Below are 44,196 nucleotides of genomic sequence, written 5' to 3'. Positions count from 1 at the left end.
TATACAGCTCCCGGATCTGAGCACCGCTCAGTTTCTTGGGACGACCGGAAATCTGCTTGGCCTTGAGCGCGTCAAAGCCACCCTCGCGGTAGGCAGCCAGCCATTCATAGATTCGTGCTCGGCTCATCCCCAGCGCTTTGATGACGACTTCTGGACTCTCGCCATCCATGACCCGTTGAACGGCGCGAACGCGAATGGCTTCTAATGTTTTGTGATCAAGTTTACGACCGTCATCGTGGCGCATGTGTGTAAATATCCGATAAGCTTGGCGAACGGAGCCTACATTATAAATGATGTTCGCTTACTTTCGAACCCATTAGTAATTCGGGGTGAGATCGACCCTGCAGGACGGCCGCCAGCTTCCAGCCCAGGTTAAAGGTATCGGGCAGTGAGGTGTTCAGGCCCCAGCCCCCTTTCGGGCTATGAGTGTGGCAGGCATCGCCGGCCACAAAGGCACGGGGAATCAGTCCGCTCGGGTTATCAGCCGGGACATCAGTGAAACGTTCGGCGACCCGTTGGCCCACCTCGTAGATCGACCACCAGGCAACCTCTTTCACATCCAGGCTGTAGGGGCTCATGATCGACTGGGCTTTAGCGATCAAGTCGTCCGCGCTCAAGTTCAGCTGCGATGCTCTCTGATTGTTTTCCAGCAGGCCCAGCTCCACATAGAGCCTGACCAGATAGCCTCCTTCACGGGGGATGATCATCACGGCACCGTTGTCCCGGGACTGGACAAAGCTTTTAACCCGGATGTCCGGGAAGTCGGTGACCACCAGCACATCCATGACACCCCAGGCTTTGTTGGCCGAGTCGCCCTGTAGCTCGATAGATAGACTTTTGCGGACGGCACTGCGGGCACCATCACAGCCAACTACGTAGCGTGCTTTCACCGTTTCTACGTGGGCGGATTCGGAGGCATCGTTGCGCTCAAAGGTGGCGGTGATTGGGTGGGCATCCAGGTTCTGGGTCAGGCTTTGGTCAACATCCAGCTCCAGCAGACGACGACTGTAGTGAGGCACCAGGTGTGTGACCGAGTTGGCCATGCCATCGAGCAGAATATCGTGCAGGCGGGCCTGATTGACCACACTGTGGGTAAACTCAGAAAGTCCAAGGCGTGCATCGGGTACTTTGTGAGTTCGCTTGATCTGCTCTGGATGATCAGCGTCGGGTTCCCAGAAGGCGTTTTGATGAAGCTGGTAGCACTCTTTCACCAACAATTCGCTGCTGTTGAACGCTTCCATGATCTCCAGAGTGCGGCAGGAGATGCCATCCGCCTGGCCAAACAGCATAGGTCCTGGCTTCTGTTCCACGATGCAGGTTTTGATATCGGCAAAATCGGCAAGCTGGCGCGCCAACGCCAGGCCTGCGGGACCACAGCCGACAATCAATACATCAACCTCGTCGGGGAGCGCTGTAATGGGCGGCGGCGTGTCGGGCTCTCGAGCCGCGTCGGGGATCTGATAGTTACCGGGCTTAAAACCGTTGAGATGATACTGCATCACGAAATCCTCTTAACCCTGTGCACAGGCCTGCCGTCTGCGGGCCTTGAACAACGTTGTTATGTTGTTTTGATGTTCGGCAGGTTCAAGCGTACTGGGATCGTGGCGCGGAGCCTGTCCCCTAAAAATGGGGACAGGTGGAGTCTCGGGTGAGAACGGTGATCACACCAATCCGGGGATGAGGGTGTCTCTCAGACCGTTATCGATCGTGGTAGATGATGACGGATAACAGCTGCAGGGGAACCTCGCGCAGTTGTTCCGGGCCATGGGGCACCTCGGCATCGAATGCCAGTGAATCGCCGGGGCCCATCTCGTAGAGTTGGTTACCGTGGCGGTAGAGTATTTCGCCTTTCAGGATATAGATAAGCTCCTGGCCCGGGTGCGAGAAGGTCGGGAACACCTCGCTGGCATCATCCATGGTAATCAGGAAGGGCTCGTAACCGGATTTCTTACCGCGTTGCGTGCTGAGCAGCTGGTAGGCGTGTCCTTTTTCGGTCCCCCGGCGAACCACGACCTTGCCTTCGCCGGCTTTGGTCAATTGCGCACTGCCGGTAGGGTGGTCGTAGTTACTGAACAACTGAGAAATCGGTAACCCGATCGCATCACACAGGCGACTCAGCGTTTCCAGGCTGGTGGAGACCTGAGCATTCTCGATTTTACTGACCATACCCTGGCTTAATCCGGCGATCCGAGCCACGTCAGTTATCTTCAGTCCCATCTCCATGCGTTTACTTTTGACTTGCATGGCGATGTATTGCTCGAGGCGTAAACGCGGGTCAGTGCCGTCACGACTGAAACTGATCTCACCTTTTTCAAGGGCATCCAAGTGTCGGGATTTAGTCATAGAACAGGGTCCATTTCTTCTTCACTCGCTTCAGTCTAGCGAGAATATTCCTGCAAGGAAATATTTTCTCCTTTTTAGTTTCTCAATCCTAGGATCTGTACGGGTTCCATAACCGATGAGTCACGACAAACGTGCTTCATCAGGGAGCCGACGGTTGGTCCTTCGCACCAAGTTGGTCAGCTCTCATTCCGATGGAAGAGGGTGTAATTATAAAAAACCTTTTATATCTGCTGGTTATATTTTTTGGTGCGCAAATTGCCTTTCCTGAAAAGAAATTATGTATCTCTGCAGGAAATATAAGATCCATCCGTTCAAGGCCAATTGGGATCCTTGATCGGGCTGATTTCCCCAGTGAATGTCCTTTAACTCGAGGATATAGGAGGACTCCCTATGCCAGACGAGCCTTTGATCAAAAGCAGACCGACCTACACCGAGGTCTCGCTGCGTCCCAACACTCAAAAACACCTTTTCGTGTCGACCGCGCAGAGTCTGTCACGCATCCGGTCCCTTTATGAAGCCGCTCCAAAAGGAGAGAAGGCGCTCTATCTGTTCGGGAAACCTGAAGTCACCGACCTGGGCACAGAGTGCGGTTCGCTGTCAGAGTTGGACGTGGTCATCAATGCACTGCCACTGGCCAGCGCTGTCTATGTCGCCGGTGACGAAGGGTTCCTTTGGGATGTCCACAATCTGGCTGAAAAAGCCGGGCTGGCGTCTGAGCAGATTCAGCTGCTTGCGCCGGAGAGCAATAAGCGGCGGCTCTTTTGTACTCACTGTTACGCGATTACCGAAGAGGTCACCTATTCCCCGCATGCATGCTCCGGTTGTGGCCGGCTGCTTTTGGTGCGTGATCACTACTCCAAGTTGCACGGTGCCTACGTTGGCGTGCAGATAAACGCGGAAGACCCTGCGGATATCCCGGAAACAGAGGAGCTGGTCTGATGAGTATTGATACGATTCAAGTTCGGGTAACCGCCATCGCCGAGGTTGCTCCGGCGATTCGGGAATTTACGTTAGCGCCTGTGGGCGGTGAGCTTCTGCCATTTTCACCCGGCTCTCATGTGGTGGTGGAGATGCCTGCCGAGCCCCGGCCTCACCGCAACGCCTATTCCTTACTGAGCGATCCAAGAGAATCCGGCAGTTACCGAATTGCCGTGCGACGCCAGGAGACCTCGCGCGGTGGGTCTATCTACATGCATGAGTCGGTGGCGGTGGGGGATGAACTCTCGATTACACCGCCTGCCAACCTGTTTTCTCCGGCCTGGAGCGCCCGTAAGCACCTGCTGGTGGCCGGTGGCGTGGGTATTACGCCCTTTATGTCCTATTTGCCAGAGCTGGAACGCCGTGGCGCCAACTTTGAGCTGCATTACCTCTATCGCAGCTCCAGCACCGGTGCTTACCGTGAACAGCTTGAACAGACGCTGGGTGAGCGTTGTTTCCTGTATGACTCCGAAGCGGGTAACCGCTGTGAACTGGGCACATTGCTGGCCGATCAGCCCCGGGGTACACACGTTTATATCTGCGGGCCTGAAACGTTGATTGCCGGTGTACATGAAGTTGCTCAGTCACTGGGCTGGCCCGAGAGCCATATCCACTATGAGGCTTTTGCCGCGCCTCAGCCGGGCAACCCGTTTGAGGTGGAGCTGGCCCGCAGCGGAGTGACGCTGAATGTCGATGCGGACAGCTCCCTGCTGGAGGTGCTGGAAGGCGCTCAGGTCCAGGTGCCCAACCTCTGTCGGGGTGGTGTTTGTGGCCAGTGCCAGACCCGTGTGCTGTCCGGCGATGTGGAGCATCGCGATGAATTTCTGTCCGCTGCAGAGCGTGAACAGGGCGAAAGCATAATGCCCTGTGTCTCTCGTGCCGCAGGCAAACGTCTGGTTATCGATCTTTAGGAGTTAGCCCCATGAGAATGGCACCCAAACCGATTCAAAGTTTCCGTGATGACTTTACCTACTCCAACAGCCCCGGGGCGATAGCGCGTTTTCCGTTTCCCTTCCCGGAAGACGAATATATGTACTCGGTAAACATCGAGCCCCACGTGACGCCGGGGCCTGAAGGCTCGGTGTATGAACATCTGCTCGATATTGATGAGCACTACCTGTCCGAGATGCATGAGCGCGGCCTGGTACTTGAGGAAAATCCCAAACGCTGTCTGGCCATGCCCCATATGGATCTGGCCTGTTGGGATATGATCGAGCGCGTGATGGAGAGCTTCTCCAATGACTACCCGGAGTATTTCGCCCTGACCAAAGAGGGCGATAACTGGACTTGGGAAAACAAACTGCTGAATCTTAAAGACAGTTTTGTGTTTGGTGATAGCAGCACGCTGCCGTTGCCGCCGATGGAATACATCGGTCGCCAGGTTCAGGGCGATTTTGCACTGCTCGATCAACGGGATGGTGATCTGTTTCTGGATGCGGGGATCGTAACCTGCCCGGCCGACTGGTCACTGGCCTTCGATGCCGGCATGAGTTTCAAAGATTGGCATGGGCCGGTACCTATGGCGCATGAGATGGGTATTTTTGATCGTGCCTTGAAGTATCTCTGTGCCATTCCCCAGGGGCGTCCCGTACGCCGCTTGAACTGGACTCTGACTGTGAATGCGCGGATGGATACCTCACCGGAAACCTACCCCATGTGGGGTACGGATCGGGCGAGTGTGACGCCGGAAAACGTGGGTGAGAAAGTGCATCTGCGTGTTGAGCTGCAGGTTCTGGATCGCATGCCGCGCAGCAACGCCTTGATGTTCAGCATTCGCACCTACCTGATCAGCCTTGAAGATCTGGTAACCAACCCGGAGTGGGCCAAGCGGATGCATCGGGTGATGAAGAGTCTGCCTGAGCAACTGATCGAGTATAAGGGATTGAGCCGATACCACCCGATGGTGGTTGAGTGGTTGTCTCAATTCGATCCGGCAAACTGATCAGGAGCGCATTTTGGGTTGGATCTATCTGCTTATTGCAGGCCTCCTGGAGTGTCTATGGGCCATCGGCTTGAAATACAGCGATGGCTTTACACGTTTCTGGCCTTCGGTGATCACCGCGGTATTGATCGTGGTCAGCCTGACACTGCTCTCCTTTGCCATGCGCACCATCCCGGTCGGTACCGCCTATGCGGTCTGGTCCGGGATCGGTGCATCGGCCCTGGCGCTGGTCGGTGTGCTTTTTATGCAGGAGCCGGGTGGTCTTATTCGCATGCTCTGTATCGGCATGATCATTGGCGGCGTGGTCGGGCTTAAACTCTTTGGCGAAGCTTCCGCCTGATATTTTTTCTACCAACGAACAGTGAACCTTGCGGCCGACCCATTAAGTCGGCTGCTTTTTTATGCGTGGTCGGAGGGTGTTGCTTTCAAGTGGAAGGGGGCTGCAAGGGATTGATACCCATTAAACGCGTGCAAAAAAACCACCATCCGCAGTGGATGGTGGTTAATGGCTGACTCGGTTACTTCAAGCGAATGGTGAAGTGCTTGAGAATCGGTTCAATGATCTGCCAGGTCCCCACAAAGTCAGCTTCCATTACGAAGGCGTCACCGGCGTTGACCTCCACCGGCTCACCCCCCTCGGGGGTGATGACCGCTTTGCCTTCTATCAGATGGATAAACTCCCAGCTGGCATAAGTTGCGTGGTAAATACCGGGCGTAGCCGTCCACCAGCCGGCAATCATCGATTCGTCGGAAGCCGTGTACTCAATCCAGGTGGACATGCTTGGTGAGCCCTCCACTTTGGACCAGCCCGGCAGGTCATCGGTGATTGGCTCAACACTGCGAACCGGTAGTTTGGTAATGCTGCTCATGATGCAAATCTCCTCGGTGCGACTGTTCAGCCAGCCTTTTGGACCTGAGCTTCAGGATCGTTGAGGTAGGCTTCCATGGAGTCGTCCAGCGCATCCAGCCAGGGCGTATGATGGGGAGGTGCCATGGTGCCGGTCATCAGCGAGGCGTAGGAGTGGTCGCGGAAGGTCATGATGTTTTCCTTCTTGTGATTCTTCCACTCCAGGAACGTCCGGTTCACCCCATCAATGTCGAAGGTCGGGTAGTCGGTCTGCTCGATCAGATGAAGAATGTAGGAGCCCTGGAACTCGTACATCTCTTTCGCGGTTTCCAGTTTCAATTCCTCTTCGCGCCACTTCAGGCTGTCGGCGGTCATCGCCTCTTTGGACGGGAGTGCAATCCGCCCCATGATGATATCGCGCACATACCAGGCCTGGGCATCAAACATGTTGAAGGAGTACCACTGGTCCTGCATACCCACGTAGAAGAACTGCGGGTTATCTTCCCAGACGACGCCTTTATAGAGATTCAGCGGCCAGAGGCGGTTATCGGTTTTCAGGGCCTGAGAGTCGTCGAGGAAGGGGAAGTGGTGCAGGTAGCCGGTGCAAAGAATGATGGCATCAACTTTCTTGCTGGTGCCGTCCGCGAAGTAGGCGTTATCCACATCGACATGGGTCAGATTGGGTTTTTCTTCCCAGTTGTCAGGCCATTTGAAGTCCATGGGCGCGGTGCGGTAGCAGCTGGTGATGGAACGGGCACCGTACTTGTAGCACTGTGAGCCGATATCTTCGGCGGAGTAGCTGGCGCCGACGATCAGGATATCCTTGTCTTTGAACTCCAGCGCGTCCCGGAAGTCGTGTGCGTGCAGGATGCGCCCGCCAAAGTGTTCAAAACCCGGGAACTCAGGCACCTTGGGTGTCGAAAAGTGACCGCTGGCACAGACCACGTGATCAAAGGTCTCGCTGTAGCTGGTGTCGGTGTTGTGGTCGTATACAGCCACGGTGAACAGCTTGGTGTCTTCATCGAAGCTGATGTTACGAACCGGGGTGTTGAAACGGATGTACTTGCGCACACCGGCTTTTTCCACGCGCCCCTTGATATAGTCCCAGAGCACTTCGCGAGGAGGATAAGAGGCTATCTGCTTGCCGAAGTGTTCCTCAAACGTATAGTCGGCAAACTCCAGACACTCTTTGGGCCCATTGGACCAGAGGTAGCGGTACATGCTGCCGTGCACCGGTTCACCGTTTTCATCCAGTCCGGTGCGCCAGGTGTAGTTCCACATCCCACCCCAGTCGCTCTGCTTCTCGAAACAGACCAGCTCCGGTATCTCAGCACCTTTGGCCTGGGCAGACTGGAAGGCTCGAAGCTGCGCCAGACCGCTGGGACCGGCGCCGATGATCGCTACTCGTTTAGTCATAGGTCTCTCCTAATACGTAGGCTGTTTGAATATCACTGCGTAATGTGTGGTAAGACCTAAATTAAGGGTTGGGGCGCCTGCTGATAATTCCCCGGTATGGGTAGGTCAAAGGGGGTAATCGAGGTGGGAGTAGCGGTTAAAACGGCGAGCGTGAGAGACCTGTGATAGCCCGTTAAATAGACTCCAGCGTAAAAATAACGCCTTCAACGCCCAGGACGGCGCCCGATTCCGCGTAAAGCCCCTGACCTTTTTCACGGACCTGCACAATCGCCCCGTTCGCATGGTGGATACGGTAGTACAACTCGAAGGGGCGGTTGTCATGCAGCGCCTGTTGAACCTCCTCCCAGACAGGGCCGGCATCCTCCGGATGGATAAGCGCGCCATAACTCAGCCGGGGCTGATTAACCAATGCATCGGCACTGTAACCGGTCAGGGAGAGACAGCCCTCACTGACATATTCCATGCTCCAGTTACGGTTGTTTCGGGCCCGATACAGCATGACCGGCAAGTTGGATACCAGCTGATTCAGGCTGCGATGGCTGGCGTCCCGTTGCTGATCGCGGCGCACCTGCGGTGTGATATCACAAAAACTCAGGCTGATCGGCCAATCGGCATCCTTGTATAACGGTTGGGCACGAAGCTCACACCAGTAAAGCGCTTCGCCGACCGGTAAACGGACCCAGAGTGGATCGGGCCGCTGGCCCTGATTGAGTTGTCCCAGAAACTCACGCCAGGGTGCCTGGTCCAGTGGGTGCATAAAGCGGTGCAGGGGAAGCGCGTGATCGGGCTGGCCGGTAGCCTGTTCAAGGGATTCCCAACGCCGGTTGCGGTAAAGGATGCGTTCCTGCTCATCGATAACCACCACAGCCTCATCCAGGCTGTCGAGCACATCGACCGGATCTGTCTGAGCGGACCTTGAGCGTCTGCGCTTAAAACCGAGAATACTCATTGTCCGGACTCCAGGTCGATTTCAGGGTGAGCATGAACCCAGGCGGCGAGTTCCAGCCTGGAGTGCAGGTTCAGTTTTCGCAGCAGGGCTTTAACATAAACCTTCACGGTGCCGTCGCTGATCCCCAGTTCCCGGGCAATCAGTTTATTACTCATGCCTGCAGCTATAAGGCTCAGGGTCTGACGTTCACGCAAGGTGATCTCTTCCAGAGGTTCATGACTTGGGCTGGGGCCCGTGGGGGCTCGCAGTCGTTGGGTCAGAATGATCAGAGCTTCATCGTCCAGCGCTATTTTTCCCTCCAGTACACCTTCGAGACGCGACAGGATCAGGTCCGCATCCGTTTCTTTGAGCAGATAGCCGTCGGCACCGGATTGGATAGCCTGCATCAGGTGGTTGCTGTCGTCGGACGCGGTCAGCATAACAATACGCAGGTCTGGAGCCTGTGATTTGAGAGTCTGTAGCAATGAAAGGCCATCGACCCCTGGCATCTGCAGATCAAGCAGGGCGAGATCAGGTTGCAGTTGATCCAGAACGTCCAACAGGGCGCCGGCGCAGTCGAACTGACCCACAACATCAAAACGACTGCTTTCATTGAGCAGTTCAGCCACGCCCCGTCGAAAGATCGGGTGATCATCGACCAGAACAACACGTGCGGTGTCAGTATCCGTGTCGTGCCAGTTGTCAGCACTGCGCATGTTAGTCTCCAGCTCTTAAATCCCGCAGGAGCAGCCGTAGATCTAGCCGTGTTCCGCCTTCGGGACGGGGACCGATCTCCAGGCGGGCACCTATTTTTTCTGCGCGCTCCTGCATGATGCCCAGGCCAAAACTGTCGCCCCGCTTGCGTTCCGCACTGAGGCCGCAACCGTCATCTTCTATACGCAACTGCAAGCCTGCTGAATTCAGCGGCATCAATTGGATGCGTACATGCTGAGCATGCGCATGACGAACGACATTGCTCAGGGCTTCGCGCACAATCATCAGAATTTGAATGGCGATATTCTCCTCCGGTTCGAGCTGTGGACAACGGTCATCCAGCTCAAAGACCAGTGCGCTGCGTTGTTCGAACTCCTCTACCGCGGCTGCCAAAGCCGTATGCAGAGATCCTCCCTCCAACGTGAGGCGAGAGCTGCTGATCAGATCCCGCAGCATGCGGTAAGCGTGTCGGGTCTGGTGTGACAGGTCGGTCGCTATAGCCTGCAGATCCGGCTGATTACAGCGGCTGCAGCGGGCATCCAGCCGCGAAGTTCCCAAGCGCAGGTAACCGAGGATCTGTGCCAGAGAGTCATGTAACTCCGCCGCATGTGCCCGGCGCTCCTGATGAACCGCATCATCAATCCGCTTTTGGTGAAGGCAATGGATAGATAAGCCGCGTCCTGTAGCGTGAGCCAGGGGGGCTAAAAGACGCTCCACCGACTCCGGCAGGGCAAGGGGAGCTGCAAGCAACAGCCAGCCGCAACCGGTCTCCATCTCAAAGCGTATGCAATGACAGCTCAGTTGATGTCCGGGCAGAGGGATAGAAAACAGTTTCATTGGAGGTATATCGGAGAGGGCACCGTTGAGCTGATAGCGGACAAATGTCTCCAATCCGGGCATGGAAGGGCCACCTTCCGTCATGAACAGCGTTGCCCCATCTCCCTGTCTGCTGACAGCAACCCCAAGCTTGAGATTCGATTTATCGGCCAGGTGACATCCGAGAGAGTGCTCCAGCGGCTTTAACAGCGCCGGTAATTCTCGATCCAGCTGCACGCAACCTGCGATCTCTAAGGCGAGCTCATCAATGTTGGGCACGTCGTGGGAGCGGGGAGTGGCCGGTGCCCGCGAAAATCGAGATGCACGGGTCAGTCGGTGTAACCATCCGTGACTGTGTGTCTGTAAAGCTGTTCTCTCCATAGGGCCATATCCTGCACATGGGCGGACAAATAGTGACTATGGATGAGCAGCAAATATGCCAGTTTCTGCGCTTTACCCCTAAGGGGGTATAACCACGGACGAATTGAACGCGCAGGCATTGTAAGTAAAGATTTTTTCCCATCAGTTATTAATCGGTGTCGCTCCAGATAGGTTCAAAAGCGCACCAGCTTGGCGCTTGCAGGCGGCGGATGCACTCAGATGAACCCTGAATAGTGATGCATGAGCCGGGCAAGCCCCAAATCGATGGGAGGTGGAAAGCATGACAGTGATGGAGCAAAGCGCAGGCGAAGGCTGGTGGGGGGCTGTGCGGTCACGTTCTCTTATCGTCGCCGGCCAGGATGGTATGAGGCTTAGGCTTTCTGCCGGAGAGATGCTTGTCATCGATAGCCCTGATCACGTTCAGTGTTGTGAGATCCTGGGCCTTAATCGATATACGGCGGATCAGCTCAAGGAGCGTTACGGACGGCGGCTGGAGTCGGCGGAACTTTTTCGTGCTCAGTTGGAACATCCCGGCAGCGGTGCTGACAGGTTATCGTCTTTACTGGAGGTTGCCGGTTCTGGCGATCCGCTGTTAATTGAAGGCCTGTGCATCACGCCTGAGCAGATGCCTTTCGAACTGACGCTTTCCGAGGGGGCGTCGCCGCTGGATATTCTGGTGCTTGCGCCCGCTTTGCCCATGCAGGTGGACGAGCAAACTGCGCCCGGTGAGTTGTTGTTGACGCACAGTTTTCAATCGCTTGGCATCGAGCAACTGCCCGAACCTTTTTCTCCGGAGTACACAGATGCACAGCCGGTGCGTGAGGTCCATGTGCCGCACTCCAGTGCCCGGGCGTATGAAGTCAAGGCGGGCGAGTGGATTCAGATCTCGGATGTGGCCGGCAAGCAGTGTTCCGACTTTATCGCTTTTGATCTGGAGGCGTTACGTCAGGGACAAGAAATTACGCTGGATGCCACGGCAACCCGCACGCTCTCCGGCACTGCACTGCCGCAACCGGGGCTTTACTCCCGCTTTTACGATCAGCGTATGAAGGCCATGTTGGAGCTGGTGCAGGATACGGTTGGCAGGCATGACAGCTTCCTTTTGGCCTGTACGCCCAAGTATTACGAGGATGCCGGGTACTTTGGTCATATCAGCTGCACCGATAACTTTAACCGCGCGCTGAAAGAGTACGGTGTGGAGCCGCGCGCCGGTTGGCCGGCGATCAACTTCTTTTTCAACACCAGCGCCGAGCCCTGCGGCACCATCGGCATGGACGAGCCCTGGTCCCGGCCCGGCGACTACGTATTGATGCGCGCAAGTCGGGGTCTGCTCTGCGTTTCTTCTGCCTGTCCCGATGATATCGATCCGGCCAATGGCTGGTTCCCCACCGATATTCATGTCCGTATTTACGCGGCTGAGGCAAGTTTTCCCCGCGCTATCGCCTATCGAAACCGTCCCGAGGAGCCCGCTCGAATGACCCAGCAAACAGCCTTTCATGCCCGCACATCCGCATTGACCCGGCATTTCAGCGAGTATCGCGGGTATTGGGTACCCACTGAATTTGATGGCTGGGGCGCGCGTGCCGAATACCTGGCCTGTCGTGAACGCGTTGCCGTGATGGATCTGTCGCCACTGCGCAAGTTTGAGGTGACCGGCCCCGATGCAGAAGCGCTGTTGCAGAAAGCGTTGACGCGAAACGTACGTCGCTTGGCCGTCGGGGCGGTGGTGTATTCGGCGATCTGTCATGAAACCGGCGGCATGATCGATGATGGCACCCTGTTTCGGTTGGAGGATCAGGCGTTTCGCTGGATTTGTGGTGACCCCTATACCGGTGTCTGGCTACGGGAGCTGGCAGCTCGCGAGGGCTACCGGGTGCGCATACAGGAGTCCACTGATCAACTGCATAACCTGGCGGTCCAGGGCCCCTTGAGCCGACAGCTGTTGACTGAGCTTATCTGGACCCCTGAAGCACGCACACCGGTGTCGGAACTGGCCTGGTTCCACTTCACGGTTGGGCGCCTGGGTGGGCCCGATGGCCGACCGGTGATGATATCGAGAACCGGTTATACCGGGGAACTGGGCTTTGAAGTCTGGTGCCACCCGAATGACGGTGAGCAGGTTTGGGATGCGATCTGGCGAGAGGGTGAACCGTTGGGGCTGGCACCGTTGGGATTCGATGCGCTGGATATGCTGCGTATCGAGGCTGGGCTGATCTTCGCCGGCTATGAGTTCTGCCCCGAGACCGACCCCTATGAGGCGGGTATTGGCTTCACTGTCCCGCTTAAAACCAAAGAGGACGACTTTGTTGGTCGAGCAGCACTGGAGCGTGTACCCGCAGCGAATCGTCAGAAGCTGATGGGGCTGGTACTCGATAGCGAAGACGCCGTTGCCCATGGCGATGCCCTGTACAACGGGCGTTACCCGGTGGGTGTTGTTACCAGTGCAACGCGCTCGCCATTGATCGGAAAAACCATCGCGCTTGTGCGCGTTCAACCCGACTTTGCCGAGCCTGGCACCGCGCTCGAAGTCGGTCAGCTTGATGGCCATCAGAAACGACTGCCCGGTCAGGTTGTAGTGCTGCCGTTCCACGACCCTGAACGTATCCGGGTGCGCAGCTAACGGGTGGACGGACTGCGCGATAACGGGGCGCTGGTTAAAAAAAGAGCACAGTTTTTAACCACTGTCTCCGGCCAAAATGAGTGGGCTGCCAGTCCCTGATTCAGGCAACTGCAACGGCTAAATAAAAAACCGCTTTATAAACATATAACTACATATACGAGGAAGGTTTTATACCTGGATTCTGCAAATTTGGCACATGGATTGCCTTTACTGATGGGAAATAATAATTCGTTTAAAGAAATAAACAACAGGCGCTACTCAGTAAATGCTTCATCCGTTTTGAAGGTTTTCTGGTGTAGCGCATGACTAATTCTGTGTTGCATATGAGGATGAACCAATGACTTTGGAAACCCTGCAAAGCACCTTCGAGATGCATCAGGCGATGAATGTCGAAGTGTTTTACTGGTGGTGCACGGCCATCATGTTCATGATCCACGCAGGCTTCTTGGCCTATGAGATCGGCGCTTCACGCGTCAAGAACGCGCTGACATCCGGGATGAAAAACATCCTGACCCTGTCGGTGATTATCCCTACCTTCTACTTCTTCGGCTGGTGGATCTATAACGCCTTCCCGAACGGTTTGATTCCCATTGATGCCTCGGCGGCGCTGCCCTGGAGCATGAGCATGGGACCGAATGTCCAGGACATGGGCACTGGTATCTTCTTCGCGGCGTTTGCACTGTTCGGTGCGACCACAGGTTCCATCCTGTCCGGTGCCGTTATTGAGCGTATCCGCTTGAGTGCATTCCTCATACTGGCCGCAATCCTGGGTTCTGCGGTCTGGATCCTGGCCGGTGCCTGGGGCTGGCACCCGAGTGGCTGGTTGTTGACCGAGTTTGGTTATCACGATGTGGGCGCATCCGGCGTCGTCCATGCGGTCGCAGGCTTCTTTGCACTGGGCGTGCTGATGAACCTGGGTGCCCGCGTTGGTAAATTCAAGGATGGGGTGGCGATGTACATCCCGCCGCACAGTCTGCCGATGTCGCTGATTGGCCTGATGATGATCATCGTCGGTTTCTTCGGCTTCCTGGGTGGCTGCATTATATTCAATGGCGGTGATACCGGCTGGACCACCATCTACGGTAACCCGACTAACCTGTCTGCCTTTGGCTTCAATACCCTGATGGGCTTTGCCGGTGGCGTGATCGGTGCATACCTTTCTTCCCGTGAGCCTTTCTGGACCATGTCCGGTGGTCTGGCAGGGATCATCACCGTGGCTGCGGGTCTGGATCTCTACTACCCGGGCCTGACCTTCGTATTGGCGGCAAGCGGCGGTGTGCTGATGCCGATCGTCGGTCGCTGGATCGAGAAGCTGGGCATTGATGATGCCGTGGGCGCTGTTGCCGTACACGGTTTCTGTGGCTTCTACGGTGTGGTGCTGGTGGGCGTGGTTGCCTCTGCCTACCCGAATATCGGTGAACTGCCGGACATCACCTTCACCGGTCAGTTGCTGGGTGCCGTTGTGATGGCGCTGACAGGCTTTATCCCGGGGTGGGGTATCTCCTTTGCACTGAAAAAGTTCAATGCACTGCGTGTACCGCCCCATGTTGAAGTGCTGGGTCTGGATCTGGTCGAAATTCCGGCCAAGCCGTACCCGGAAACTGTACCGGCCAACCGTGTTGTCGAGGGGACTATTACCCCGAGCGAATCGGAAAAACTGGCCTGATAAAGGACACCGGCGCTGCCTGGTTACCTGACAGGTAGCGCCCGTAAGACTCCATAACGCGTAATCATGGGTGCATCAGATGCACCGAGGAGAATCATATGTTTTCAAGTCCGATCAGTAGCTGGGACAACGTGGCCGCGTACTTCACGTTCTCGGATAGCCCGATGGGGATGGCGATAAGTCTGGCCGCGGCGGTTGGCATCTATCTCTATCTGAACATCAGCATCATGAAGCATGAGAAGGACGCCTTCGACAAGCATAAGTGATCTGAAACGATCTGAACGAGGGGGCGATTAATCGCCCCCTCGGCACGTTTGGCCCATACGCGCACTAAATACTTTCGCGGAGTCGATCCGATGAGTTATCAGTTCGATATTGGTTCAACACGTTACCGGTTTAATGACCTGAAAACGCTGATGGCCAGGGCGACACCGCTGCGCTCAGGAGATTGTCTGGCCGGTATCGCCGCCGAAAATGCCACGGAGCGGGTGGCGGCCCAGCGCTGCCTGGCTGATCTCCCACTGAGCAGTTTTTTGAATGAAGCGCTTATTCCCTATGAGCAGGATGAGGTGACGCGACTGATTATCGACAGCCATGACCCGGAAGCCTTTACCGCGGTTGCTCACCTGACGGTGGGCGAGTTCCGCGACTGGCTGCTGTCCGATCACGCCAACAGCCAGACATTAAAGGCACTGGCGCCGGGTCTGACACCTGAGATGGTGGCTGCCGTCTCGAAAATCATGCGTGTGCAGGACCTGATTCTGGTGGCGCAGAAAATCGAGGTCGTCACCGCGTTTCGCGATACGCTTGGGCTCAAAGGCCGTTTCTCGACCCGGTTGCAACCCAACCATCCCACCGACGATCCGGCCGGTGTTGCCGCCAGCGTGCTTGACGGTCTCTTGTACGCAAACGGTGATGCGGTAATCGGGATCAATCCGGCTACCGACAATTACCATGCCGTGACCCGGCTGATGCATCTGCTGGATGATGTGATCCAGCGTTACGAGATACCCACCCAGTCCTGCGTGCTGACCCATGTCACCACGCATCTTGAGGCGATCAACCGGGGAGCACCTGTGGATCTGGTTTTTCAGTCGATTGCAGGTACGCAGGCGGCCAATGAAAGTTTCGGTATCAACCTGTCTATTCTCGATCAGGCCCACCGGGCCGCACTGGAACTGGGTCGTGGTACCGTCGGGCAAAATGTCATGTACTTCGAGACCGGGCAGGGCAGTGCCCTGTCGGCGAACGCGCATCATGGCGTCGATCAACAGACCTGTGAAGCCAGAGCGTATGCCGTCGCCCGGCGTTTCGATCCGTTACTGGTGAATACCGTGGTCGGCTTTATCGGGCCCGAGTACCTCTATGACGGTAAGCAGATCATCCGCGCCGGCCTTGAGGATCATTTCTGCGGCAAGCTGCTGGGGCTGCCGATGGGGTGCGATATCTGCTACACCAACCACGCCGAAGCAGATCAGGATGACATGGATATGTTGCTGACACAGCTGGGTGTGGCGGGGATCAACTTCATCATGGGCATCCCCGGATCCGATGACATCATGCTCAACTATCAAACCACCTCGTTCCATGATGCGCTCTATCTGCGCCAGGTACTGAATAAACCACCCGCGCCGGAGTTTGAAAGCTGGCTGGAAACGATGGGAGTTTTCGACGCTGGAGGTGTGCTTGCCGGCGGTGAGAAGCTGCCCGCGCCTTTTGCGCATATACAGTCACAGCTTTGAGGTGCCCATGTCTGTGGATAAAAAGGCAATCGTTACACCCAACAGTTGGGCCAGTTTGCGTCGATATACCGATGCCCGCATCGGTCTGGGGCGCAGTGGCGTCAGTCAGCCCACCGAGCCTCAACTGGAGTTTCAGCAAGCCCATGCCCGGGCCCGGGACGCGGTCCATATCCCGTTGGATATTGATCAGCTTGAGCAACAACTGAGTGAACAGGGGCTTGAGAGTCTGAGGTTGCACAGTCAGGCTACAGATCGAGCGGTTTATTTGCAGCGGCCCGATAAAGGACGTCGTCTGGATGCGCAGTCGGGTGCATTGCTCAAGCAGATACATGAACGCCATGGGGAGAAGGATGCCACTATCGTGATTGCCGATGGCCTTTCCTCAACAGCGGTCCAGCGCCATGCAGCGGTTGTGGCCGCAGCGATAGACCGGGAGCTGGACGCCGAGGGGCTGAGCCGGACACCGGTCTGTATTGTGCAGCAGGGGCGTGTTGCCGTCGGCGATGAGGTGGGCGAGCTGCTGGGCAGTCGAATGGTTATTCTGTTGGTTGGTGAGCGCCCCGGGCTCAGCTCTCCCGACAGCCTGGGCATCTACTACACCTGGAATCCGCGCGTGGGCCTGACCGACGCTTACCGCAACTGCATCTCCAATATACGAACGGCGGGCATTTCGGCAGAAGATGCGACAGGGCGGTTGATGTGGCTGGTCAGGGAATCGCGTAAACGCCGGCTTTCAGGCGTAGCACTTAAAGATGAATCGGGTGAGGCGGATGCACTTGAGGGAACGGGGCGGGGGAATTTCCTGCTCGATTGATCAGGGAGGGGCCTTGGGCACCCTCCCTTGTTGCTTTACCCCTTGGCCGTACGCTTTTTCTTCTCTGGATCGTCAAACGGGAGCGTATGGGCGATGGCCGATACGTCGAGGCTGCCTTTAACCTGCAGCGGGGTACCCTGCTCGGCGTAGGGAACCTCCAGACGCGCGATCGCCATGGAGCGGTCGGTCAGACGGGAGTACATGGCACAGGTGATAACCCCGACCTTCTTGCCGTCAGCCCAGAGCTCATCGCCTTCGCCAGCGGCTTCCTTGCCGTCGAGCAGTACGCCGAAGATCTTGAAGCGCTCTTTACCCTGCAGGCGGAAGTGTTCGTAAGCCCCGCAGAATTCCGTTTTATCTTTGGAGACGGTGAAGTCCAGTCCCAGCTCCCACAGCGTATCGCCGGCCGGCTCGTTTTCGAACGGATACATTTCGGAGTTATCGAACGGGTAGAACAGCAGGTAGCTTTCCGTGCGAAGCCAGTCCAGCGCGGTGAACGAGCAGGGGATAATGCCAAACTCTTTTCCGTGCTCGAGGATATTGTCCCACAGGCATTCGGCATCGGCGGCCTTGCAGAAGATTTCGTAGCCCCGCTCACCGGTATAGCCAGTCCGTGAAATGGTGATTGGGCAACCAAACAGTCGGGCGTGGGTGTGGTGGAAGTAGGGCAGGTCGCGAATTCCATCGATATGCTCTGCCAGAAAGTCCACTGCGGCCGGACCCTGCAGTGAAAGGTCGTGCAGGTCATCATCAAACAGCACCGCCACGTTCTTACCCAGTGCCGCTTGAGTCAGCTGCTCGTAACCGCGTCCGGTGCCGTGCACCACCATAAAGGCGTTAGGGCCGGTCCGGTAAATTACGCAGTCATCGATGAACTTGCCGCCATCATTGAGCATGGTGGCGTAGACCGCTTTACCCGGGTAAAGCTTGGAGATATCCCGGGTTGTTGCCCACTCCAGCAGGCTTTCTGCATGGGGGCCGACGTAGTGGACTTTCTTCAGTCCCGATACATCCATCAAGCCCGCCTTGGTGCGGATCGCCTCATGTTCATCGGCCAGGGTGTAGCCGCTCTCGCTGTAGGTCCATGCCGTTGGCATGCCGTTCCAGTCTTCCAGGTTTGAGCCCAGAGCACGGTGTTTATCGGCCAGGGCTGCTATGCGCCATGAATTTGCCATTGTTGTCTCCTTTTATAGAGCGAGCGGAATAAATCGTTAATTCCTGTTGGGTTAATTTTATTCCTAAAAGGAAAGCAACTCTCACGCCAGAATTGATAAGCTGATGATTCCTATTAGTTAATAAATATTCCTGGATTAGTAGTGAACAGAGGAGTGAACCAGCATGAAGCAAATCTGCCCGCTACTGGTGCTGGGTGAGGAATAAACGCTCGGATGGAGTAATTTGGTGCAGCGTTGCCTATTAATGGTGCAATTTTAGAGCAGGGTATCCGCATTCACCCCTATAAAAGGTAAAGTTAATGAAGATTCCTGTCAGGAAATAAATATTCATAAATCTAGGATTTTCAGGACCTTAAGCGCAGTCGACGTAAAAATTCTTATATGACTTGAAAAGTTGGCAGGAAGCTTGCTTTCTCTTTATGAAATTAATTTTCCTGATGAGAAAATAGGTGGCAAAGATGGCTCTTGACCCCAACAACACCCGACGTTTTCGTATCTCTATTTCCTGCCCTGATACCATCGGTATCGTGTCAGCGGTCACTCAGTTTATCTCGGAATACAAGGGCTGGATCAGCGAAGCACATCAGTTTGCTGACTCCGAACAGTGTACCTTCTTTATGCGCTATGAAGTGGTCGCGGATTCCTTGCCGTTCGATCTGGAGACGCTGAAAGAGAAATTTGCACCGCTGGCTGATAAGTTCGGCATGACCTGGAATATCACCGACTCGGCGCAGCGCAAACGTGCGGTTCTGATGGTATCCAAGGAAGCGCACTGCCTGTCGGATCTCCTGTATCGGTGGCGCTCTGGCGAACTCAACATCGATATCCCCTGTGTCATCTCCAATCACGATGACTTGCGCTCCTACGTGGAGTGGCATGGCATCCCCTATATCCACGTGCCAGTGGATATGAGCAATAAAGAGCCTCACTTCCAGGCCGTGCGTGAACAGATCGCTGCTGCCGATGCCGATGTGATCGTACTGGCGAAATACATGCAGATCATTCCGGAAGAGCTCTGTGAGACCTACCCGAACAAGATCATCAATATTCATCACAGCTTCCTGCCCTCCTTCATCGGTGCTCGCCCCTACCATCAGGCGGCCGAGCGGGGTGTGAAGCAGATCGGTGCGACCTGTCACTACGTGACCTCCGAGCTCGACGCCGGTCCGATCATCGAGCAGGACGTGCAGCGCGTGACCCATCACAACACCACCAAGGACATGGTCCGCCTGGGTAAGGATGTGGAGAAGGCGGTGTTGGCACGAGGCCTGCGTTTCCATATCGAAGATCGCGTCTTGGTGTATGGCAACAAGACCGTCGTTTTCGCTTAAGCTCCCGGAGATAAATAATGCCCTGGCGTTTACTTAAATTCGGTTTGAAGAGTACGCATGACGAACCGCGTTTCTTCCCCGAAGCAAAACCGCTCAAGTCCCACTACGATGTCGTCATCATCGGTGGTGGCGGTCACGGTATGGCGTGCGCCTACTACCTGGCCAAGGAGCACGGCATCACCAACGTGGCTGTGCTGGAGCAGGGGTATATCGGCGGTGGCAACACCGGCCGTAATACCACCATTGTGCGTTCCAACTACCTGACCCCGGAAGGTGTGAAGTTCTACGACACCAGCCTCAAGCTGTTCGAGGACCTGGCCGATGACTTCGATCTGAATATCTTCTACTCCACCCGTGGTCACTTCACGCTGGCCCACACCGACAGTGCGCTGCGCACCATGCGCTGGCGTGCCGAGGTGAACAAGCACCAGGGTATCGAGAGTGAGGTGGTCGGGCGTGAAGAGATCGCCAAAGCCGTACCTTACATGGACATGGACTGCGCAGGGCACGCGCCGGTAATGGGAGCGCTCTATCACGCCCCCGGTTCAGTGGCCCGTCACGACGCGGTGGCCTGGGGCTATGCTCGTGGTGCTTACAACCGCGGTGTCGAGATCCACCAGAAAACCCGTGTTACCGCCATTCGCACCCAGGGCGACAAGGTAGTGGGTGTCGATACCGACCGCGGTCAGATCAGCTGCAACAAGGTGATCTCCATGGTAGCCGGTTCCACCCCGCGCATCACCAGCATGCTGGGGCTGCGTACGCCGATCGAGATCTTCCCGTTGCAGGCCTGTGTATCGGAGCCTGTGAAGCCGTTCATGGACACCATCGTGGTCTCCGGCAGCCTGCATGTCTACGTCAGCCAGTCGTCCCGCGGTGAGATGGTGATGGGGGCATCCGTAGACCCGTCGGTGCTGCACTCCACCCGCTCCAGCTTCGACTTTGTCGAGGGGCTTACCGACCAGATGCTGGATCTGTTTCCGTTCATGAGCCGCATGAAAGTGATGCGTCAATGGGCCGGTATGTCCGATATCACCCCGGACTTTGCGCCGATCATGGGTAAAACCCCCATCGACGGCTTCTACCTGGATGCTGGTTGGGGCACCTGGGGCTTCAAGGCAACCCCGGTCAGCGGTAAGACCATGGCCTGGACCGTTGCCAACGACAAAACCCACGAATTGATTGAACCCTTCCGACTGTCCCGTTTTGCCGACTTCGATCTGGTCGGCGAGAAGGGCGCGGCGTCGGTCGGTCACTAAGGAGGCGGGTCATGAAACTGCTTGATTGTGCCGACATCGGCAAACGTCCTATCACCGAGTTCGACTACCTCGGTGAAATCCGCATACCGCCGTCCGATGCCGACGAGTCCACCTGGGCTGATTACGTTTTTAACCGTAACGGAGCGCCCGGAGTTCTGCGGGAACGCTGGTATCACCGTCCCACCGGACGCTGGTTTATTTTCGAACGCGACACGCTGACCGACCAGATTATCGGCCAGGTGGACGCCAGTGAAGTTCGTTACGAGGAGCCGCACTATGAAATTCCGGCTTGATCCCCAACCGCTGGAGTGGATCGACCGCAGTGAGTCGGTCAGCTTCCGCTTTGAAGGCCAGACCTTTTCCGGTTTTTCCGGCGATAGCCTGACCTCTGCATTGCTGGCCGGGGGGCAGAAGCTGCTCGGACGCAGTTTTAAATACCACCGTCCGCGCAGTGTGTTGTCGATGGCCAACCATGACGTTAACGCCCTGTTCCAAAGCAGTGACGCCACCAATATTCGCGGTGATGTAACGCCGGTCAGTGAGGGAGTGGATCTGCGCGCCTGTAACGTCAACGGTACCCTGGCCAACGATAAAGACCGCTATATCGGTTTGCTGTCCCGGTTTCTGCCGGTGGGCTTCTATTACAAGACGTTCCACAAACCGAAAAAGTTTTTCCCGTACTGGGAACGTCTGATCCGCGAAAAGGCCGGGCTCGGTGAGATCAATACCAGCTGGAGCGCTACCCGGCAGCCCAAGCGCTACGGCTTTAGCGAAGTTCTGGTGATCGGTGCCGGACCTAGCGGCATGCAGGCAGCCTTAAGCGCTGCAGAAGCAGGTGCCGACGTGGTGTTGGTGGATGAGAATCCGCGTATCGGCGGCAGCCTCGATTACCAGCTCGCCAATGAGGAAGCGGCGGCGAAGGTGCGTGCCGATCTGAAAAGCCGGATCAGTAACAACGCCAAGATTCGATTGATGGAAGCCCATTATGCAGCCGGTTGGTATACCGACCACTATGTGCCGCTGGTAGGCCCCGAAGGCATCACCAAAATGCGCGCCGAGCAGGTGATTATGGCCACCGGCGTTATGGAACAGCCGTCGGTGTTTCGCAACAACGATCTGCCCGGCGTGATGCTGGCTTCCGCCGCCCAGCGTTTGATTGCCCGCTATGCCGTTAAACCCGGTCAGCGTGCCGTCGTACTCTGCGGTAACGATGAAGGATACCGCGCCGCGCTGGATTTGATCGCAGCCGGGGTTGAGGTTGCCGCCGTTGTCGATCTGGAACGGGTGGGCAAACGCGGTGAGTGGGCCAAGCAGGTCCAGGCTCAGGGTATAACTGTGCTGGATCACAGCGCAATCTACGAAGCCCAGGGCAAAGGCGCGCTTAGCGCCGTGGTGGTTGCGCCGTTTAATGGCAAGGGATGCGACGCCGGCAAGAGCCATGTGATTCCCTGCGATCTGCTGCTGATGAGTGTGGGTTGGGCGCCTGCCGCCCAGATGCTCTACCAGGCCGGTGCCAAGCTGGGATATGCCAGCCAGGCCGAGCAGATTTTGCCCCGTGAGCTGCCCCAAGGAATCCATGCCTGCGGGCGTCTCAATGGCGCCTTCACGCTGGAGCAGCGTCTGGCTGATGGCAGTCGCGCAGCCCGGGAAGCGCTTGCGCAACTGCGTGGGGAAGCGGTCGTCAGTGAGCTCACTGTCCATCGCGATACTCAGTCACACAGTCACCCCTGGCCGATTATCGGTCACCCCAAGGGCAAGAACTTCCTGGATATCGATGAGGATCTCCAGCTTAAGGACCTGATCAATGCCGCCAAAGAGGGCTTCGACAACATCGAGTTGATGAAGCGCTTCTCCACCAATGGAATGGGCCCGAGTCAGGGTAAACATTCCAACATGAACGGCATCCGGGTACTGGCGTCTGTCACCGGTAAAACCATCGACGAGACCGGTTCAACCACGGCCCGCCCCATGTTCCACCCGGTGCCGGTCAGTGCGCTGGCAGGGCGACGGTTCCGCCCGGAGCGGTTGACCCCGATGCATCAGTGGCATCTGAAACATGGTGCCCGGATGATGGAAGCCGGTCAGTGGCAGCGTCCTGAGTTCTATGCACCGAGCACGGCGGCGGGGGCAGTCACGGCGGCTCAGCGTGAGCAGTCGATTGTGCAGGAAGTACAGGCGGTGCGTAGCGGTCTTGGCCTGATCGATGTCTCCACGCTGGGCAAGATCGAGGTGATGGGCCCGGATGCGGGCCGACTGCTGGATGTGGTGTACACCATGAAGATGTCCACCATCAAAATCGGTATGACCCGTTATGCCCTGGCGGTGGATGACAGCGGCGTGATCATCGATGACGGTATCGTCGGTCGTATCGCCGAAGACCGCTTCTACGTCACTGCCACCACCAGCCACGCCGCCGCTGCGTTCAGAACCCTGTCGCTGAAAATTCAGGAACTGGGTCTCAACGTCCGTTTGGCCAACCTGACCGGCTCGCTGGCGGCCATGAACCTGGCGGGACCTGCATCACGCAAGGTGCTGAGCGCACTGACCGATGTGGATCTCAGTGAAGAGAGCTTTCCCTACCTGGGCATGCGCGAAGGCACTCTGCTTGGCTATCCCGTACGTCTGATCCGGGTCGGTTTTGTCGGTGAGCTGGGGTACGAGATTCACCTGCCGGCTAATGCAGCGCTGGAAGTTTGGGAAAAACTGATGGACGTCGGTTCTGCCCATGCGATCCGCCCCTTCGGTGTCGAGGCGCAGCGCGTACTGAGACTGGAAAAGGGCCACATCATCGTGGGCCAGGATACCGACGGCCTGACCAACCCGTTCGAAGCCAATATGAGCTGGGCGGTGCCGCTCAAGAGCAAGCCCTGGTTCACCGGCAAGCCCTCACTGGCACGCCTGAAAAACAGCTGCGAGCGCCGCTTGATCGGGTTCCGTCTGCCGCAGGGATTCTCTCCAAAGAGCAGCAGTGAAATGCCGAAAGAGTGTCACCTGATTATTCAGGACGGCGAGATCTCCGGGCGTATTACCAGTATCGCCTATAGCCCGTCTCTGGGCCGGATCATCGGTCTGGCGATGGTGGATCTGCCACTGGCCGATGCCAACGTGCCGATGCAGGTGAAAGTCGATAGCGGGGCCTTTGTTGCCATCGAGCCTTGCGCGACACCTTTTTACGACGCCGATGGCGCACGCCAGACAGCCGACCTGACGGAGGTGGCCTGATGAATGCTAATGCTTCACCCGAGATGAGCAACCTGAGCCTGAGTGCCCGTGACGATCTGAGCGGTTACCTGCTTACCGGTCCCGTCAGTGCAGAGGCGCTGGCCGGATCGGGACTGCCTTTGCCTCAATCGCAACTAACGGCCCTGGAACTGAACGGAGCGCTGGTCGCACGTACCGGGACCGACGAGTACATGGCGTTTGTCCCCGTCGGGCAAGAGTGGGCTGGCTGCGAATGGTGCTTCCCCCGCAACGACCGCGTCCTCGTGGTGCAGGGTGAGGGGTGGATTGAGCTGATGTTACAGCTGTGCCAGTTCGACTTCCGCAAGATGCAGCCCGGCGATTGGCTGATGGCATCGGTGGCCGGTGTGAACTGCTGGCTTTATCGAGAACAGCAAGGCGGTGCTCTGATGATCGGTTTTGATGCCGGTTACGACCATTACCTAAGTGAAATTTTCAGCACCCTGGTCCGCGAACTGGGTGGCAAAGACTTAACCAAAGGAGGTGCACTATGATGCCCGCAGAGATTGACCGTTTCCTCAGCCAGAACGACATCAAGTACATCCTGGCCCAGTTCGTCGACATCCACGGTGTTGCCAAGACCAAGTCGGTTCCGGCCAACTGCCTGAACTCGGTGGTCGAGAGCGGTGCCGGATTCGCAGGATTTGCCGTCTGGGGACTGGGCATGGAGCCCCACGGCCCTGACTTCATGGCCCGTGGTGACCTGAATACACTCAGCGCCGTACCCTGGCAGCCGGGCTATGCCCGCATCGCCTGCGATGGTTACGTCAATAACGAACCGCACCCCTACTGCTCCCGTGTGGTGCTCAAAAACCAGCTGGACAAGCTGAGCCAGCGCGGCTGGACCCTGAACACCGGCCTGGAGCCCGAGTTCTCACTGTTCAACCGTGCCGAAGATGGTTCGCTGACACCGGTGGATGAGAGCGACGTGCTGGACAAACCCTGCTACGACTACAAGGGGCTGTCCCGCTCCCGTGAGTTCCTGGAGCAGCTGGTTGAATCTCTCCAGGCAGTGGATTTCGATGTCTACCAGATCGACCACGAGGACGCCAACGGCCAGTTCGAGATCAACTACACCTATAGCGATGCGCTGACCTCGGCCGACCGGTTTACGTTTGTGCGCATGGCCGCCGGTGAGATCGCCAACAAGCTGGGCATGGTCTGCTCCTTTATGCCCAAGCCTGCCTCCGACCGGACCGGCAACGGCATGCATTTCCATCTGTCGATCACCGATGAGTCAGGCAAAAACCTGTTCCATGACGCAACCGACAAGAACGGCATGGGCCTGTCCAAAATGGCGTACCACTTCACCGCCGGCATCCTGGCCCACGCCGATGCGATCTGCGCCTTCTCCGCGCCGACCGTCAACTCCTACAAGCGCCTCGTGGTAGGCGGTAACGCCTCCGGTGCGACCTGGGCCCCGGCCTACGTCTGCTACGGCGACAACAACCGCTCAGCCATGGTTCGCGTGCCCTACGGCCGTCTGGAATTCCGTCTGCCGGACTCCGGCTGCAACCCCTACCTGGTCCATGCGGCACTGATCGCCGCCGGGTTGGATGGTATCGAGCGTGAGCTGGATCCGGGTGAGCCGATGAATATGAACCTGTACAGTCTGAGCCTGGAAGAGATCAAGGAGAAGGGCGTCAGTATCCTGCCGCAGAACCTGAACGAAGCGCTGGATGCGCTGGAAGCGGACACCCTGTTTACCGAGAAGATGGGTAAGGAGATCGTCTCCGAGTTCATCAAGGTGAAGCGGGCTGAATGGGTTGAGTACAGCCGCCATGTTTCCGACTGGGAACTGAAGCATTACGCCGAGTTTTTCTAATTCAGCATCTGGCTGCGTGAATGTGTGAAGCCGGGCGCGCCCGGCAAGAGGATAAAATTATGTGTGGAATCGTTGGACTTTACTTGAAGAACCCTGAACTGGAGAGCCGTATTGGCGAGCTGTTCGAGCCGATGTTGATCGCCATGACGGAGCGCGGTCCCGACAGTGCAGGCTTTGCCATCTACGGGGATGAGGTTGGCGATGGCTGGACCAAGCTGACCCTGCGCCACCCTGATGAAAACTACGACTGGGAAGCGCTGGCAGACACCCTGCGCCATCAGCTGCGTGTTGAACTGACCTGGATGCAGAACGCCAACGTCACTGTATTCAAGGTGGGCTCCGACGAACAGACCATCCGTGACTGGATGGCAGAGAGTGCGGCGGACGTGCTGATCCTGAGTGTGGGTCAGTCGATCGAGATTCTGAAAGAGGTGGGCCTGCCGGAGAAGATCGCCGCCAAGTTCAACCTGAAAAACATGAAGGGCAGTCACATCATTGGCCATACCCGCATGGCCACCGAGTCAGCCGTGACCATGGAGGGCAGCCACCCGTTCTCCACCGGCATGGACCTGTGTCTGGTGCACAACGGCTCCCTGTCCAACCACAACCGTCTGCGCGAAAACCTCAAGCGTGAAGGCATCACCTTCGAGACCGAGAACGACTCAGAAGTGGCCGCGGGTTACCTGACCTGGCGTCTGCGCCAGGGCGACAGCCTGAAAGTCGCTTTGGAACATGCGCTGGAAGATCTGGATGGCTTCTTCACCTTCACCATCGGCACGCGCAACGGGTTTGCGGTGATGCGTGATCCGATCGCCTGTAAACCGGCGGTGCTGGCCGAGACGGACGATTACGTCGCCATGGCTTCGGAATATCAGGCGTTGACCACCCTGCCGGGGATCGAAAACGCCAAGGTCTGGGAGCCGGAACCGGCCACCTTCTATGTCTGGGAACGCAGTGCCTGAGGAGAGATGACAATGAAAACTTTTGATTTGAGCGAAGCGACCGTCCGCGATCTGAACCAGGCGCTTCATGACCAGAGCCCGGAGTGCGTTGAGCGCGAATTTGAAGTGCTCAACCCCAAGGGACAGCACAACCTGGCATGCGGTATCGACCAAAACCTGTCTGTGGATATCAAGGGCCATGCCGGCTACTTCTGCGCGGGCATGAACCAGAAAGCACACGTCACCATTCACGGCAACGCCGGCCAGGGCGTGGCTGAAAACATGATGTCGGGCACCGTCCGCGTTAAAGGCGATGCCTCCCAGGCGGCGGGTGCAACGGCGCACGGTGGCCTGCTGGTGATCGAAGGTAACGCCGGTGCGCGTTGCGGGATCTCGATGAAGGGCGTGGATATCGTCGTTAAAGGCAGCGTGGGTCACATGAGCTGCTTTATGGGACAGGCAGGCTCTCTGGTGGTGTGCGGTGATGCCGGGGACGCACTGGGCGACTCCCTCTACGAAGTGCACATCTATGTGAAGGGCAGCGTCAAATCACTGGGTGCCGACTGCGTCGAGAAAGAGATGCGCGACGAGCACATTACCGAGCTGACCGAACTCCTGAACCGCGCCGGTGTTGATGAGGATCCGACCCAGTTCAAGCGCTATGGATCGGCCCGTCAGCTGTACAACTTCAAAGTCGACAACGTTTCGGCGTACTAAGCCTGATTGCGAGAGGATTGAATCATGAGCAACGATATCAACGTCAACCCGGGCCTGCGTGAATCAGCAACCTTCGACCGAACCACCATGCACGAGATTCGTCGGGCTGCGGAAACCGGCATCTACGATATTCGCGGCTTTGGCGCCAAGCGCAAGCTGCCCCATTTTGATGATCTGCTGTTTCTCGGTGCCAGCATGTCGCGCTACCCGCTGGAAGGTTACCGCGAGAAGTGCAACACCTCCGTGGTACTCGGTGACCGCTTCGCGAAGAATCCGATCAAGCTGGATATCCCGATCACCATCGCTGGCATGAGCTTTGGTGCACTGTCCGCCAACGCCAAGGAAGCGCTGGGACGTGGTGCCTCCGAAGTGGGCACTTCCACCACCACCGGTGATGGCGGCATGACCCCGGAAGAGCGCGGCCAGTCCAAAAAACTGGTGTATCAGTACCTGCCGTCCCGCTACGGCATGAACCCGGACGACCTGCGCAAGGCCGATGCCATCGAAGTGGTGCTGGGCCAGGGTGCCAAGCCGGGCGGCGGCGGTATGCTGCTGGGTCAGAAGATCACCGACCGTGTCGCGCAGATGCGTACCCTTCCCAAGGGGATCGATCAGCGCTCTGCCTGCCGTCATCCGGACTGGACCGGCCCGGACGATCTGGCGATCAAGATTCAGGAGCTGCGCGAGATCACTGACTGGCAGGTACCGATCTACATCAAGGTGGGCGCGACCCGCACCTACTACGACGTAAAACTGGCGGTGAAGGCCGGTGCTGACGTCATCGTCGTTGACGGCATGCAGGGCGGTACTGCCGCGACTCAGGATGTGTTTATCGAACACGTGGGTATCCCGACCCTGGCGGCTATTCCGCAGGCCGTTCAGGCGCTGCAGGAGATGGGTATGCACCGCAAGGTACAGCTGATCGTCTCCGGCGGTATCCGTAACGGTGCCGATGTGGCCAAGTGCATGGCGCTGGGCGCCGACGCCGTGGCGATTGGTACCGCTGCGCTGGTCGCGCTGGGCTGTAACCACCCCATGTATGACGAAGAGTTTAAAAAGATCGGATCCGCCGCCGGCTTCTACGACGATTATCACGAAGGTAAAGACCCGGCCGGTATCTCGACTCAGGATCCGGAGCTGATGAAGCGTCTTGATCCGGTGGCGGCCGGGCATCGTCTGGCTAACTACCTGCGTGTGCTGACGCTGGAAGCTCAGACACTGGCACGCGCCTGTGGCAAGAACGACCTGCGCAACCTGGAACCGGAAGATCTGGTGGCGTTAACCGTTGAGTCTGCCGCCATGGCCCGTGTACCGCTGGCCGGTACCACCTGGGTGCCCGGCCAGGGCTTCTGATCGCGTCTGCTTCGGGAGCGTTTCCCGCTTGGGAAACGCCCCGCCTATTTCTTAACGACTCAACTCTCAGGAGACGATTGTGGAGACAGCGCAGCTGATCGACGGGAAGGCCGTAGCGGCCAACCTACGCAAAGAAATTGCAGAACAGGTGAAAACTCGCCTTGAAAAGGGGCTGCCGGCTCCGGGTCTGGCGGTGGTATTGATCGGCGAAGATCCCGCCTCCCGGGTCTACGTGGGCAGCAAAGTGAAGGCGTGTGAGGAAGTGGGCTTCATCTCGCGCAGCTACCGGATGGCCGTGGAAACCACCCAGGGCGATCTGTTGTCGCTGATCGATGATCTCAATGCCGACCCTGAGATTCACGGCATCCTGGTGCAGCTCCCTTTGCCCAAGCACATTGAGGTGCAGTCGGTGATCGAGCGGATCGATCCGGCCAAGGATGTGGATGGTTTTCACCCCTATAACCTGGGGCGCCTGGCCGGAAAAGCACCGACACTGCGGCCCTGCACACCCTATGGCTGTATGCGTCTGCTCAAGGCCTACGGAATTGATCCCATGGGCAAAAATGCGGTCATCATCGGCGCCTCTAACATTGTGGGCCGACCGGTTGCTCTGGAACTGCTGATGGAGCGGGCAACGGTGACTGTCTGCCACTCCAAAACCAAAGATCTGCAAGCCGAGCTGGCGCGCGCCGACATTGTGGTCGCCGCCGTGGGTATTCCGAAGTTTATCAAGGGGGAATGGCTCAAGCCCGGTGCCGTGGTACTGGATGTGGGTATCAACCGCCTGGATACCGGCAAACTGGCCGGGGATGTGGACTTTGATACGGCCAAGGAACGGGCTGCAGCGATTACGCCCGTGCCCGGCGGTGTTGGACCGATGACCATCGCCTGCCTGCTACAGAATACACTGGAAGCCTGTGAGGCCATGGAAGCGGCCTGAATACGTTTAAACCTTTTCGGCGTTAAGCCCTCCATCAAAGGCCCTTCGGGGCCTTTTTCTATATCTGAAAACGCCCCTTTCCGTTCACTGCTAAGAACCCGTATGCACTTAAAAAGGGCTCGCAAATTTCGAGTGCCCCTATTTGGGGACGGTTTTTACCCGACAACCCCTGATTTCTCCCCATAAGCCTTGAAAAACAGCCGTATACGCAAAGTTGGTCTATTCATTGCTTATTCGTAGTAGGAAATAAATATTCCCTAAAGGGGTTTTAGAACGCTGGTGTGTGGCGTTTGCCCTGACCGATTTTGGAGAGAACAAATGGAGACAATGGTATTGGAACTGGGCTATGCTCTGGATACTTTTTACTTCCTGATGTGTACCGCGTTGGTGATGTGGATGGCGGCGGGTTTCGCCATGCTTGAATCCGGGCTGGTACGTGGCAAGAACACGGTCGAGATCCTGAACAAAAACGCACTGCTCTACGGCATCGCGTGTATTGTCTATCTGGTCGTGGGCTACAACATCATGTATCCGGCTGATCCGATCAGCTCGGTCATTCCCGGTATCGATTTCATGCTGGGCGGCGATAACAGCACCGACGATGTCATCGCAGGTGGGGACGGAGCGCCTTACTACTCCGCCATGGCCGACTTTATCTTCCAGGCCGTATTCGCAGCCGCCACCATGTCCATTGTCTCCGGTGCAGTGGCCGAGCGCATGAAGCTGTGGCCGTTCCTGATCTTCGCGGTGTTTATGGTTGCCGTGATCTACCCGGTGGAAGGCTACTGGAAATGGGGCGGTGGTTTCCTGGATCAGCTAGGCTTCCAGGACTTTGCAGGCTCCGTTGTCGTGCATATGGCCGGTGCGGCCGCTGCGTTGGCCGCCGTTATTCTGGTCGGCCCACGTAAAGGCAAGTTTGGCCCTAACGGTGAAGTGCGCGCCATCCCCGGTGCCAACCTGCCGATGGCCACCCTGGGTATGTTCATCCTCTGGATGGGCTGGTTCGGCTTCAATGGCGGTTCCGAGCTGAAAATCGCCAACGTTGAAGAAGCCAACGCCGTTGCCAAAATCTTCGTAAACACCAACGCCGCCGCTGCCGCCGGTATGGTTGTCGCAGCCCTTGTGGCCCGCGCCCTGTTTGGCAAGACCGACCTGACCATGACCATCAACGGTGCACTGGCCGGTCTCGTGGCCATCACCGCCGAACCGCTGCTGCCCAGCGCCGGTATGGCCAGCTTCATCGGCGCCATCGGCGGTGTCGTTGTTGTCTTCTCCGTACTCCTGCTGGATCGCCTGAAGCTGGATGACCCGGTCGGCGCAATCTCCGTCCACGGCTCCGCCGGTATCTGGGGCATCTTCGCCGTACTCATCACCAACCCCGATGCCACCTTCATGGGACAGCTGATCGGCACAGCAGCAACCTTCGCCTGGATGTTTATCGCCAGCTTCATCGTCCTGCTGGTTATCAAAGCCGTGATGGGCATCCGCGTCAGCGAAGAAGAGGAAGCGGAAGGCATGGACCTTCACGAGTGTGGAATGCACGCGTATCCGGAATTCGGTCCAGAGCACGTCAACAAATAACGTTTAGGCGTTATGTTTAGCCCTCCATCAAAGGCCCTTCGGGGCCTTTTTATTTGGGCGTAGGGCAGTCTTGGGTTAAATGCGGTAGTGCTCAGAGTGTTGCGATGACCAGTTGAATCCACAGCACATTCCGATACTGTCATATAATCCAGACAAAATCACACTTTTGCAACTACATCAGACACGATATTCCCAATGCAGCGAAGTGGAAACATATCCAATATACTTTTTGATTTGCCAGATACTTTCCCCATTACCACGTTTAAACCTCCAAAAAAAATGTCATTCACATAACACTGAGGATGATTGCCTGTTATTAAGGATAATATACCTGTTTTACCACTTCCATTAGGCCCGCTTAGTTGCCAATGTTGGCCGGGTTCAATAGTCCAATTTAGGCCTTCGGAAACTATAGATTCGCCGTATTGATTTTTAACATTTTTAAGCCGAACCAAAGGATAAATTGGATCTAACTGAGGTGGTGGGTTATGTAAATCCGCTAAAGGGATGTCAAAATCTGTATTTTTAAGGTGTATTAGATGATACAACTCGCTAAAGACATCCTCGTCGGCACGATTAACTTTAAGTACTAACTCACCCTTTTCCATATAGGAAAAATGAGTGATAAACCTAGGTATTTCATCAAATTGATTAAGCACCATAACCATAGCGACTTTATCGAAAAGGCAATCAAGATACTCGTAGAGGATATATAAGCTGTTGGCGTCTAACCCATCAAATGGTTCATAGAATATGAGCAAATCTGGCTTTCGAGAAAGAGATCGAATTAGCATCACCTTTCGAGTTTCGCCCGTAGAAAGTTTACGAAACGACCGATCCAGAAAATCTGAAATACCAAACTTATTTGTTAAAGTAGTTGCCAGTGAAGGGTCAAAACATTGCGAGAAAATAAATTCTCTAACAGGAGTACCGACGGATACAACGTCCATTATATCTGAATCATCTTTTTTAATTTCTCCAGCGATTAATTCAAATTGAACTTCAAATTAAAAATCTCTACTTTTCTTGGAAGATTAAAAATCATTCCGGATTCGATTTAGCCCACACCAGCCAACACGGCCGCCAAAGCAGATTTGCCCGATCCATTAGTTCCAGTTATCACCCAATGTTGAGCAGGATTAATAACCCAGTTCACATTTTTAATCTTAAAGCGATCTTCAAAGTTACCTGTTAGATCTTTTAATATTACAGAATCACTCATATGTAATAATCGATTGCCACAAAAACAAAATACATCAACACTTCTGGCTTCCAAAAAAGCACGGGATAGCGGAGTAAAAAGATCATCACCAATTATATATTTAGTTGTAGCGATATATAATACCGGCGATATATTATTACTCTTCTATATCGCTATACCACCTATATATCGCTAAAGGAGACCATGCCTGTGATACTGGCATTATTTCAAGCTGATTGATGTTAAGATGAGGAGGAAGAGTCGCTATCCAATAAACTACGTCAGCGATATCTTCAGGTTTAATAGGGTTCGCTCCTTTGTAAAGTTCTTCATGAGCACCTGTGTCTCCCCCTGTACGAACTAGGGTGAATTCGCTCTCAGCGAGCCCAGGTGCTATGTTTGTTACACGGACTCCTGTGCCCGCCAAATCGCACCTCAAAGCGTTTGAAAACTGCTCAACGAATGCTTTAGTACCACAGTAAACGTTGCCCCCTGGATAAGGCCAGCGACCTGCAATAGACCCCAAGTTTATAATACATGCACCTTTACCGTAACGAATAATTGTAGGTAAAAGTGCGTGGGTCACTGCAGCAACTCCACTTATATTTGTGTCGATCATCTGCTGCCAGCGGGATAACTTGCAGTTTTGAGCAAGCTCAGTCCCCAATGCCAAACCCGCATTGTTCAACAATAAACTTATATTTTTAAATGGTTCAGGCAGTGTCTCAATGCTATGGTTAATAGCTTCTGAATCTCGGACATCAAGCGTTAGAGTTTTTACTTTACAGCGCTCCAAAAGCTCGATTTCCAACGCTGCAAGCCGTTCTTCTCGACGTCCTACGAGAACCAAATTCCAGTTAGCGCTAGCCAATCGCCGTGCGCATGCCAAGCCGAACCCAGAGGTTGCGCCGGTAATAAAAGCTGTTCTAGACACGAAAATAGCCTTATTTTGCGTTTTTTAATAGACACTATTACAATGATATACTTGCTTTAGCTTGAGCTATTTATATAATGAACCCCTCCATCGACAAACATTTCCATACCAGTAATGTATGTTGATAAAGGAGATGCCAGAAATATACTACTTCCGGCAATATCCTCGACGCGCCCCCCTCGTCTTAGCGGGATGCGTGATATAGCACATTCATAGGCGCCATACCCCAGATGAGATACAGTAAAACCACGATTTATAAAACCAGGGGTTACAACATTTACTCTTATTTTGCTTTCAGCTAAATCTTGGGCGAACGACTTACATAACTTAACCAAGCACTCTTTTACTGCACCATAATGCGATGACGTATGGGCTTGATCATTAATCTTATCAGGAGGCATTATATTAATAATCGATCCACCTCCATTTTTTTTCATATATCCAGAAACAGTCTGATTAATACAAACCATACTAAATATACTGCAACTGAAATTTTCAGCCAGTTCTTCAGGATCAATACTTAAAATGCATTTATCCTGTGTCATTCCTGGTAAATTTACAAGCACATCAACTTTGCCCCAAGTTTCGTAAACTAATTTACAGGCTTTTTCACAAGATTCTTTTTTATATATATCACAATCCACATGGAAGCCAGCGCCACCTAGAGCGCTTAGTAGCTTATCGGCTTGGACTCTATCTTTACTCAGGATCGACACATTTGCACCATATTCTGCAAACATCATCGCCACAGATTCTGCAATATCAAACTGATTGTCGTCTGTGCTGATGACGACGTTTTGAAATTGTAACAACTTCATCCCATGCCTCCACTTATTTTTTATGCTTTAAAAAGCACTTTTTTGAAACACAGGGAAAATTAAATAGCAGCCTGTAACAATCGATTATTAACAGGCTGCTATTGTCCACATACCTATCAGCTAAACATGTCAGGCTGTGCCTTTACCAATTGCTCCCAAATTGGCTGAAAGTGTAGCCAACCGATATATTCGCTGCCCACATGTTCGCGGCTATAACGAGCACGATCTTGAGTAACCAGTTTAGGAACCTGACCTGTAGCTTCGATCATCAACTGCTGTTGGCAGCAGCGCTCTAGAGCAATAAACCAAAACGCAGCGGCTTCAATACTATGACGGCTAGCGGTAAGCAGACCATGATTTTGGTGAATTGCTGCCTTTACACCTTTAAATGCGTCAGCAACCTTGTGTCCCGCCTTCGTTTCAACTGCAACTTGGCCGGCTTCATCGAGGATAACAACATGGTCTTCGTAGAATGCACAAGCATCCTGCGTCATAGGAAGAAGCTCTTTACCGAGAGCTGCAAATGCGGAGCCGTAGACTGTATGAGCATGACACATCGCTACAATATCGGGATGTGCCTCGTGAATTGCAGCATGAAGCACAAATCCGGCTCTATTGATGGCGTAGTCGCCCTCCACGACCGTACCCTCGTGATCCGCAAGGATCAAATTTGAAACTTTCACATCGGCAAAATGCACTGCCATCGGGTTGGTCCAGTAAAGGCTCGGATCAATAGGATCACGTACTGTGAGGTGACCGGCAAACCCATAATCCAGCCCGTGCAAAGCAAATGCCCGACACGCCCCTACCAGGCGCTCTTTAAGATGACGGCGCTCTTCTTCACGAGAAGAGAAAGACGGCTCTTCAGGATAAATCAGACCTTCTTGCTCAGGCTGATAGATCGAAGTGCGGCCGCTTTTACGAAGCTGTTCAGCGATGGCGTTCATATACTTCTCCTTATTATTCATGCAGTTGAAACAACCAGCAGAAAAATATAACCACATCTGATTGTGACTATTCTCTAAATGCTCGCAGAATGATCACGTCAGTTCGTCGCTATCATTTAGCTGGCATAGTTGGATATTCGGAGGAATAACGCGAATTGACAAGCGACGTCTGTTCATGAAAGCATGAATACAGATAATGCCTAAGGACCATGCATGAATAAAATACCGAAATTCATTCTCTTACGCGCATTCGAGGCTGCCGCTAGACTGCAAAGCTTTACGTTGGCGGCACAAGAACTTCACTTAACCCAATCCGCGATCAGTCACCAAGTTAGGGAGCTTGAAGGTTACTTTGGGCGACCCTTGTTCATTAGGAAGAACAGGAGCGTAGAGCCAACTCCTGAAGGCGCGCGTCTACAAGCGAACTTATCTAGAGTTTTCGACGCTTTAGAAGCCGCATGTAACGAAGTGGCGTTAACACCCAGTGCTGAAGTCCTCAACCTCTACTGCGCACCTAGTTTCGCCGCCAAATGGCTCGGCCCTCGGCTCCCTGAGTTCATGGAGCATCACCCCGACATAACTATCAGGCTCTCTACAGGAGCCGAACCTATTGACCTCACACGTGTTCAAGATGTCGACGTTGCCATCACATACGTGAATGTATTTGAACGCCCCGGCGTGGACGTAATTGCTTTGGGAAAAGAAAGAACAGTCCCCTTGTGCGCTCCAGGTCTGCTAGACGATAGATTGACTGCTTCGCAGCAGATCACCGAACTACCTCTCATTGAATCTCAGCTAAGTCACACCTCCTGGTCTGACTGGTTCACCTTAAATGGGCTGCGTCTACCAAAACGGCCCCGCCCATCTTTTGACAGAGCCGCTTTAGTAATCTCGGCCGCAGTGGACGGCATGGGGGTAGCGCTTGAGAGCGTACGTCTTGCAGAGCGAGAGATATTGAGAGGAGAGCTGATCGAGCTAGGTAGGAACGTGTTCATCGAAAAAAGTGTAGAAACTCACTTTTTTTCATGCAGAACAAATGAAAGAAAAGTTAATAAAATTCGACTCTTCAAAAGCTGGCTGCTTGCTAAATGCGAAGTTGCCGGGGACGACTGATCACGTGAGACCACCACGTCACAAGTTCAGCCGTGTCATCGCCTTACAAAAATTGCCCCATACGGCTGGAGAACGATTTCACGACGGCGCAGCCCGCGAAGTACGTGGGTTACATGTTAGTGTCACGCACAACAGTTGCCCAAACCGAGCGCTCACAAGAACTTCTGATCAAGCACTACTTTTCACACATATAGTGTTTTTAAAACAGCGGCTTACCTTTGCTACTCGCCCCATTAATTCGATTGCAGCCGTTTGAGCAGTAGTCGTTCATCTAGTATTCGTGCACAAACTTTCCAAATCCTGGTTGACAGCATCTCGATCCCGAACTAACGTATTCTGTATACAGAGTACAGCACGCAGTACTCTGGATCTTGATTGCCGGTTTTGTTTTCGAGAAAGACACACCAAGGACGGTAGGCCCTTCGGCCTGAGAGGAGTAACGAGCCTGTCATCAGAAAAAGAAAGATCCGGTCATCTGAGTCAATTAAAAGTTGAAGATCAGCATTTCCGACAATGTTCAAAACAAAAAACATAGCCATCTAAAACTGGAGCTATCAAATGACAATAAAAGTAACCAACACTGAAAGCACTGGGGTTGATAAGGACAAGCCAGATCACCTTAAACCCTATAGCGGGTACCATTCCAATAAAGTGCCGGCCCATGACCCGGAGCTTACAGAAGTAGGTCCCGGTACGCCCATGGGCGATTATATGCGTTCTTTTTGGCAGCCAGTCTGCATGGCAAAGGAGCTTACAGATACACCGACATATCTAAAAATTCTCGGTGAAGAGCTCGTAGCTTTCCGCGACGGGTCAGGAAAAATCGGTCTGTTGCATGCGCATTGCTGTCACCGTGGCGCTTCTTTGGAATACGGGTCAATCCAAGAGCACGGTATCCGCTGCTGCTACCACGGTATGGTATTTGACGTTGATGGAAGCTGTATAGAGGTTCCGTTCCCTAAGGGCGAAGAGAAGGATGCCGAACGTTACGCCTGTTCCATTCAGCAGGGTGCTTATAAAGCGTTCGAGCGTAATGGTCTCGTGTTCGCCTACATGGGTCCGCCGGAAAACGAGCCGCCGTTCCCTGAATGGGAAGGAAATTTCACCGTCCTGCCAACAGACGAACTGGTACCGTATAGCAATTTCCAACACTGTAACTGGCTTCAAGTACAGGATAATGCAGCAGACAACTTCCACCCAACAGCGCTCCATGCAGCGAAATACGTTGTTGGTGGGAATTTCCAAGAGACCACCTTTGACGAAGTTGGTGCGGGCTCAATGGAAGTTGCACCGGATATGCAGTTTATTCCGGTACATAAAGGTAAAGGTCTCGCATGCGCAGGCGCGCGCCGTGTAGACAAAGACCGCCTGTTTGTGCGCGTTCAGCACCAAGCGCTGCCCAACTTGAGCCTTCACGCTTATACGTCTGAAGATGGTTCAAAGAAAAAGCTCTTTAGCCGCTTTCACATCATCCGCTGGACCGTGCCTGTCGATGATGAAAATAGCAAGATGATCGGCTGGCGAGTTATGGGCCCAGGTATCGATACTCGCGGAGTGGGTAAGAAAGAACTTGTAGGGTATGAGTCTATCGACTTCCTGGACGGGCAGGTGGCGATGCGTCGTCCTGAGCGATTTGGCAAGTACACGATTGACGACATGCCGCCGATTCCGTCAGATCATCGTGCACGAGAAAACTACAAAGACTGTCAATACGCCCCAGGTGATTACGAGGCAATTATCAGTCAGCGTCCAATCGCAGTCCACGCGCTGGAGAACCCGACACGCTTTGATGCGGGGCTCTACATGTTCAGAAAGATGCTCCGCGATGCTGTCAGAGGTAATAATCCTGACGCGACACCGGAAGGATTTGCTAAATGGTTAGAAGGCATGAACGGAGCGCCAAATAGCTACTGCTGTGGCAATGTGCTTGACATCCCAGAAGCAGAGGACGTAGACACTGAAGTCAAAAATCGTCGGTATGTTGCAAAACAGATCGTATCGATTCTGACCGAAGCAGATCAGTTGAAGGGTGATGAGCGCGCTGATTATGTAAAACAGAAAATGGATGAGCTTGAAACGTCTGTTCAGCGCTGACACCTAAAGGGTGCGTGAAAAATCACGCACCCGCTCTTTTTACGCTGTAGCCTGGAATTAACGTAAACAAGAGCAAACGAGACAATAAAAATTATTAAAAGAGCAGCATTATGAACGCCAAAAGCTTTGATCATAGCCAAGAGCTTTCATTGGTACTAAGAAAAATTACTTTTGAAGGCAAATCAATCAATTCTTATGAGTTCGTAGATCCGGATGGTAAAGATCTACCCCCGTTTGAAGCAGGATCTCATATCGATATAAAAGTATCAAGCAACGTTACCCGGCAATATTCTCTGTGTAATGATCCGAGCGAAACACACAGATATGTTATTGCTGTCCTGCGCGATGAAAACGGGCGCGGCGGATCGAAAGCAATCCATGACCAGCTAAAGGTCCAAGATATTGTAACTGTAAGCCTTCCAAGAAATAACTTTGAGCTCTCTGATAATACTAAGAGAGCGATCCTCATAGGAGGAGGTATCGGTATTACTCCTCTAAAATCGATGGCCCACAAATTGCGCTCGCTTAACATCCCCTACGAACTTCATTATTGCGCAAAAGATAAGACATGCGTCGCATTTTACGATGAGATTTGCGCGTTATCAGATAATGAAAATGTTCATTTCCATTTTGACGGAGGCGATCCAAATAACGGGTTGAATCTCCAGAAACTTTTTGAAAGCCAACGCGATGGCGACCATTTGTATTATTGTGGACCAAGTGGATTCATGGAGGCGTGTAAAACATCAGCAGCACATTGGACAAAAGGCACTGTCCACTTCGAACATTTTAAGGCGCCTGTGGCACCAAAAGCAGATTCACAACCAGAGCGCACGGACGGCTACAAGATAAAGCTAAATAGCACTGGGGAAGTGATTGAAGTTGCAGCCGGTGTATCCGTACTGGAGGCGTTGCAAAACTCAGGAGTTGAAGTTGAAAGATCATGTGAATCAGGGCTTTGCGGAGCTTGTAAAATTAGATTTTTAGAAGGGGAGGTAGATCACCAGGACTATATTCTCGACGACGAAGAACGGAGCGATCACTTCACGAGTTGTGTATCTCGTGTTACAAGCGATCTAATTGTATTAGATATCTAGAAGTAACTTAAAAACCCAACAAACCTCAAAGAAAACTTATAATCAAAATAATGAGAGGTAAACCATGAAAAACAAATATAAAAAATTTGCATCCATCTCAATTTTATCAGTTGCACTAGCTTCAAACGCCTATGCGGAACGAATTTTACTTAAAACTCCAATTGCATATTCATCGAGCCTGCCCGCAATGGGTACGTCTATCGTCCGTGTTGCCGATCAGCTAGATAAAGTAAGTGACGGCAACATCAGAATGAAAATATATGAACCTAATAAGCTTATCAGTGCCACTGAAATCCTGGATGCAGTCGCGACAGGCAAAGTAAATGCTGGCTATGCGACAGCAGGAAATTGGCAAGGAAAAATACCGGCGGCTGCCATATTTTCTGCGATCCCTTTTGGGCCTGAGGCCGGTGAATACATGGCTTGGCTTTATTATGGAAATGGGCTAAGTCTATACCAAGAAATGTATGACACTGCCGGATATAATGTAAAAGTATTACCCTGCGCTATTATTTCACCAGAAACCTCTGGATGGTTCTCAAAACCAATTGAAAAACCGACTGATCTTGAAGGCCTTAATATGAGGTTTTTCGGCTTGGGTGCCAGTGTAATGGAGAAACTGGGGGTTAACACCACCCAATTACCAAGTAGCGAGATCTTTGGCGCATTGGAAAAAGGTGCGATTGACGCGACTGAGTTTGCTCAACCTGCTATCGATAAACGACTTGGCTTTAATAAGATTGTAAAATATAACTATTTCCCTGGGTGGCATCAGCAATCGACTATTTATGAGCTTCTGATAAATAAAGACACTTGGAACGGCATGAGTGAAAATCAACAAGCCGTTGTTGAAAGCGTTTGTAAGGCGTCAATGACCGATTCCTTTGCCGAAGGTGAAGCGAGCCAGTTTGAGATATTGGCTGAGGCGCAAAAAGACGGCGTAGAAATACGCTATTGGAACGATCAGATGCTTGATGCATTCAAAAGAAAGTGGAACGAAGTAGTCACAGAGATGAATGAAGATCCTTTTTTCAAGAAAGCATATGCTGATTTAAGCGACTTCCGAGAAAAATACGATATTTGGGAAGTAAATGCTTTTCTTCCTCGCCAATAGGAGCTTCTAGTACTCTAACAAGAGGGCCATTTAAATAATGGCCCTTGCTACACCTTTTAAGAACGAAAAGGTGATAATAATGAGCAATAACTCTATGCTGATCTCATTTAATCAACAGGCCTCGCGATTAGAAATAATTCTTAAAAAGATAGGAAACGTAATCGCGTGGGTGAACGTAGCACTGATTGGGGTAATAATAACTCAAGTCGTGTTGCGAAAATTTTTCGCTAGCGGCTCAATAATGCTAGAAGAGCTCCAATGGCATTTATATTCCATAGCTGTAATGTTTGGCTTAACACAAGCGCAACTAAGTAATTCTAATGTCAGAGTAGATATATTCTCAGGATTGTTCTCTCAACGAACCAAATCAAAAATAGAAATACTAGGGCTTTTATTCTTAGTTACACCTTTCATCATCGTGCAATTTATGCACAGCCTTGATTTTGTATACAACTCATGGCGAATCAATGAGTCTTCAACATCACCATCTGGGTTGCCCTGGAGATGGGCGATTAAGTCAGTGATCCCGCTGAGCTTGGCGATGTTGTTTCTTGCCGTATTGGTAAGAATTATTCAAGAAATACAAATTCTAAAACAGGGCCAGAATGATGGATGCTAATGAAGTACTAGTGGTTCTGATGTTCGGGACCTTTATAGCCTTATTGTTTACAGGCCTCCCAGTAGCTTATGTACTTGCGGGTGTCGGTATCGTTTTCACAATGATCGGCTACTTTAGCGATCTGTATATCGGGACTATTACAGGCTTAGACTATAATACCGTTGGCTTGGTGGTAAACCGACTCTACAAAATAATGGATAACTGGATTCTAGTAGCTCTTCCCATGTTCATTTTCATGGGCAATATGCTGGATAGTTCTGGCGTTGCTGAACGACTAATGAAATCCATGCAAGTTTTATTTGGCCATGTAAGAGGAGGACTTGCATTAACGGTTACCGCGATCGGGATTATATTGGCTGCGTCTACGGGAATAATTGGTGCATCTGTAGTTCTATTAGCCATGATGGCCTTGCCATCGATGCTTCAGCAAGGTTACTCAAAACCATTAGCACTCAGCACAATCGCTAGCTCTGGTACACTTGGTATTCTTATCCCACCAAGTATCATGTTAGTTATTATGGCCGATCAACTAGCGCTTTCTGTGGGCGACCTATTTATGAGCGCTGTGGTTCCAGGTATCATACTGAGCGCTCTATATGTGGTTTATATCATCGGTGTGGGCGTCTTCAAACCCGCTAGCACACCACTGCCTGACGACGTACAAAAAGTAGACTTGAAGGTAGCTATTGATGTATTGACGGCTATGCTTCCCACAATGTTACTCGTATTTACGGTGCTAGGTTCGATATTTGCGGGTATTGCCACGCCTACTGAAGCCTCCGGTATTGGTGCATTTGGTGCAACTCTTCTGGCCTTTTACTACGGCAAGTTAAATTTCAAGGTTTTGAAATCTGTCACACTTAGAACTTACAATACTACGGCTTATATATTCGCCATCTTTATTGGCGCTACCTGTTTTGCACTTGTTTTACGTGAACTTGGGGGAGATGAGCTTATAGAATCGGCACTTACATCACTGCCCTTTGGTGAATATGGAATAATCCTGTGTATCCTTTTAATTATATTTTTGTTAGGATTTTTCCTCGACTGGATTGAAATAACGCTTATTGTTCTTCCTCTTTTGGCTCCCATCATTTCATCTCTGAGTATCGATATTGATGGAGGCGGGGTCGTTGATAACCCAGAGCTCGTATGGTTCGTTATGCTTGTTGCGATGACTTTGCAAACGTCCTTTTTAACCCCGCCTGTTGGGTTCGCTCTTTTCTATCTAAAAGGTGTGTGCCCACCGGATATTAAACTATCAGATATATATGTTGGCATTATACCTTTTATTATCTTGCAATTGGTTGCCTTGGGTTTTCTAATAACATGGCCACAGTTAACTCTTTGGCTACCTGCTATTGCATATGGCTAATATCGCTATTTAACAATTATTGTTGGAAAAATTGGCGGGCACTAAGTAGGTGCCCGCCACCCTATGATATACTTCATTCATATTGAAGGAATTTGACCAACAGACTCCTATAACGCATACTATCGACGTAGATTGAGCAGAAGCATAATGAATATGCAGCTAAAAAAAGTTAAGGCTAGACCCGATTTCGTCAGCGAAGTCTACGAATCACTTCTAGATGCAATCAGTGATGGTTCGTTAGCGCCTGGAACCCGGTTGACGCAAGAACAAATTGCTGAGCAGCTGGAGGTTTCACGGTCGCCTGTGCTCCAAGCGCTCCGGTTGCTCAAGAAAGATGGTTTTGTCACCGATGCTCCCGGGCGAGGAGTGCTCGTCGCGCCACTCGATCTAGAGTGGCTGAGCAACCTGTATGATATACGTAGTGCTTTGGACCAATTAGCCGTTCGGCTCGCCGCGGAAAAAAAATATCGGTTAGACGGGAGAATTTTCGCCGAAGGTCGAAAAGCCGCGAGCAGTGACGATATCAAACGTATGATAGATGCAGATATAGCATTTCATTACGCTATTTACGAAGCATCTGGTAACCCTCTTATCTATCAAAGTGCTCAACCATACTGGTCTCACTTGAGAAGGGTTATGGGAACCGTTCTTCAAAGTAGCGGTCGCCGTAATGAGATCTGGGACGAGCATGAAGCTATAGCAGAGGCTATATCGACAGGCGAAGTTGATAAGGCGGTTAATCTTACAGCCAAACATGCTGCCCATGCTAAAAAGGGAGTTCTAAATCAAGTGAGGAAGCTCGTATCAAACTAAAGTTAAAAGGCTGTGTTAGTTTTTCTATACTCCCTTCTCCTATGCTTTTAGTAACGGAACTGTAACAATTCTTGGTATAAAAAGGACTACGCCTGGAGTCCAACTGAATTGTACTTAGCCCTTTAGATACCTCAATGCCTTCGAAAGAGGCAGCATCCGATATGTTATGTCTAGCCGGCGTCATCCTCAATTATTTAAAATTAACACCGTAAAACAGGGCGCAGTACGGGGGTAATCCGTAGCTGACGTTACTTGGGCTCTAGGTGTGTCTAGTAGAGCGTGATAAGTCCAGCATGATCCGGGTGGTGTCAGCTGTTACGGGGGGAGCCCATTTATTGTCTTCCATTTCTAACTTCATAGTGGTGGCATAATCGAGTTGAGCATCTGTAACTTACATAGGATGCCCTTGTAGTGGTCAACTAATCCCGGACACGGTTTTAAGTTTTTCTTCCGCCGCCAGTGGACTGATGCCGCCATTGGCACGATGTGGCCGCTGGCGGTT

The 44,196-nt window shown here is 53.4% G+C and carries 41 protein-coding genes; 27 read left to right on the top strand and 14 right to left on the bottom strand.

All coding sequences use genetic code 11. The annotated features are described in order from the left end of the window. The 3 genes from G403_RS0117840 to G403_RS0117830 form a co-directional block, all read right to left on the bottom strand. Positions 1 to 244, bottom strand: a 244-nt coding sequence (locus G403_RS0117840) for a helix-turn-helix domain-containing protein (protein WP_036234423.1), incomplete at its 3' end; no start/stop codon positions are given. Positions 245 to 284: 40 nt separating this feature from the next. Then, positions 285 to 1,499 carry an FAD-dependent monooxygenase gene (locus tag G403_RS23825; RefSeq protein ID WP_245578392.1) on the bottom strand — a complete coding sequence of 405 codons (1,215 nt, stop codon included), beginning with the start codon at positions 1,497 to 1,499 and terminating at the stop codon, positions 285 to 287. Between the two features lie 199 nt (positions 1,500 to 1,698). Then, positions 1,699 to 2,343 (bottom strand): helix-turn-helix domain-containing protein, encoded by a 645-nt coding sequence (locus G403_RS0117830; RefSeq protein WP_084404101.1) that lies wholly within the window; start codon positions 2,341 to 2,343, stop codon positions 1,699 to 1,701. Positions 2,344 to 2,733: 390 nt separating this feature from the next. Between G403_RS0117830 and G403_RS24670 the strand changes: the two genes are divergently transcribed. Genes G403_RS24670 through G403_RS0117810 form a run of 4 tightly spaced genes read left to right on the top strand, consistent with a single transcriptional unit; the run spans position 2,734 to position 5,603 of the window. Continuing rightward, complete coding sequence (locus G403_RS24670; RefSeq protein WP_051299226.1) at positions 2,734 to 3,282, top strand: dimethylamine monooxygenase subunit DmmA family protein; 549 nt, start codon at positions 2,734 to 2,736, stop codon at positions 3,280 to 3,282. Next, the gene (locus G403_RS0117820; RefSeq protein ID WP_027855194.1) at positions 3,282 to 4,232 is read left to right on the top strand and encodes a PDR/VanB family oxidoreductase; all 951 of its coding nucleotides are present in this window, start codon (positions 3,282 to 3,284) and stop codon (positions 4,230 to 4,232) included. The genes G403_RS24670 and G403_RS0117820 overlap by 1 nt, the downstream gene beginning before the upstream one ends. Positions 4,233 to 4,243: 11 nt before the next feature. Further along, positions 4,244 to 5,263: a heme-dependent oxidative N-demethylase family protein gene (locus G403_RS0117815; RefSeq protein ID WP_027855193.1), complete on the top strand. Its 1,020-nt coding sequence runs from the start codon at positions 4,244 to 4,246 to the stop codon at positions 5,261 to 5,263. A 13-nt stretch (positions 5,264 to 5,276) separates the two neighbouring features. Next, a complete protein-coding gene (locus G403_RS0117810) occupies positions 5,277 to 5,603 on the top strand; it encodes a DMT family transporter (RefSeq protein ID WP_027855192.1) in 327 nt (108 codons plus the stop codon). Positions 5,604 to 5,781: 178 nt separating this feature from the next. Here G403_RS0117810 and G403_RS0117805 read toward each other — a convergent pair whose 3' ends face one another. From G403_RS0117805 to G403_RS24665, 5 genes are all read right to left on the bottom strand, one after another. Continuing rightward, positions 5,782 to 6,132: a cupin domain-containing protein gene (locus tag G403_RS0117805; RefSeq protein WP_027855191.1), complete on the bottom strand. Its 351-nt coding sequence runs from the start codon at positions 6,130 to 6,132 to the stop codon at positions 5,782 to 5,784. A gap of 26 nt (positions 6,133 to 6,158) precedes the next feature. Then, positions 6,159 to 7,526 carry a flavin-containing monooxygenase gene (locus G403_RS0117800; protein ID WP_027855190.1) on the bottom strand — a complete coding sequence of 456 codons (1,368 nt, stop codon included), beginning with the start codon at positions 7,524 to 7,526 and terminating at the stop codon, positions 6,159 to 6,161. Positions 7,527 to 7,698: 172 nt separating this feature from the next. After that, positions 7,699 to 8,475, bottom strand: coding sequence for a PAS domain-containing protein (locus G403_RS0117795; protein WP_051299224.1), 777 nt, complete (start codon positions 8,473 to 8,475; stop codon positions 7,699 to 7,701). Beyond that, positions 8,472 to 9,170, bottom strand: a complete 699-nt coding sequence (locus G403_RS0117790; protein WP_051299222.1) for a response regulator — start codon at positions 9,168 to 9,170, stop codon at positions 8,472 to 8,474. Before G403_RS0117790 ends, G403_RS0117795 begins: the two co-directional genes overlap by 4 nt. Position 9,171: 1 nt before the next feature. Beyond that, the gene (locus G403_RS24665; RefSeq protein WP_051299220.1) at positions 9,172 to 10,365 is read right to left on the bottom strand and encodes a sensor histidine kinase; all 1,194 of its coding nucleotides are present in this window, start codon (positions 10,363 to 10,365) and stop codon (positions 9,172 to 9,174) included. A 280-nt stretch (positions 10,366 to 10,645) separates the two neighbouring features. On the opposite strand from G403_RS24665, the gene G403_RS0117780 reads away from it, so the two are divergent. The 5 genes from G403_RS0117780 (at position 10,646) to eutC (ending at position 17,207) form a co-directional block, all read left to right on the top strand. Further along, positions 10,646 to 12,985: a DUF1989 domain-containing protein gene (locus G403_RS0117780; RefSeq protein ID WP_027855187.1), complete on the top strand. Its 2,340-nt coding sequence runs from the start codon at positions 10,646 to 10,648 to the stop codon at positions 12,983 to 12,985. Positions 12,986 to 13,322: 337 nt separating this feature from the next. Further along, positions 13,323 to 14,651, top strand: a complete 1,329-nt coding sequence (locus G403_RS0117775) for an ammonium transporter (RefSeq protein ID WP_027855186.1) — start codon at positions 13,323 to 13,325, stop codon at positions 14,649 to 14,651. A 98-nt stretch (positions 14,652 to 14,749) separates the two neighbouring features. Then, positions 14,750 to 14,917 (top strand): hypothetical protein, encoded by a 168-nt coding sequence (locus G403_RS25495; RefSeq protein WP_169719915.1) that lies wholly within the window; start codon positions 14,750 to 14,752, stop codon positions 14,915 to 14,917. Positions 14,918 to 15,007: 90 nt separating this feature from the next. Then, on the top strand, positions 15,008 to 16,393 hold the full coding sequence (locus G403_RS0117765) for an ethanolamine ammonia-lyase subunit EutB (RefSeq protein ID WP_027855185.1): 1,386 nt from the start codon (positions 15,008 to 15,010) through the stop codon (positions 16,391 to 16,393). Between the two features lie 7 nt (positions 16,394 to 16,400). Continuing rightward, complete coding sequence (gene eutC / locus G403_RS0117760) at positions 16,401 to 17,207, top strand: ethanolamine ammonia-lyase subunit EutC (RefSeq protein ID WP_027855184.1); 807 nt, start codon at positions 16,401 to 16,403, stop codon at positions 17,205 to 17,207. Positions 17,208 to 17,242: 35 nt separating this feature from the next. Here the strand turns inward: eutC and G403_RS0117755 are convergent, their stop codons facing one another. Continuing rightward, positions 17,243 to 18,382, bottom strand: coding sequence for an aminomethyl transferase family protein (locus G403_RS0117755; protein ID WP_027855183.1), 1,140 nt, complete (start codon positions 18,380 to 18,382; stop codon positions 17,243 to 17,245). Between the two features lie 458 nt (positions 18,383 to 18,840). On the opposite strand from G403_RS0117755, the gene purU reads away from it, so the two are divergent. The 11 genes from purU to amt all read left to right on the top strand — a co-directional run bounded on the left by purU (position 18,841) and on the right by amt (position 31,569). Beyond that, a complete protein-coding gene (purU, locus tag G403_RS0117750) occupies positions 18,841 to 19,713 on the top strand; it encodes a formyltetrahydrofolate deformylase (protein ID WP_027855182.1) in 873 nt (290 codons plus the stop codon). A 17-nt stretch (positions 19,714 to 19,730) separates the two neighbouring features. After that, on the top strand, positions 19,731 to 20,972 hold the full coding sequence (locus G403_RS0117745) for an FAD-dependent oxidoreductase (protein ID WP_027855181.1): 1,242 nt from the start codon (positions 19,731 to 19,733) through the stop codon (positions 20,970 to 20,972). An 11-nt stretch (positions 20,973 to 20,983) separates the two neighbouring features. Beyond that, on the top strand, positions 20,984 to 21,265 hold the full coding sequence (locus tag G403_RS0117740) for a sarcosine oxidase subunit delta (RefSeq protein ID WP_027855180.1): 282 nt from the start codon (positions 20,984 to 20,986) through the stop codon (positions 21,263 to 21,265). Further along, positions 21,249 to 24,194 (top strand): 2Fe-2S iron-sulfur cluster-binding protein, encoded by a 2,946-nt coding sequence (locus tag G403_RS0117735; protein WP_027855179.1) that lies wholly within the window; start codon positions 21,249 to 21,251, stop codon positions 24,192 to 24,194. Before G403_RS0117740 ends, G403_RS0117735 begins: the two co-directional genes overlap by 17 nt. Further along, entirely contained in the window at positions 24,194 to 24,706 is a 513-nt protein-coding gene (locus G403_RS0117730; protein ID WP_245578391.1) for a hypothetical protein, read from the top strand. Before G403_RS0117735 ends, G403_RS0117730 begins: the two co-directional genes overlap by 1 nt. After that, positions 24,703 to 26,037 (top strand): type III glutamate--ammonia ligase, encoded by a 1,335-nt coding sequence (gene glnT / locus G403_RS0117725; RefSeq protein ID WP_027855177.1) that lies wholly within the window; start codon positions 24,703 to 24,705, stop codon positions 26,035 to 26,037. Before G403_RS0117730 ends, glnT begins: the two co-directional genes overlap by 4 nt. A gap of 59 nt (positions 26,038 to 26,096) precedes the next feature. Further along, positions 26,097 to 26,999 (top strand): class II glutamine amidotransferase, encoded by a 903-nt coding sequence (locus G403_RS0117720; RefSeq protein WP_027855176.1) that lies wholly within the window; start codon positions 26,097 to 26,099, stop codon positions 26,997 to 26,999. Positions 27,000 to 27,011: 12 nt separating this feature from the next. Beyond that, complete coding sequence (locus tag G403_RS0117715) at positions 27,012 to 27,695, top strand: GltB/FmdC/FwdC-like GXGXG domain-containing protein (protein ID WP_027855175.1); 684 nt, start codon at positions 27,012 to 27,014, stop codon at positions 27,693 to 27,695. 24 nt (positions 27,696 to 27,719) lie between these two features. Then, the gene (locus G403_RS0117710) at positions 27,720 to 29,048 is read left to right on the top strand and encodes an FMN-binding glutamate synthase family protein (protein WP_027855174.1); all 1,329 of its coding nucleotides are present in this window, start codon (positions 27,720 to 27,722) and stop codon (positions 29,046 to 29,048) included. 79 nt (positions 29,049 to 29,127) lie between these two features. Next, positions 29,128 to 29,988, top strand: a complete 861-nt coding sequence (gene folD / locus G403_RS0117705; RefSeq protein WP_027855173.1) for a bifunctional methylenetetrahydrofolate dehydrogenase/methenyltetrahydrofolate cyclohydrolase FolD — start codon at positions 29,128 to 29,130, stop codon at positions 29,986 to 29,988. 318 nt (positions 29,989 to 30,306) lie between these two features. Beyond that, positions 30,307 to 31,569, top strand: a complete 1,263-nt coding sequence (amt, locus tag G403_RS0117700; RefSeq protein WP_027855172.1) for an ammonium transporter — start codon at positions 30,307 to 30,309, stop codon at positions 31,567 to 31,569. A 158-nt stretch (positions 31,570 to 31,727) separates the two neighbouring features. Here the strand turns inward: amt and G403_RS25065 are convergent, their stop codons facing one another. The 5 genes from G403_RS25065 to G403_RS0117685 all read right to left on the bottom strand — a co-directional run bounded on the left by G403_RS25065 (position 31,728) and on the right by G403_RS0117685 (position 35,469). Next, a complete protein-coding gene (locus G403_RS25065) occupies positions 31,728 to 32,519 on the bottom strand; it encodes an ATP-binding cassette domain-containing protein (protein WP_245578390.1) in 792 nt (263 codons plus the stop codon). 107 nt (positions 32,520 to 32,626) lie between these two features. Then, positions 32,627 to 32,791, bottom strand: a complete 165-nt coding sequence (locus G403_RS25705; RefSeq protein ID WP_245578389.1) for an ATP-binding cassette domain-containing protein — start codon at positions 32,789 to 32,791, stop codon at positions 32,627 to 32,629. Between the two features lie 136 nt (positions 32,792 to 32,927). Further along, positions 32,928 to 33,704 carry an SDR family NAD(P)-dependent oxidoreductase gene (locus G403_RS25060; RefSeq protein ID WP_084404100.1) on the bottom strand — a complete coding sequence of 259 codons (777 nt, stop codon included), beginning with the start codon at positions 33,702 to 33,704 and terminating at the stop codon, positions 32,928 to 32,930. Between the two features lie 56 nt (positions 33,705 to 33,760). Further along, positions 33,761 to 34,522 (bottom strand): SDR family NAD(P)-dependent oxidoreductase, encoded by a 762-nt coding sequence (locus G403_RS0117690; protein ID WP_027855171.1) that lies wholly within the window; start codon positions 34,520 to 34,522, stop codon positions 33,761 to 33,763. Positions 34,523 to 34,638: 116 nt separating this feature from the next. Further along, complete coding sequence (locus G403_RS0117685; RefSeq protein WP_027855170.1) at positions 34,639 to 35,469, bottom strand: class II aldolase/adducin family protein; 831 nt, start codon at positions 35,467 to 35,469, stop codon at positions 34,639 to 34,641. Positions 35,470 to 35,682: 213 nt separating this feature from the next. Between G403_RS0117685 and G403_RS0117680 the strand changes: the two genes are divergently transcribed. The 7 genes from G403_RS0117680 (at position 35,683) to G403_RS0117650 (ending at position 43,694) form a co-directional block, all read left to right on the top strand. After that, the gene (locus G403_RS0117680; RefSeq protein WP_027855169.1) at positions 35,683 to 36,582 is read left to right on the top strand and encodes a LysR substrate-binding domain-containing protein; all 900 of its coding nucleotides are present in this window, start codon (positions 35,683 to 35,685) and stop codon (positions 36,580 to 36,582) included. Between the two features lie 558 nt (positions 36,583 to 37,140). Then, positions 37,141 to 38,676 (top strand): Rieske 2Fe-2S domain-containing protein, encoded by a 1,536-nt coding sequence (locus G403_RS0117675; RefSeq protein ID WP_027855168.1) that lies wholly within the window; start codon positions 37,141 to 37,143, stop codon positions 38,674 to 38,676. 110 nt (positions 38,677 to 38,786) lie between these two features. Then, a complete protein-coding gene (locus G403_RS0117670; protein ID WP_027855167.1) occupies positions 38,787 to 39,773 on the top strand; it encodes a PDR/VanB family oxidoreductase in 987 nt (328 codons plus the stop codon). Between the two features lie 64 nt (positions 39,774 to 39,837). After that, positions 39,838 to 40,887, top strand: coding sequence for a TRAP transporter substrate-binding protein (locus G403_RS0117665; protein ID WP_027855166.1), 1,050 nt, complete (start codon positions 39,838 to 39,840; stop codon positions 40,885 to 40,887). Between the two features lie 79 nt (positions 40,888 to 40,966). Then, positions 40,967 to 41,506: a TRAP transporter small permease subunit gene (locus tag G403_RS23805; protein ID WP_084404102.1), complete on the top strand. Its 540-nt coding sequence runs from the start codon at positions 40,967 to 40,969 to the stop codon at positions 41,504 to 41,506. Beyond that, positions 41,496 to 42,881: a TRAP transporter large permease gene (locus G403_RS0117655; protein ID WP_027855165.1), complete on the top strand. Its 1,386-nt coding sequence runs from the start codon at positions 41,496 to 41,498 to the stop codon at positions 42,879 to 42,881. The genes G403_RS23805 and G403_RS0117655 overlap by 11 nt, the downstream gene beginning before the upstream one ends. Before the next feature lie 147 nt (positions 42,882 to 43,028). Further along, positions 43,029 to 43,694 (top strand): GntR family transcriptional regulator, encoded by a 666-nt coding sequence (locus G403_RS0117650; RefSeq protein WP_027855164.1) that lies wholly within the window; start codon positions 43,029 to 43,031, stop codon positions 43,692 to 43,694. The last annotated feature ends 502 nt before the right edge of the window (positions 43,695 to 44,196 follow it).

The organism is Marinobacterium litorale DSM 23545 (genome assembly GCF_000428985.1).
Classification (GTDB): domain Bacteria; phylum Pseudomonadota; class Gammaproteobacteria; order Pseudomonadales; family Balneatricaceae; genus Marinobacterium_D; species Marinobacterium_D litorale.
Note: the sequence above shows the minus strand (reverse complement) of the source record. Positions and strands in the feature narration are given on the sequence as shown.

Bases quoted from the DNA above. Each gene is read 5' to 3' on its own strand.
- G403_RS23825 (WP_245578392.1), bottom strand. From the start codon at position 1,499: ATGCAGTATCATCTCAACGGTTTTAAGCCCGGTAACTATCAGATCCCC.
- G403_RS0117830 (WP_084404101.1), bottom strand. From the start codon at position 2,343: ATGACTAAATCCCGACACTTGGATGCCCTTGAAAAAGGTGAGATCAGT.
- G403_RS24670 (WP_051299226.1), top strand. From the start codon at position 2,734: ATGCCAGACGAGCCTTTGATCAAAAGCAGACCGACCTACACCGAGGTC.
- G403_RS0117820 (WP_027855194.1), top strand. From the start codon at position 3,282: ATGAGTATTGATACGATTCAAGTTCGGGTAACCGCCATCGCCGAGGTT.
- G403_RS0117815 (WP_027855193.1), top strand. From the start codon at position 4,244: ATGAGAATGGCACCCAAACCGATTCAAAGTTTCCGTGATGACTTTACC.
- G403_RS0117805 (WP_027855191.1), bottom strand. From the start codon at position 6,132: ATGAGCAGCATTACCAAACTACCGGTTCGCAGTGTTGAGCCAATCACC.
- G403_RS0117800 (WP_027855190.1), bottom strand. From the start codon at position 7,526: ATGACTAAACGAGTAGCGATCATCGGCGCCGGTCCCAGCGGTCTGGCG.
- G403_RS0117795 (WP_051299224.1), bottom strand. From the start codon at position 8,475: ATGAGTATTCTCGGTTTTAAGCGCAGACGCTCAAGGTCCGCTCAGACA.
- G403_RS0117790 (WP_051299222.1), bottom strand. From the start codon at position 9,170: ATGCGCAGTGCTGACAACTGGCACGACACGGATACTGACACCGCACGT.
- G403_RS24665 (WP_051299220.1), bottom strand. From the start codon at position 10,365: ATGGAGAGAACAGCTTTACAGACACACAGTCACGGATGGTTACACCGA.
- G403_RS0117780 (WP_027855187.1), top strand. From the start codon at position 10,646: ATGACAGTGATGGAGCAAAGCGCAGGCGAAGGCTGGTGGGGGGCTGTG.
- G403_RS0117775 (WP_027855186.1), top strand. From the start codon at position 13,323: ATGACTTTGGAAACCCTGCAAAGCACCTTCGAGATGCATCAGGCGATG.
- G403_RS25495 (WP_169719915.1), top strand. From the start codon at position 14,750: ATGTTTTCAAGTCCGATCAGTAGCTGGGACAACGTGGCCGCGTACTTC.
- G403_RS0117765 (WP_027855185.1), top strand. From the start codon at position 15,008: ATGAGTTATCAGTTCGATATTGGTTCAACACGTTACCGGTTTAATGAC.
- eutC (WP_027855184.1), top strand. From the start codon at position 16,401: ATGTCTGTGGATAAAAAGGCAATCGTTACACCCAACAGTTGGGCCAGT.
- G403_RS0117755 (WP_027855183.1), bottom strand. From the start codon at position 18,382: ATGGCAAATTCATGGCGCATAGCAGCCCTGGCCGATAAACACCGTGCT.
- purU (WP_027855182.1), top strand. From the start codon at position 18,841: ATGGCTCTTGACCCCAACAACACCCGACGTTTTCGTATCTCTATTTCC.
- G403_RS0117745 (WP_027855181.1), top strand. From the start codon at position 19,731: ATGCCCTGGCGTTTACTTAAATTCGGTTTGAAGAGTACGCATGACGAA.
- G403_RS0117740 (WP_027855180.1), top strand. From the start codon at position 20,984: ATGAAACTGCTTGATTGTGCCGACATCGGCAAACGTCCTATCACCGAG.
- G403_RS0117735 (WP_027855179.1), top strand. From the start codon at position 21,249: ATGAAATTCCGGCTTGATCCCCAACCGCTGGAGTGGATCGACCGCAGT.
- G403_RS0117730 (WP_245578391.1), top strand. From the start codon at position 24,194: ATGAATGCTAATGCTTCACCCGAGATGAGCAACCTGAGCCTGAGTGCC.
- glnT (WP_027855177.1), top strand. From the start codon at position 24,703: ATGATGCCCGCAGAGATTGACCGTTTCCTCAGCCAGAACGACATCAAG.
- G403_RS0117720 (WP_027855176.1), top strand. From the start codon at position 26,097: ATGTGTGGAATCGTTGGACTTTACTTGAAGAACCCTGAACTGGAGAGC.
- G403_RS0117715 (WP_027855175.1), top strand. From the start codon at position 27,012: ATGAAAACTTTTGATTTGAGCGAAGCGACCGTCCGCGATCTGAACCAG.
- G403_RS0117710 (WP_027855174.1), top strand. From the start codon at position 27,720: ATGAGCAACGATATCAACGTCAACCCGGGCCTGCGTGAATCAGCAACC.
- amt (WP_027855172.1), top strand. From the start codon at position 30,307: ATGGAGACAATGGTATTGGAACTGGGCTATGCTCTGGATACTTTTTAC.
- G403_RS25065 (WP_245578390.1), bottom strand. From the start codon at position 32,519: ATGGACGTTGTATCCGTCGGTACTCCTGTTAGAGAATTTATTTTCTCG.
- G403_RS25705 (WP_245578389.1), bottom strand. From the start codon at position 32,791: ATGAGTGATTCTGTAATATTAAAAGATCTAACAGGTAACTTTGAAGAT.
- G403_RS0117690 (WP_027855171.1), bottom strand. From the start codon at position 34,522: ATGAAGTTGTTACAATTTCAAAACGTCGTCATCAGCACAGACGACAAT.
- G403_RS0117685 (WP_027855170.1), bottom strand. From the start codon at position 35,469: ATGAACGCCATCGCTGAACAGCTTCGTAAAAGCGGCCGCACTTCGATC.
- G403_RS0117680 (WP_027855169.1), top strand. From the start codon at position 35,683: ATGAATAAAATACCGAAATTCATTCTCTTACGCGCATTCGAGGCTGCC.
- G403_RS0117675 (WP_027855168.1), top strand. From the start codon at position 37,141: ATGACAATAAAAGTAACCAACACTGAAAGCACTGGGGTTGATAAGGAC.
- G403_RS0117670 (WP_027855167.1), top strand. From the start codon at position 38,787: ATGAACGCCAAAAGCTTTGATCATAGCCAAGAGCTTTCATTGGTACTA.
- G403_RS0117665 (WP_027855166.1), top strand. From the start codon at position 39,838: ATGAAAAACAAATATAAAAAATTTGCATCCATCTCAATTTTATCAGTT.
- G403_RS23805 (WP_084404102.1), top strand. From the start codon at position 40,967: ATGAGCAATAACTCTATGCTGATCTCATTTAATCAACAGGCCTCGCGA.
- G403_RS0117655 (WP_027855165.1), top strand. From the start codon at position 41,496: ATGGATGCTAATGAAGTACTAGTGGTTCTGATGTTCGGGACCTTTATA.
- G403_RS0117650 (WP_027855164.1), top strand. From the start codon at position 43,029: ATGAATATGCAGCTAAAAAAAGTTAAGGCTAGACCCGATTTCGTCAGC.